55 protein-coding genes and 1 tRNA gene (1 of these 56 running past the window's edge) are annotated in these 56,423 nt (G+C 63.5%); 32 read left to right on the top strand and 24 right to left on the bottom strand.

Annotation, left to right across the window (positions count from 1 at the left end):
• Positions 1-266, top strand: partial view of a peptide chain release factor N(5)-glutamine methyltransferase gene (gene prmC / locus O4H53_RS19350; protein ID WP_269366409.1) — the 3' end only. The gene continues 571 nt to the left of window position 1, outside the view; the window shows 266 of its 837 coding nt (coding positions 572-837); the start codon falls outside the window, past its left edge; it ends in the stop codon at positions 264-266.
• 209 nt (positions 267-475) lie between these two features.
• Positions 476-1,138 (top strand): DUF4167 domain-containing protein, encoded by a 663-nt coding sequence (locus O4H53_RS19345; RefSeq protein ID WP_269366407.1) that lies wholly within the window; start codon positions 476-478, stop codon positions 1,136-1,138.
• Positions 1,139-1,396: 258 nt separating this feature from the next.
• On the opposite strand, the gene blaOXA is transcribed toward O4H53_RS19345, so the two are convergent.
• The 8 genes from blaOXA to lptF form a co-directional block, all read right to left on the bottom strand.
• Positions 1,397-2,221 carry a class D beta-lactamase gene (gene blaOXA, locus O4H53_RS19340; protein ID WP_269366405.1) on the bottom strand — a complete coding sequence of 275 codons (825 nt, stop codon included), beginning with the start codon at positions 2,219-2,221 and terminating at the stop codon, positions 1,397-1,399.
• A 2-nt stretch (positions 2,222-2,223) separates the two neighbouring features.
• Positions 2,224-2,805 carry a hypothetical protein gene (locus O4H53_RS19335; protein WP_269366403.1) on the bottom strand — a complete coding sequence of 194 codons (582 nt, stop codon included), beginning with the start codon at positions 2,803-2,805 and terminating at the stop codon, positions 2,224-2,226.
• Entirely contained in the window at positions 2,802-3,644 is an 843-nt protein-coding gene (gene rsmA, locus O4H53_RS19330; RefSeq protein WP_269366401.1) for a 16S rRNA (adenine(1518)-N(6)/adenine(1519)-N(6))-dimethyltransferase RsmA, read from the bottom strand. The genes O4H53_RS19335 and rsmA overlap by 4 nt, the downstream gene beginning before the upstream one ends.
• Before the next feature lie 61 nt (positions 3,645-3,705).
• Positions 3,706-4,704 carry a 4-hydroxythreonine-4-phosphate dehydrogenase PdxA gene (gene pdxA / locus O4H53_RS19325; protein ID WP_269366399.1) on the bottom strand — a complete coding sequence of 333 codons (999 nt, stop codon included), beginning with the start codon at positions 4,702-4,704 and terminating at the stop codon, positions 3,706-3,708.
• Entirely contained in the window at positions 4,701-5,852 is a 1,152-nt protein-coding gene (locus O4H53_RS19320) for a peptidylprolyl isomerase (protein WP_269366503.1), read from the bottom strand. Before O4H53_RS19320 ends, pdxA begins: the two co-directional genes overlap by 4 nt.
• Positions 5,853-5,950: 98 nt before the next feature.
• Positions 5,951-8,083, bottom strand: a complete 2,133-nt coding sequence (locus tag O4H53_RS19315) for an LPS-assembly protein LptD (protein ID WP_269366397.1) — start codon at positions 8,081-8,083, stop codon at positions 5,951-5,953.
• Positions 8,076-9,173 (bottom strand): LPS export ABC transporter permease LptG, encoded by a 1,098-nt coding sequence (gene lptG / locus O4H53_RS19310; RefSeq protein WP_269366395.1) that lies wholly within the window; start codon positions 9,171-9,173, stop codon positions 8,076-8,078. The genes O4H53_RS19315 and lptG overlap by 8 nt, the downstream gene beginning before the upstream one ends.
• On the bottom strand, positions 9,170-10,297 hold the full coding sequence (gene lptF / locus O4H53_RS19305) for an LPS export ABC transporter permease LptF (RefSeq protein ID WP_269366394.1): 1,128 nt from the start codon (positions 10,295-10,297) through the stop codon (positions 9,170-9,172). The genes lptG and lptF overlap by 4 nt, the downstream gene beginning before the upstream one ends.
• A gap of 147 nt (positions 10,298-10,444) precedes the next feature.
• Between lptF and O4H53_RS19300 the strand changes: the two genes are divergently transcribed.
• Together O4H53_RS19300 and O4H53_RS19295 are read left to right on the top strand one after the other, a co-directional pair.
• Positions 10,445-11,917, top strand: a complete 1,473-nt coding sequence (locus O4H53_RS19300; protein WP_269366392.1) for a leucyl aminopeptidase — start codon at positions 10,445-10,447, stop codon at positions 11,915-11,917.
• Between the two features lie 7 nt (positions 11,918-11,924).
• Positions 11,925-12,383, top strand: coding sequence for a DNA polymerase III subunit chi (locus O4H53_RS19295; protein WP_269366390.1), 459 nt, complete (start codon positions 11,925-11,927; stop codon positions 12,381-12,383).
• A 70-nt stretch (positions 12,384-12,453) separates the two neighbouring features.
• Here the strand turns inward: O4H53_RS19295 and O4H53_RS19290 are convergent, their stop codons facing one another.
• From O4H53_RS19290 to O4H53_RS19280, 3 genes are all read right to left on the bottom strand, one after another.
• The gene (locus O4H53_RS19290; protein WP_269366389.1) at positions 12,454-13,035 is read right to left on the bottom strand and encodes a retropepsin-like aspartic protease family protein; all 582 of its coding nucleotides are present in this window, start codon (positions 13,033-13,035) and stop codon (positions 12,454-12,456) included.
• A 56-nt stretch (positions 13,036-13,091) separates the two neighbouring features.
• Positions 13,092-13,724 carry a MarC family protein gene (locus O4H53_RS19285; protein WP_114276537.1) on the bottom strand — a complete coding sequence of 211 codons (633 nt, stop codon included), beginning with the start codon at positions 13,722-13,724 and terminating at the stop codon, positions 13,092-13,094.
• A gap of 109 nt (positions 13,725-13,833) precedes the next feature.
• Positions 13,834-15,693 (bottom strand): ABC-F family ATP-binding cassette domain-containing protein, encoded by a 1,860-nt coding sequence (locus O4H53_RS19280; protein ID WP_269366387.1) that lies wholly within the window; start codon positions 15,691-15,693, stop codon positions 13,834-13,836.
• A 105-nt stretch (positions 15,694-15,798) separates the two neighbouring features.
• On the opposite strand from O4H53_RS19280, the gene ndk reads away from it, so the two are divergent.
• Both ndk and O4H53_RS19270 read left to right on the top strand, forming a co-directional pair.
• Complete coding sequence (gene ndk, locus O4H53_RS19275) at positions 15,799-16,221, top strand: nucleoside-diphosphate kinase (RefSeq protein WP_071972037.1); 423 nt, start codon at positions 15,799-15,801, stop codon at positions 16,219-16,221.
• A 208-nt stretch (positions 16,222-16,429) separates the two neighbouring features.
• On the top strand, positions 16,430-16,795 hold the full coding sequence (locus O4H53_RS19270) for a VOC family protein (protein ID WP_269366386.1): 366 nt from the start codon (positions 16,430-16,432) through the stop codon (positions 16,793-16,795).
• Positions 16,796-16,821: 26 nt separating this feature from the next.
• On the opposite strand, the gene O4H53_RS19265 is transcribed toward O4H53_RS19270, so the two are convergent.
• Together O4H53_RS19265 and O4H53_RS19260 are read right to left on the bottom strand one after the other, a co-directional pair.
• On the bottom strand, positions 16,822-16,944 hold the full coding sequence (locus O4H53_RS19265) for a hypothetical protein (protein ID WP_269366385.1): 123 nt from the start codon (positions 16,942-16,944) through the stop codon (positions 16,822-16,824).
• 99 nt (positions 16,945-17,043) lie between these two features.
• Positions 17,044-18,006 carry an aldose epimerase family protein gene (locus tag O4H53_RS19260; protein ID WP_269366384.1) on the bottom strand — a complete coding sequence of 321 codons (963 nt, stop codon included), beginning with the start codon at positions 18,004-18,006 and terminating at the stop codon, positions 17,044-17,046.
• Between the two features lie 210 nt (positions 18,007-18,216).
• On the opposite strand from O4H53_RS19260, the gene O4H53_RS19255 reads away from it, so the two are divergent.
• The 8 genes from O4H53_RS19255 to ureG all read left to right on the top strand — a co-directional run bounded on the left by O4H53_RS19255 (position 18,217) and on the right by ureG (position 23,620).
• A complete protein-coding gene (locus O4H53_RS19255; RefSeq protein ID WP_331284244.1) occupies positions 18,217-19,023 on the top strand; it encodes an urease accessory protein UreD in 807 nt (268 codons plus the stop codon).
• A gap of 1 nt (position 19,024) precedes the next feature.
• The gene (locus O4H53_RS19250) at positions 19,025-19,327 is read left to right on the top strand and encodes an urease subunit gamma (protein WP_067292577.1); all 303 of its coding nucleotides are present in this window, start codon (positions 19,025-19,027) and stop codon (positions 19,325-19,327) included.
• Positions 19,328-19,339: 12 nt separating this feature from the next.
• Entirely contained in the window at positions 19,340-19,552 is a 213-nt protein-coding gene (locus O4H53_RS19245) for a hypothetical protein (protein ID WP_269366382.1), read from the top strand.
• The gene (locus O4H53_RS19240; protein ID WP_269366380.1) at positions 19,549-19,860 is read left to right on the top strand and encodes an urease subunit beta; all 312 of its coding nucleotides are present in this window, start codon (positions 19,549-19,551) and stop codon (positions 19,858-19,860) included. Before O4H53_RS19245 ends, O4H53_RS19240 begins: the two co-directional genes overlap by 4 nt.
• Positions 19,861-20,125: 265 nt before the next feature.
• Positions 20,126-21,835: an urease subunit alpha gene (gene ureC / locus O4H53_RS19235; RefSeq protein ID WP_269366377.1), complete on the top strand. Its 1,710-nt coding sequence runs from the start codon at positions 20,126-20,128 to the stop codon at positions 21,833-21,835.
• 15 nt (positions 21,836-21,850) lie between these two features.
• Positions 21,851-22,345: an urease accessory protein UreE gene (locus tag O4H53_RS19230; protein WP_269366376.1), complete on the top strand. Its 495-nt coding sequence runs from the start codon at positions 21,851-21,853 to the stop codon at positions 22,343-22,345.
• Entirely contained in the window at positions 22,335-22,982 is a 648-nt protein-coding gene (locus O4H53_RS19225) for an urease accessory protein UreF (protein ID WP_269366374.1), read from the top strand. The genes O4H53_RS19230 and O4H53_RS19225 overlap by 11 nt, the downstream gene beginning before the upstream one ends.
• Positions 22,979-23,620: an urease accessory protein UreG gene (ureG, locus tag O4H53_RS19220; protein ID WP_269366372.1), complete on the top strand. Its 642-nt coding sequence runs from the start codon at positions 22,979-22,981 to the stop codon at positions 23,618-23,620. The genes O4H53_RS19225 and ureG overlap by 4 nt, the downstream gene beginning before the upstream one ends.
• A 65-nt stretch (positions 23,621-23,685) precedes the next feature.
• Here the strand turns inward: ureG and O4H53_RS19215 are convergent, their stop codons facing one another.
• A complete protein-coding gene (locus tag O4H53_RS19215) occupies positions 23,686-24,105 on the bottom strand; it encodes a hypothetical protein (protein ID WP_114276547.1) in 420 nt (139 codons plus the stop codon).
• Between the two features lie 207 nt (positions 24,106-24,312).
• Between O4H53_RS19215 and O4H53_RS19210 the strand changes: the two genes are divergently transcribed.
• The 4 genes from O4H53_RS19210 to O4H53_RS19195 all read left to right on the top strand — a co-directional run bounded on the left by O4H53_RS19210 (position 24,313) and on the right by O4H53_RS19195 (position 27,969).
• Entirely contained in the window at positions 24,313-25,014 is a 702-nt protein-coding gene (locus O4H53_RS19210) for a VIT1/CCC1 transporter family protein (RefSeq protein ID WP_269366370.1), read from the top strand.
• A 691-nt stretch (positions 25,015-25,705) separates the two neighbouring features.
• The gene (locus O4H53_RS19205) at positions 25,706-26,644 is read left to right on the top strand and encodes a pirin family protein (protein ID WP_269366368.1); all 939 of its coding nucleotides are present in this window, start codon (positions 25,706-25,708) and stop codon (positions 26,642-26,644) included.
• Positions 26,645-26,784: 140 nt separating this feature from the next.
• A tRNA-Asp gene (locus O4H53_RS19200) sits at positions 26,785-26,861 on the top strand.
• A 151-nt stretch (positions 26,862-27,012) separates the two neighbouring features.
• On the top strand, positions 27,013-27,969 hold the full coding sequence (locus O4H53_RS19195) for a DMT family transporter (RefSeq protein ID WP_269366366.1): 957 nt from the start codon (positions 27,013-27,015) through the stop codon (positions 27,967-27,969).
• On the opposite strand, the gene O4H53_RS19190 is transcribed toward O4H53_RS19195, so the two are convergent.
• On the bottom strand, positions 27,952-28,872 hold the full coding sequence (locus tag O4H53_RS19190; protein ID WP_269366364.1) for a LysR family transcriptional regulator: 921 nt from the start codon (positions 28,870-28,872) through the stop codon (positions 27,952-27,954). The two genes, O4H53_RS19195 and O4H53_RS19190, sit on opposite strands and share 18 nt — an antisense overlap.
• A 138-nt stretch (positions 28,873-29,010) precedes the next feature.
• On the opposite strand from O4H53_RS19190, the gene O4H53_RS19185 reads away from it, so the two are divergent.
• Both O4H53_RS19185 and O4H53_RS19180 read left to right on the top strand, forming a co-directional pair.
• A complete protein-coding gene (locus O4H53_RS19185; protein WP_269366362.1) occupies positions 29,011-29,244 on the top strand; it encodes a DUF1127 domain-containing protein in 234 nt (77 codons plus the stop codon).
• A 1-nt stretch (position 29,245) separates the two neighbouring features.
• A complete protein-coding gene (locus O4H53_RS19180; protein WP_269366360.1) occupies positions 29,246-29,491 on the top strand; it encodes a DUF1127 domain-containing protein in 246 nt (81 codons plus the stop codon).
• Positions 29,492-29,721: 230 nt separating this feature from the next.
• Here O4H53_RS19180 and O4H53_RS19175 read toward each other — a convergent pair whose 3' ends face one another.
• Complete coding sequence (locus O4H53_RS19175; RefSeq protein WP_269366358.1) at positions 29,722-31,092, bottom strand: M20/M25/M40 family metallo-hydrolase; 1,371 nt, start codon at positions 31,090-31,092, stop codon at positions 29,722-29,724.
• Positions 31,093-31,435: 343 nt separating this feature from the next.
• The gene (locus tag O4H53_RS19170) at positions 31,436-32,632 is read right to left on the bottom strand and encodes a multidrug effflux MFS transporter (protein WP_269366356.1); all 1,197 of its coding nucleotides are present in this window, start codon (positions 32,630-32,632) and stop codon (positions 31,436-31,438) included.
• A gap of 246 nt (positions 32,633-32,878) precedes the next feature.
• Between O4H53_RS19170 and hemA the strand changes: the two genes are divergently transcribed.
• The 3 genes from hemA to ispG all read left to right on the top strand — a co-directional run bounded on the left by hemA (position 32,879) and on the right by ispG (position 36,700).
• Entirely contained in the window at positions 32,879-34,102 is a 1,224-nt protein-coding gene (gene hemA / locus O4H53_RS19165) for a 5-aminolevulinate synthase (protein WP_114276472.1), read from the top strand.
• 122 nt (positions 34,103-34,224) lie between these two features.
• The gene (locus tag O4H53_RS19160; protein WP_269366353.1) at positions 34,225-35,496 is read left to right on the top strand and encodes a helix-turn-helix domain-containing protein; all 1,272 of its coding nucleotides are present in this window, start codon (positions 34,225-34,227) and stop codon (positions 35,494-35,496) included.
• A gap of 79 nt (positions 35,497-35,575) precedes the next feature.
• Complete coding sequence (ispG, locus tag O4H53_RS19155) at positions 35,576-36,700, top strand: flavodoxin-dependent (E)-4-hydroxy-3-methylbut-2-enyl-diphosphate synthase (protein WP_269366351.1); 1,125 nt, start codon at positions 35,576-35,578, stop codon at positions 36,698-36,700.
• On the opposite strand, the gene O4H53_RS19150 is transcribed toward ispG, so the two are convergent.
• On the bottom strand, positions 36,701-37,186 hold the full coding sequence (locus tag O4H53_RS19150) for a disulfide bond formation protein DsbA (RefSeq protein WP_269366349.1): 486 nt from the start codon (positions 37,184-37,186) through the stop codon (positions 36,701-36,703). It abuts the gene before it with no gap.
• 3 nt (positions 37,187-37,189) lie between these two features.
• Positions 37,190-37,942, bottom strand: a complete 753-nt coding sequence (locus O4H53_RS19145; protein ID WP_269366347.1) for a DsbA family protein — start codon at positions 37,940-37,942, stop codon at positions 37,190-37,192.
• Between the two features lie 82 nt (positions 37,943-38,024).
• Between O4H53_RS19145 and O4H53_RS19140 the strand changes: the two genes are divergently transcribed.
• From O4H53_RS19140 to O4H53_RS19120, 5 genes are all read left to right on the top strand, one after another.
• On the top strand, positions 38,025-39,167 hold the full coding sequence (locus tag O4H53_RS19140) for a pyridoxal phosphate-dependent aminotransferase (protein ID WP_269366345.1): 1,143 nt from the start codon (positions 38,025-38,027) through the stop codon (positions 39,165-39,167).
• Positions 39,168-39,229: 62 nt separating this feature from the next.
• Entirely contained in the window at positions 39,230-40,444 is a 1,215-nt protein-coding gene (locus O4H53_RS19135) for an N-acetylmuramoyl-L-alanine amidase (protein ID WP_269366343.1), read from the top strand.
• Positions 40,445-40,569: 125 nt separating this feature from the next.
• The gene (locus tag O4H53_RS19130) at positions 40,570-43,122 is read left to right on the top strand and encodes a penicillin-binding protein 1A (protein WP_269366341.1); all 2,553 of its coding nucleotides are present in this window, start codon (positions 40,570-40,572) and stop codon (positions 43,120-43,122) included.
• A gap of 108 nt (positions 43,123-43,230) precedes the next feature.
• Positions 43,231-44,355: a peptide chain release factor 2 gene (gene prfB, locus O4H53_RS19125; RefSeq protein ID WP_269366339.1), complete on the top strand. Its 1,125-nt coding sequence runs from the start codon at positions 43,231-43,233 to the stop codon at positions 44,353-44,355.
• 97 nt (positions 44,356-44,452) lie between these two features.
• A complete protein-coding gene (locus O4H53_RS19120; protein WP_269366337.1) occupies positions 44,453-45,862 on the top strand; it encodes an amidase in 1,410 nt (469 codons plus the stop codon).
• On the opposite strand, the gene O4H53_RS19115 is transcribed toward O4H53_RS19120, so the two are convergent.
• From O4H53_RS19115 to O4H53_RS19105, 3 genes are all read right to left on the bottom strand, one after another.
• A complete protein-coding gene (locus O4H53_RS19115) occupies positions 45,855-46,097 on the bottom strand; it encodes a hypothetical protein (RefSeq protein WP_331284243.1) in 243 nt (80 codons plus the stop codon). The genes O4H53_RS19120 and O4H53_RS19115 overlap by 8 nt on opposite strands.
• Positions 46,094-47,254: an aromatic ring-hydroxylating oxygenase subunit alpha gene (locus O4H53_RS19110; protein ID WP_269366335.1), complete on the bottom strand. Its 1,161-nt coding sequence runs from the start codon at positions 47,252-47,254 to the stop codon at positions 46,094-46,096. Before O4H53_RS19110 ends, O4H53_RS19115 begins: the two co-directional genes overlap by 4 nt.
• Before the next feature lie 117 nt (positions 47,255-47,371).
• Positions 47,372-48,115, bottom strand: coding sequence for a helix-turn-helix domain-containing protein (locus O4H53_RS19105; RefSeq protein ID WP_331284242.1), 744 nt, complete (start codon positions 48,113-48,115; stop codon positions 47,372-47,374).
• 275 nt (positions 48,116-48,390) lie between these two features.
• Between O4H53_RS19105 and O4H53_RS19100 the strand changes: the two genes are divergently transcribed.
• A complete protein-coding gene (locus O4H53_RS19100) occupies positions 48,391-48,750 on the top strand; it encodes a hypothetical protein (RefSeq protein ID WP_269366332.1) in 360 nt (119 codons plus the stop codon).
• Between the two features lie 37 nt (positions 48,751-48,787).
• Here the strand turns inward: O4H53_RS19100 and ilvN are convergent, their stop codons facing one another.
• Positions 48,788-49,348, bottom strand: a complete 561-nt coding sequence (gene ilvN / locus O4H53_RS19095) for an acetolactate synthase small subunit (protein ID WP_114276483.1) — start codon at positions 49,346-49,348, stop codon at positions 48,788-48,790.
• Positions 49,349-49,425: 77 nt separating this feature from the next.
• The gene (locus O4H53_RS19090) at positions 49,426-51,177 is read right to left on the bottom strand and encodes an acetolactate synthase 3 large subunit (protein ID WP_269366331.1); all 1,752 of its coding nucleotides are present in this window, start codon (positions 51,175-51,177) and stop codon (positions 49,426-49,428) included.
• Positions 51,178-51,808: 631 nt separating this feature from the next.
• On the opposite strand from O4H53_RS19090, the gene O4H53_RS19085 reads away from it, so the two are divergent.
• From O4H53_RS19085 to O4H53_RS19075, 3 genes are all read left to right on the top strand, one after another.
• On the top strand, positions 51,809-52,900 hold the full coding sequence (locus O4H53_RS19085; RefSeq protein ID WP_269366330.1) for a TRAP transporter substrate-binding protein: 1,092 nt from the start codon (positions 51,809-51,811) through the stop codon (positions 52,898-52,900).
• A gap of 114 nt (positions 52,901-53,014) precedes the next feature.
• Positions 53,015-53,905 (top strand): TRAP transporter small permease subunit, encoded by an 891-nt coding sequence (locus O4H53_RS19080; protein ID WP_269366329.1) that lies wholly within the window; start codon positions 53,015-53,017, stop codon positions 53,903-53,905.
• 27 nt (positions 53,906-53,932) lie between these two features.
• Complete coding sequence (locus tag O4H53_RS19075) at positions 53,933-56,287, top strand: TRAP transporter large permease subunit (protein WP_269366328.1); 2,355 nt, start codon at positions 53,933-53,935, stop codon at positions 56,285-56,287.
• The last annotated feature ends 136 nt before the right edge of the window (positions 56,288-56,423 follow it).

The raw sequence follows: 56,423 nt of genomic DNA, 5'->3' as shown, positions 1-56,423 counted from the left end.
AAATGGCCGACGTGGCGCCCGAGCTGCGTGACCACGAGCCGCGCATCGCGCTGACCGACGGGGCGGACGGGCTCTCGGCCTATCGGACCATTGCGGCGGAGGCGCAGGGTTATCTGACCGCAACCGGCCGGGTGCTGGTGGAAATCGGCTGGCAGCAGGGCGATGCGGTGCAGGAGATTTTCCGGCGCGCCGGCTGGGGTGACGTGCATCTGGCCCATGATCTGGGCGGGCGCGCACGGGTGGTAAGGGCCGCAAACCCGGCCTGAGTGGCGGAAACGGGCCACTTTATTTAATTTTCTCCACTTTGCCCTTGCCCTGTCGCCCCTCCCATGTTTTATCGAAGGTGTTGCAGCGGTGGATGCCTTTGGCGGTCCCGCGCGGCGGTAAGCCCAACAATCTTTCGCAATCGGGTGCAATTTGGCGATGATCGCTGCACCGGTTCTTTTGACAACTCACCAAAGACTGATATCATTTCATGAAATCCAGCAGATCACGGTCCCGGTCCAAGAATAACCGCAACCGGCAGCCGCAAAGCGGCGGTAATGTCGTCAACCGCGTCTTTGACAGCAGCGGTCCCGAAGGCAAGGTGCGCGGCACGCCCCAGCAGGTGATTGAGAAATACAATCAGCTTGCCCGCGACGCGCAGCTGAGCAACGACCGCGTTGCGGCAGAAAACTTTCAGCAGCATGCGGAGCATTACCTGCGCCTGCTGTCCGAAGCGCAGCGCGAGATTGACCAGCGCCGCGAGGAGCAGGAGCGCCAGAACCGCGAGCGTCAGGCCGAACGCGACCGCGAGCGGTCGGAGCGTCAGGAGCGCGACGGCAGTCAGAATCAGCAGAACAACAATCAGAACAACAGCCATCCGGGCGATCAGCCCCAGCCGGGTGGTGATCAGCAGCCGGTGGTCGAAGAGGCCAAGCAGCCTGCGCCTGAAAAGCCCAAGCGCAGCAGGAAACCGGCGGCACAGAGCGATCCTGCGTCACTGCCCGATTTCGTGACCGGCGGCAGCGATGACGACGATCAGGACAGCAGCGGTCTGGTGGAAACGCCGGAAAGCAAGCCCAAGCCCAAGCGCACCTATCGTCGCAAGCCCAAGGCGGAGAGCGACAGCAGCGATCCGAGCCAGGCTGCGGAATAAAGCGTCTGACGAAAGTCCTGACGTATCAGGCATGACGTGACGCGTTGAAATCTCTGATTTCAGGCAGCGTTACGTGAGACTGGTTCTTCGCATGACGCTTTACAGCGTTTCGGGATTAACTTGAAACATCCAACATCACTTTTCGCGTTCGACCGCAGGGAGAGGCAGCGAACAAGTGATTCAGGTATATCCCGAAGCGCTATAGGCGCTTTGCCGGGTCTTTCCCTGGCCCGGTCTCGGCAATGAATGTTCAGGAAATCAGGGTTGCAGGCTCCGGGCCAGTTCCGGCCATTTCCCGATAAACGCGTCGCGGGTGCGGATGCCCGGTGACAGCTTATGACGCCGGTCGTCCTGTGTCAGCCTGACAAAGATCAGCCTGCGTTTGCCCATCTCTGCCCAGCCGACATACCATCCCCAGCCGCGCGCATAGTCGAAACTGCGGTCTGCCCGGCGCGGGTAGGCACCGCCGGTCTTGCCGTGCAGGGTCCAGCCTTCGACGGTGCGTTGTTCGACGATGGCGCGGGTCTGTGCCATGGCCCGGGGGGTGACGGGCAGGGTATCGCGCAGCAGGGCGCGCAGGAAGCCCGCCTGCTCAAGCGGTGACACTTTCAGCGAGGATGCGATCCAGGCGCGTTCCAGGCCGTTGTCAAAACCTGCATCACCGGAAAAATCCGCATTGCCGTAGTCGAATGCCACCGCATAGTCAGTCAGCCGGTGCTGGCCCAGGGCGGCGGTGATCCGTTGCGAGTACCAGACCACCGAATAGGTCAGCCAATCGGTCGGATCGGTGTCGCGGGTCCAGTTGTCGCCACCCCAGTCCGGTTCGCCGGGGCGGTAGGAAAGCAGAGGCGCATGGGCATCTTCCAGGATGCCTGCATCATACCCCATCACCGCCAGCGGGATCTTGAAGGTCGAGGCCGGGGTGACCCGCGTGTTGCAGTCGCCCTGCTCAAGAAGGATCGCGGCGCTTTGTGCATCCATCACCAGGGTGCAGAGGGTTTCCGCCCCGGTGGCGGAGGCCATGCCGATGCCGGCGGCGAGCACCAGTGCTGCGGGCAGGAGGGGGCGGGGGATGCGGGGCATGATTACTCCGGTTGCAGGGAGGCGGTGCCGTCAGCGTTAATATAGGTGACCCGCCCGAGGCGGTGCAGTTCCGCGCTGCGTTCCTTCCAGTCATAGCGGCGGTCCTGCAGCACCGGCGACCAGAACAATGTGCCGCCCTGACGCCAGGGGTCGATGATGACGCCCGCCTGCATCGGGGCACCTTTGGCGGTGATCACGGCGCTGGAATGTTCGATCAGGATCGGGTTTCCGGCATTGGCGATGGCGCGCTGGATCTCAAGCGTTTCGAAGCCGGCCTGGTTGAGCAGATGCTCCATGTCCGTGGCCCAGTGATAGCAGAGCCCGCGCGGCTTTTTCCCGGCGTTGACCTTGGCGTTATGCACGAGCGGCGCATCGGTGATCTGGTACTGCTGCGCCAGTTGAAAGGTATAGCGGTAGCTCAGATCGGCGGCCCGTGCGGCCTCTGCCGGGTCGACGCCGGGGGACATCGCCTGCAAGGCCCGGGTCAGCGCCGCCACATCCGCCCGCGACCCCTGTGAGGGGCCGGTGGGGGCGCAGGCGACAAGCGCGCAGAGCAGCGCCAGCGCGGCAAGCCAGCGGATCATCGTTTTGCCACTTCGCGGGCGAGGGCGCAGAAGCCTTCAAGCGGGACCTGTTCGGCGCGTTCGGTCGGGGCGATGCCTGCGGCCTTCAGCAGATCCTCGATATCGGGGGCGATGCCCTTGAGCGCCGAGCGCAGCATCTTGCGGCGCTGGTTGAAGGCCATGGCGACCACGCGGTTCAGCACTGCCGCATCAGCCGGAAAACGCGGTTCCGGCAGGGCGGTCAGATGGACCACGGCAGAGGAGACCTTGGGCGGCGGGGTAAAGGCACCGGGCGGCAGATGCATGACGATCCGCGCCTCTGCCCGCCATTGCGCCAGCAGGGCGAGGCGGCCATAGGCCTTGCTGCCCGGCAGCGCCACGATGCGTTCGGCCACTTCGCGCTGGAACATCAGGGTCAGGCTTTCCCAGAAGGGCGGCCAGTCGCGCGGGGTCAGCCAGCGTATCAGCAACTCGGTGCCGACATTATAGGGCAGGTTGGCCGCCACCCGGATCGGCGGCGTCAGATGGGCCAGCGGGTCGATGTCCAGCGCGTCGCCTTCGAGCACTGTCAGCCTGCCGGGATAGGCGGCGGCGATCTCTTCCAATGCGGGGCGGCAGCGGCTGTCCTTTTCGATGGCCAGCACATGGCGCGCCCCCTCTGACAGCAGTCCACGTGTCAGCCCGCCGGGGCCGGGCCCGATTTCGAGCACGTCGCATGCCGCGACATTGCCCGCCTGACGGGCGATCTTGGCGGTCAGGTTCAGATCCAGCAGGAAGTTCTGCCCCAGCGACTTGCGCGCCGAGAGACCATGGGTCTGGATCACCTCGCGCAGGGGCGGCAGGGAATCGATGGCGCTCATGCGGGGAGACCTGCGCCCGGACGCGGCGCCGGGATAGGTGTATTTCGGGAACAATGAAGCATCATGCGGTGCCCCTGGCCATGCGGTGGGCGAGCCGGATCGCCTCGATCATGCTGGTGGGGTTGGCCAGCCCCTTGCCCGCGATGTCGAAGGCGGTGCCGTGATCGGGCGAAGTGCGCACGAAGGGCAGGCCCAGGGTCACGTTCACGCCCCTGTCGAAATCCAGCGTCTTGATCGGGATCAGCGCCTGATCGTGGTACATCGCCACCGCCGCGTCATAACGCGCGCGGGCGGCGGCGTGGAACATGGTGTCGGCGGGCAGGGGGCCGGTGAGGTCAAACCCGGCGCTGCGCATCCCCGCGATCAGCGGTGCGATCCAGTCCAGCTCCTCGCGGCCCATGGCGCCGCCTTCGCCCGCATGGGGGTTCAGCCCGGCGATGGCAAGGCGGGGGGCGGCGATGCCGAAGAGATCGCGCAGGCCCGCATGGGTGATCTCGATGGTGCGGCGCAGGCTGTCGGGGGTCAGGGCCAGCGGCACTTCGGACAGTGCGATGTGGATCGTTGCCGGGACCACGCGCAGCTGATCCGAGGCCAGCATCATCACCACCTGAGAGACACCGGCAAGGGCGGCCAGGTATTCGGTATGGCCGGGATAGGCAAAACCGGCCCCGTCCTTCAGCGCCTTCTTGTGGATCGGGGCGGTACACAGGGCGCTGGCCCTGCCGTCGCGCACCATCGCGACCCCGAGCGCAATCATGTCGATCACGCCCTGCGCATGTTCGGGGCGCGCGGCGCCGGGTGTCATGGCGGGGCCAAAGTCATGCGCCAGCACCGGCAGCGCATCTGAAGAGACCCCGGCCGCCTCTGCCGCATCGGTGACGATGCGATGCGGGACATCGGCGGGCAGGTGGCGCGGATCGCCGAGCCAGAGCATCGGGATTTCACCGGCCAGGGCCATCCATGCGCGGGTGGCCACTTCGGGTCCGATGCCTGCGGGTTCACCACAGGAGATCACCACAGGCCTGTCCTGCAGCGCGCCGTCCCGGGGGGCTTCGGTCATTTCATGATGATGCGGGCATCGGCGCGCAATTGTTCCGTCAGCTGGTCCGCATAGCCTTGCAGTTTGCGCTGGCGCAGGCTCGACACCACGGCCTCTCGGCTGACCTCGGCATTGGCCTCGGCGGTGCGTTTGCACAGCATCAGGAACACCAGCGTCTGCCCGCCCGCCCGTGTCAGCGCGGTTGAGCTTTCACCCGGATCGAGCTTGGCCAGTTCGATCGCGATGTCCTGCGGGATTTCCGCCGGTTTCTTGGCGCCACGGTCCAGCACGCTTTCGGGCTGGCCCTGGGCCACGGCATAGAGATCGTTGCAGGTGTCGACCTCGCTGCGCACGCGGGCGGCCTCGTTCAGGGCCGCTTCGCTGCGACCACCGGGGATGTAATAGGCGGCATATTCGATTTCGGAATAGGATTTGGCGGGCGCGCCGGTTTCCTCGATCCCGCGCAGCTGGAACAGCGCCACGGCATTGGGAATAGGCAGCGGCGATGTCACCTCACCGGGGGCGAGTGCCAGCAGGATGGGGGCCAGCGAGGGCGGGAGTTTTTCCAGCGGGGTCCAGGGCATCCGGCCGCCCCGGCCACGGGAGGCGGTTGCGGAATACTGCTGGGCATAGCGGGAGAATTCGGCCTCCGACTTGCTTTGGGCAATCCGGTCGGCCAGCGCGTTGACACGTGCGGCCTCCTGCGGCGGGGCGGGGATGATGATTTCCGACAGGAGCACGCGGATGCCGCTGCCCGCGCCGCTGCGGCCAAGTTCGCGGTCGATCTCGGCGTCGGAGATGTTCACCTGTGCGCCATAGCGGGCGCGGATCAGGTCGCGCCAGGTGAGCTGGGTGACGACGAAATCGCGGAAAGTCTGCTGCGACACGCCGGATTGTTCCAGCGCGCTGGTGAATTCTTCCACGCTGAGATTGGCGCGGGCGGCGAAATCGGACAATCCGGACTGGACCGCCTCGTCGGACAGTTTCAGATCGAACCGGGCGGCGAATTCGTCGTGCAGACGGTCATTGATCAGCTCGTCGATGACATTCTCGCGGTCCGCGCCGGGGGCGTTCAGCAGTTGCATGAAGCGCTGCCGTTGCTGGACCTCGAATTCGGTGACGATCCTGTCATTCACGCGCGCCACGGGGGCATAGAGGTTCTGCGCCATGACGGCGGGCGGCACCAGCAGGCAGAGCGCCAGTCCAAGGGCCACGGCCCACCTTGAGATGAACGCCCACCTTGAGATGAACGAAGGTGTCGGTCTGATCAGTTCCGGCATGAGCGCACGTATCTTTCTGTTCCGTTGGAGGCGGCAAAGCCCCTGAGCCCGATGTTAAAACCGATATTGGTAGAGGGCTCAACACTTGTTGAAGTGGAATAGCGCCGATTGACCGAAAGGTCGACCGATACGCATTCATTGTTGTAGGTCAGGCCGAGCCCCGCCGAGGCGGCGCGGTCGTCGGCCACATCGAATCGCCAGTCGGCCGAGGCGGTCCATTGCCGGTTGATCCGGTAATCGCCATCAAGCGCGATCTCGGAGACCGCCTGGGTGCGGTCCTCGGCCGGGTCGGCATCGAGCCAGACATAGCTGCCGCCAAGGCGTCCGCGGGTAAAATCCCAGTCGCCGCGCAGCTCGGCCTTGGCAAACTGGAAATTGTCGTCGAACAAGCCGCGCCCGGTGAGGGACAGGCCCTGTGCGGTCTTGATCTGGCCTGCCAGCAGGAAATCCGAAGAGGTGCCTGCCAGGCCGGATGTCGTGGTGAATTCAAGGTCGGATTTCTCGCGCAGGACCTGACCGATGGTCAGATGCGCGTCCCATCCGGTGGGGTCAAAGCGCGACCAGTTGACGCCGATGGCCGCCACCGCATGTCGTTCGCGCCGGTCGGGCCGTGGAAACCGCGACAGCGACAGCAGGTTGCCTTCGTCGAATTCGACCCGGGTGCTTTCATCATTGGGGATGGCCAGACGGTTGCCGCCGGACCAGCCGATCTGAGCGATCGGTTCCAGCAACTGGGACACGCCGCCCCTGCCGCGCCGGATCATCGGATAGCGCAGGGCAATGGCGGCGGCCGGCACGATGTCGGAGTGGTTCTGGGCAAAGCTGCTGTCCTGCACGATATCGAAGGCATTGAAGCTGGCGCCGATCTGCCCGTCCGCAACCAGCCCGTTGCCGAAGGTCATGCGCCGCAGCCATTTGACTTCGCCGTGCAGGCGGGCCACGTCGCGCCCGATGATATCGGCATCCGAGGTGCGCCGGTGGCTGTGTGCCTGAATGCGCATCCGCAACTCGCCGCCGATGCCCGAGGGGAACAGCCGCCGCTCGTAGTCGCCGTCCAGCACGATGGTGGGCAATTCGTCGTTCACCTCCGTATCGCGGAGGGATTCGAAATTGTAGATGCTGGCGCGCACATAGGCGTCGCGCCGCGCGCGGCTCACGGTAATCTGGCTGGAGAGGCGGTCCTTGGCGGAATAGCCGTAGTCTTTCAGATAGGCGGGGTCGCTGGTGGTCTCGATCCCGAATTCCAGCACATAGTCGCGCGCCAGGTCGAACCGGCCCACACCAAAGAGATATCCCCGGGTTTCGCCGGGGCGCTGGTCGTCGCGGGTATAGGCGCCGTCGAACTGGATGCGTCCGGACCGGAAGGCCTGGCGGTAGCGGAATTCGAGGGTCCGGGTGGCGCTGGACAGATAGGGGCTCAGGGTCAGGTCGCGGTGTTCGCCGAGCTTGATGAAATAGGGAAGCTTGAAGCCGGTGCCCAGTTGCGAGGTGGTCCGGATCGAGGGCTGCAGGAACCCGGTGGCCCGTGCCAGCGTCGGGTCGGGCAGGCGTAGGCGCGGCAGGTAGAAGATCGGGACGTTGCGGATGTGGAAGGATGCTTCGTCGAAATAGAGCTGCTGTTCGAGCTTGTCGTGGATCACCCGCTTTGCCCTGATCTGCCAAAGCGGTGCGCGCCCGTCCTCGCAGACTTTGCAGGAGGTCACGGCGGTCTTGTAAAGCTGGCTGTAGCGCCCGTCGACGCGGTTGATCTGGTTGGCGGCCAGTTGCAACTGCTGGTTCAGGATCAGCCGGGCACCCCGCAGCAGGCCGTTCTGCAGATCCGGGTCCAGTTCCGCCGCATCCGCCAGGATCAGCGTGTCCTCGCCTTCGGAGATGACGATGGGCCCCTCGATGGTGAGCGCGCCGGTGGCCTGGTTGTAGCTGATCGTGCGGGCACGCAGGCGGGTTTCGCCCTGAAAGGCCTCCACGTTGCCCTGGGCCACCAGCGTCCGGTCACGGGTCAGGAAGACCTGGTCGGCCACCAGCACCGCCGCGGGTGGTGTGCCCTGCTGTGCCCTGGCGGTCAGTGGCATCACGGTGAGGGCCAGTATGAGCAGCCAGCGGCACACGCGTTTATCCATCCTCTGCATGCAGGAGCAGGCCAAGTGCCAGCAGGATCGCAACCGCAGGCGGCGCCCAGGCGGCGAGCAGAACGGGAATCTGCCCGTTTTCGCCAAGGATTTGTGCGAAGCTGCGAATGAAATACAAGGTGAACCCCAATAGCACAGATGCCAGTACAGCGACCCCTGTACCACCAAATCTGGTATGCCGCATGGTGAAGGCGCTCGCAACAAGAACCATCGCCATCAGGAAAAACGGCCGCGCGAACTCGGCCTGAAGCCAGACCCGGTGCTTGCGGGGGCTGAAGCCTGCCTGCTCCAGCTGGCGGATGAAAGCGGGCAGCTCATAGATCGAGACCGCGCCGGGCGCGCCGATGCTTTCGCGGATCCGCTCCACCGTCAGGGAGGAGGGAATGGTCAGCAACGCGTGGGTGGTGGCATTGCCTTCGGCATTGACCCCGGCTTCCAGCGGCCATGACTTGGCGTCGCGCAAGCGCCATTCGCGGTCGACCAATGCGGCTGATCCGGCCTCGATCCGGCGCACCGGCCCGCGGTCATGCTCATAGGTGATGAAGGTCACGTCATAGAGCACCGAGGCATCGGCATTCGAGCGCCAGGCGCGGATCACGGTCTGCCCATCGACATTGCCCTGGCGCAGCCACAGCCCTTCGTCGCTGATCGACAGGGCAGAGGCCCCGTCGGCGCGGTAGCTTTCGGAGAGTTGCAGATAGCGGTTGTTGGTGGCCGCCACGATGGGGTTCAGCATGCCCACGGCCATCACACCGATGATCAGCGCAACCACCACCGGTGCAATCAGGGCGCGCAGGGCGGAGCGGCCCGCGGCCCGCGTCACCACCATCTCGGAGGAGCGGGCCAGCGAGATGAACAATGCCACGGTGGCAAGGATCATGATCAGCGGCAGGATCAGGTTGATGGTTTGCGGCGCGTTCAGCAGGGTCAGCCCCAGGATGCGCTGCCAACCCAGGTCATAGCTGCCGAACCGGCGCGCCTGCTCGACCGCATCGACCAGCATCACCAGCGCGAACAGAATCGCGGTGATGGTGACAAAGGTCACGGCAAAGCGCCGTGCGAAATAGAGATGCAGGATCATGCGGCGGCCCCCGGTCTGCGGCGCCGCAACAGGCCGGGCCGAGATGCCACCGAAAGCATCGCCACCACCAGGATCGCCCCGACAAGCACCGGCATGTACATCAGCGGCCAGTTGGCGGGATCGGTCAGCACCTCGTCCACCAGCGCGCCGCGAAACCCGTCGATTGCGATCAGCAGGCCAAAGGCGATGACGACCTCGCGCCAGACCCCGAAGCGCGAGAAGCCGCCCAGCAACAGGGTGGAAAAGCCGACCATCGCCGCCACCACGCAGAACAGCGGCTGGGCAAAGCGGGAATGGAACTCTTCCGCGATGGTGCCCAGGCTGTCGCCCGACTCCCTCGACAGTTGATCCCAGGAGGTCAGGAAAGCCGGTGTTGTCAGATTTGGCGTCGAGATCTGCCGCCCGGCAGACTTGCTGACAAGTGCCGAGATATCAAAGGAAAAGTCCCGGAACTTTGCCGTGGCCAGCCGTTTGGTTTCCTGGTTCAGGCGCTGTGCCAGCCCGTCCACCATGATCAGCGTCGTGCCCTCGCCATTGCGCACCAGATAGGCTTCGGCGGCGGTATAGATCACCCCTTCGAGCGCATTGCGACGGTCGGACAGGAAAACATCGCGCAGCACGCCGTCGGTGTCGATCAGCCGGGTGTAGAAGGTGACGTTCTCGCCCGGATGCAGGAAGGTGCCTTCGGTCAGCAGCCGTGCGGTGACGTTCTGGGAAATCTCGTTTTCGCGCTGGCTGAGCTGGCCCTGCGCCATGGGCACCAGAAAATGGCTGAGCACGGACATCATGCCCGCCACGCAGAGGCCGTAGATAAACACCGGCCGCGCCAGCCGCCAGGGGCCGGAGCCGGTCGATTGCAGCACGGTCAGCTCGCTTTCGCTGCTCATCCGGTTGGTGACATAGGCCGCACCGGCAAAGGCGGCGATGGGCAGCACGGTCAGGATCAGCTTGGGCAGGCCAAGGGCGGTGAACTCCAGGAACACCAGCGCCGACTGGCCGTCCCCGATCAGCCGGTCGAACAGCAAAACCGCCCGGTTGATCCAGAACAGCGCCACCAATACAAGCGCGAAAAAGCCGAACAGCAGCAGAAACTGCGACAGCATGTAGCGGTCAACTCTGGCCACTGCGATCCCCCCAAGGTGTCATCCGGCGCTCTGACGGCGATGTTGAATGCGACAATAATGTAAAAGAAGCGGGGGGAAAACTGGTATCTGGTCATGGGCGGGCAGGCGCGTTAGGTCTTTGTGGGAAACCAGAACAAGGGCTCTTTCATGACCGACCTCACCCCGATCCGCTTTTCCCCGACCGACATCGACAAAATCGCGGCCCATGAGGGCCGGATCGCCGTTTTCGTCAATCCGGAGGGGCGGCTGGACGCAGGCGCGCGCCGGGTCAACAAACTGATGCGCGGGGCGCTGGCGCGGCTGGTCGAGGGCGAGGCCTTTGCAAAGATGAAGCCGGGGCAATCTGTTGCAATGGCCTATCCCGCCGGTCTGGCGGCGGAAGCGGTGGATGTTGTTCACCTGCCGCGCCGGATCAGCGTCAGGGAGGCACGCCGCGCAGGCGCAAGCCTGGCCAAGGCGCGCGGCACCGCCGATCTGCTGGTGCTGGCGGCAGGCATGCGCCGGGTGGCCGAGATGGCCTTTGGCCTTGCGATGCGCGACTACGGTTTCGAAGACCACAAGAGCGCGCCGAAGGAGCGCGAGGGCAGCGTGACCATCATGTGCAGCAAGCCCGACGCGGCACAGGCACAGGCAGAGCCGCTGATGGCGGTGGCCGAAGGCGCCTTCATGACCCGCGATCTGACCAATGCGCCCGCCAATGTGCTGACGACGACCGAATTCGCCGACCGTCTGGCGGCGATGGAGAAACTCGGCCTCAAGATCGAGGTGCTGGAAGAGGCCGAACTTGAAGAACTGGGCATGCGCACCCTGCTCTGCGTGGGGCAGGGTTCCGACAGCCCCTCCAAGGTGGTGGTGATGCGCTGGGAAGGCGGGGCCGGGGATGCGGCACCGCTGGCGCTGGTCGGCAAGGGCGTGGTGTTTGACACCGGCGGGATCAGCCTGAAACCCGGTGCGGGCATGGAGGACATGACCATGGATATGGGCGGCGCGGCCGTTGTGGCCGGGGTGATGCGCAGCCTTGCGCTGCGCAAGGCCCGGGCCAATGTCGTGGGCCTGGTGGGGCTGGTCGAGAACATGCCGTCGGGCAATGCGACCCGCCCGGGCGATGTGATCACCTCGATGAAGGGGGATACGGTCGAGGTCATCAATACGGATGCCGAGGGGCGCTTGGTGCTTTGCGATGTGATGTGGTACGCACAGGACCGGTTCAAACCCGCCGCGATGATCGACCTGGCCACGCTGACCGGGGCCATCATCATCGGGCTGGGCCACGAGAACGCGGGCGTCTTTTCCAACAATGACGGATTCTGCGCCGAGTTCCTCAAGGCGGCAGAGGCCGAGGGCGAAGGTGCCTGGCGGTTGCCGCTGGGCCAGGCCTATGACGACATGCTGAAAAGCCGGATTGCCGATATGAAGAACATCGGCGGACGGGCAGGCGGGTCGATCACCGCGGCCCAGTTCCTGCAGCGCTTTGTGAAGGAAGAGACACCCTGGATCCACCTCGATATTGCCGGGGTCGCTTCGGTCAAGTCGGAGACGGCGCTGGCCCCCACGGGGGCGACAGGCTGGGGTGTGGCGGCACTGAACCGGCTGGTGGCCGACCGTTTCGAGACCGAGTGATCCGGCGATGGGCGCGGCCTATTTCTATCACCTGACGCGGCGGCCCCTGGTCGACACCCTGCGGATGCTGCTGGACCGGTCGCTGGCCCAGGGCTGGCGCGTGGCGGTGCGCGGCACCGATGCGGCGGGGCTGGAGGCATTGGACCGCGCCCTGTGGCTGGGCCCCGACGAGGGGTTCCTGCCGCATGGCATGGCAGGCGGGCCGCATGATGCGGCGCAGCCGGTGCTGCTGACCACGGCCGCCGCTGCCGCGAATGCCCCCGCCTGCGTCATCTCTGTGCAGGGGGCCGAGGTGACAGCGCAGGAGGTCGCGGCGCTGGAACGGGTCTGCGTGCTTTTCGACGGCGATGATGACCTGGCGCTGAACCGCGCCCGCGACCAGTGGAAGCTGCTGAAGGAGGCTGGCGCCGCTGCGCAATACTGGTCGGAGGAATCGGGCCGCTGGGAGAAAAAGGCGGAAACCTGAGCCGCAGACGACACCGGCACGGCAACAGCCAGGGCCGCCCGCGCAGCCCCCGCGCAACATTTGACTGCGCTTACCGGGTGAGGATCAACTCTCCGCCGGTGATTTCGATACGGCCCCAGCGCTGCAGATAGCCCATGCCCAGCAGGGATTGCCGCATCTCGCCCGCGTTCACCACGGCGGCGACATCGGTATCCGTGACCGCACCCAGGGTGACGGTATCCAGCGTGACAAAGGCGGTGCGTACCTCGCCGTTGGCGGTATTGGCGGTGCCGTGGAACTTCAGGCTGTCCGGGTCGACCCCGGCGCGGCGCGCATCGGCCTGGGTCAGCACCAGATCGGTGGCACCGGTGTCCACCACGAAACGGATCGGGGTGTCGTTGATGTCGAGCGTCAGGTAGTAATGGCTGTCGCGCGATTTGGGCACGATGATCCGGTCACCGCCCGTCAGCACCATCTGCGGATGCCGCGCATCGCGGCTGATGTCCTGCCAGAGCCCCACGGCGGCGGCGCCGCCGACAAAGATCATGCCCCAGACAGCGGCATGTTGCAGGCTGCGGTTCAGGCTTTCGCGCGATTGCAGGATGAACCAGCCGATCACCATGGTGCCGAGCACCACCAGGTAGATCAATTGCATTGTGTCGATACCGCCCATCTGTCGCCTCTCCTCCGGCTGGCTACCGATATAGATAGGCGCGGCGGGCGATGATGTCAGCCCGCGCCGGGGCCGAAACCGAAGGCGCTGAGCCCGTCGAGCACGAATTGCACCGACAGGGCGGCCAGCAGCATGCCCAGCAACCGGGTGATCACGTCGATCCCGGTCTTGCCGATCACATGTTCGAGATAGCTGGAGGCCTGCAGCAGCAGGGCCATCACCACAAGCGTGAGCGCGGTGATCCCCAGCACCGTCACCAGCCCCTCGGCCCCCGGGCGTTCGCCGGTCAGCAGGATCACCGAGGCGATGGAGCCGGGACCGGCCATCAGCGGGATCGCCAGCGGAAACACCGAAGGATCATCGACGGAGGTCTCGTCGGTGCGGTCCTCGCGCCGTTTCGTGCGCCGCTCGAACAGCATGTCGAGGGCGGTCAGGAACAACAGGATGCCCCCCGCGACCCGGAAGGCGGGCATGGAGATGCCGATGAAGCCCAGAACGGCCTCGCCCAGAAAGGCAAAGAGGGTCAGCACCAGGCCCGCGACCAGCACCGCCCGCCAGGCCACGCGCCGCCGCTGGGCGCGGGACATGCCGGGCGTCAGGGCGATGAAAAGCGGGGCGATGCCGATCGGGTCGATCACCACGAACATGGTGACCAGCGCGGTGATCATATAGGCGGTGTCGAGCGTCATGATGCCGTGATCCGATTGCGGGCTGCGCCCATTCCATTGTTTTGCGGGGGCGCTGCCCCCATCGGCCAGAGGCCGATTCCCCCGGGAATATTTTTCGCCAAAAAGAAAGTCAGGCGGTGGCTTTCTCCAGCTTTTCCTGTGCCGACAACCAGAGTGTTTCCGCGCGTTCGAGCGCCTGCATCACTTCGGCGTATTTCTTGTTCCAGACTTCCAGCTCGCCCAGCTTGGTATCTTCGTAGAGGGCGGGATCGGCCAGCTTCTTGGCCAGTTTATCGCGCATTTCGTTGATTTTCTCAACGCGGGCTTCGGATTTGCGGACTTCCGAGCGCAAGACAAGGATATCTTCGCGGCTGGCGCGCTTTACCTTGGGCGTCTCCCTGGGCTTGCTGTTCTTGCTGACCGGACGGGTCGGCTGCAGCAGCATCTTGCGGTAACTTTCCAGATCGTCCTCGTAAGGGGTGACGGTGCCGTTCGACACCAGCCAGAGCCGGTCCGCCACCATGGAGAGCAGGTGCATGTCGTGGCTGACCAGGATCACCGCACCGGAATATTGCGTCAGCGCCTCCACCAGCGCCTCGCGGCTTTCGATGTCGAGGTGGTTGGTCGGCTCGTCGAGGATCAGCAGATGCGGCGCGTCCAGCGTCGCCAGCTGCAGCGACAGCCGCGCCTTCTGACCACCCGACAGGCGGCCGACCTCGGTTTCGGCCTGATCGGCGCCCAGGCCGAATCCCGCCAACTGCGCGCGCAGTTTGGAATGCAGCACGCCGGGGCGTGCGCTGATCATGTGCTGCAGCGGGGTTTCGTTGATGTGCAGCTCGTCCACCTGGTGCTGGGCAAAGAAGCCGATGCGCAGCTTGTTGGCCTTCACCGCCTTGCCGTCCATCAGCACCAGCCGGTCCGACAGCAGCTTTGACAGGGTCGATTTGCCCTGACCGTTCTTGCCCAGCAGCGCGATGCGGTCGTCCTGGTCGATGCGCAGGTTCAGCCGGGACAGCACCGGCTGGCCGGGGGTATAGCCTGTGGAACCGCCCTCGATGGAGATGATGGGGGGCGACAGCTCTTCCGGTTCGGGGAAGGTGAAGACCCGTTTCGCCGCCTGTTCGGGGGTCGAGATCATGTCCATCTTCTCGATCATCTTGAGGCGCGACTGGGCCTGTTTGGCCTTGGAGGCCTTGGCCTTGAACCGGTCTACGAAGGCCTGCATGTGGTCGCGGCGGGCCTGTTGTTTCTTGGCCATGGCGGCCTGCACCGCGCGCTGTTCGGCGCGCTGGCGGGCGAATTGGTCATAGGGGCCCTGATAGAAGGTCAGCTTGCGGTCTTCCAGATGCAGGATGCCGTTCACGGCCCGGTTCAGCAAACCGCGGTCGTGGCTGATGATGATGACCGTATGGGGGTACCTGGCCAGGTAGCTTTCCAGCCAGAGCGCGCCTTCGAGGTCGAGATAGTTGGTCGGTTCGTCCAGCAGCAGCAGGTCGGGCTGGGCAAAGAGCACGCCCGCCAGCGCCACGCGCATCCGCCAGCCGCCCGAGAAGTCGGAGCAGGGCATCTGCTGTTCGGCGTCGTCAAAGCCCAGGCCCTTGAGGATCGAGGCCGCGCGCCCTTCGGCGGACCAGGCGTCGATATCGGCCAGCCGCGCCTGGATGTCGGCGATGCGGCCGGGATCCTTTGCCGTCTCCGATTCCGCCATGAGTGCTGCGCGTTCGGTATCGGCGGCCAGCACGGTGTCGATCAGCGAGACGTCGGAGGAGGGGACCTCCTGCGCCACGCCGCCGATCCTGGCCCGGCTCGGCAGGCTGATGTCGCCGCCGTCCAGCGCCAGTTCACCGCGGATGATGCGGAACAGGGTGGTTTTGCCCGCGCCATTGCGCCCGACAAGGCCAACCTTGTGACCTTCGGGGATGACGGCGCTTGCCTCTTCAAAGAGCGGACGGCCCTCGACGGAGTAGTTGATTTCGGAAATGCGTAACATGGACGCGGTGTGGACCAAGTTGCAGGCCCCGTCAATCGCGGCTTTTCAAGCCCCGGACCCCATGGTAGGGAGCGCCAAATTCAACACCCCGAAGGAGCAAGCCACATGGCCCTTGAGCGTACATTTTCGATCATCAAGCCCGACGCCACCCGCCGCAACCTGACCGGCGCCATCAACAAGAAGTTCGAGGATGCCGGTCTGCGCATCGTGGCGCAGAAGCGGATTCACCTGACCAAGGCGCAGGCGGGCGAGTTCTACAAGGTGCATGCCGAGCGTCCCTTCTATGACGAGCTGTGCGAATTCATGGCCTCCGCGCCGATCGTGGCTCAGGTTCTGGAAGGCGAAGGCGCCATTGCCAAGAACCGTGAAGTGATGGGGGCCACCAACCCCGCCGATGCTGAAGCCGGCACCATCCGCGCCGAATTCGCCGAAAGCGTTGGCGAAAACTCCGTGCACGGGTCGGACGCGCCCGAGACGGCAGCGGTCGAGATCGCCTATTTCTTCTCCGGCCTCGAACTGGTCGGCTGAGGCAGGCCTGACCGGAAGAGGGCGCGCCTGCGTCTTCCCTCAAGGTCTCCGATTTCTGACGCCCTCGCGGGAAACCGCGGGGGCGTTGGCGTTTTACGCGTGACTTTCGAACAATGCGGGCCCGGGCCGTCTGCCTGTGGTATGCGGTTCCTGATTGGAACACCTTGGAACACCTTGGAACTCTCGGGAACATATGGGGGAAGGCGCCATGACACCCGCGCTTGGCCGGATCGTTATCTATACCGGGAAGATCGACCAGATGGCCGATTTCTATGCGCGTCACTTCGGCTTTACGGTGAAGCGCGCTGAGGGGGACCGCATTGTGGAACTGGTGCCGCAAAATGCCGGTCTCAGCCTTCTGTTGCATCCCCTGGCGGCGAAACAGAAGGAAGGTCAGGTTCTGGTGAAGCTGGTGTTTGACGTCGAAGATGTCGCGGCGTTCTGCGCGGAAGCCAGCGCCAACGGGCTGGAGTTCGGAAAGGTCCATCAGGCGGATGGATACAGCTTTGCCAATGCCAAGGACCCGTCGAAAAATTCCATTCAGGTTTCGAGCCGGGCTTTCGCCGGGTCATGATCGGGGTCTGAGCCCGGTGGCGCGGCTCAGATGCTGGCGTAATCGGTGATCTGCGGCGGCTTGGGTTTGGGCTTTTGCGCCAGGCTCTGGTCCGGCGCGGGGGCCGGTTTGGGCGGTTCAGGGCGCGGATCGGGGTCATGGCGGGCCATATGACTGCTCCTCAATACAGGCGCGGGTTTGGCGCCCGGCTCAAAGGCTTGCGCAAGACTGTGCCGACAGCGGGGCTGAATTAAGGCGATAATAGGGCGTTATAGCGTCTGGGTGAGCCGGTATTCGGTGCTCTGTTGCCAGATGCGGCCCGGTTCCAGCGTGATCTGCGGAAAATGTCCATGATGCGGGGCGTCCGGCCAATACTGCGGTTCCAGCGCCATGGCGTGAAAGGGGCGCAGGCTTTGGCCGTCGGGCAGGGCGCCGGGCGTGTCGGGCAGGAAGGCCCCGTTATAGACCTGAAGTCCGGGCGCATCCGTGGCGATGCGCAATTGCGTGCCGGTGCTGCCGGTCAGCCAGGCCACCGGGCGGATCTGCGCAGCGGGTGCATCGGAAAGGCAGTAGTTCAGGTCCAGCGCTTTGTCGCGCGGCACCGGCCGGGGGCTGCGAAAGTCGAAACGGGTTTCTGCAAGCGGGGCCACGGCACCCCGGGGCAGCCGCTGTGCATCAGTCGGCAGGTAGTGCGCGGCGTCGATCCGCAGATTGTGGCTGGTGATATCGCCAAGCCCGTCAAGGTTCCAATAGGGGTGATGGGCCAGATTCATCGCGGTTGCGCGGTCGGTTTCTGCACGCAGCGTCAGGCTCAGCAGCGCGCCGGTCAGCCGGTAGTCCGCGCGGATCACGCGGTTGCCGGGCAGGCCACCTTCGCCATCTTTCAGTTCGATCCCCAGAGTCAGATGGTCGGCGTTATGGGTAAGGACGTTCCATGCATGGCTGTGCAGGCCGTCGGGGCCGGAATGCAGGGTGTTTTCCCCTTCGTTCCGGAGCATCTGCCAGGGCTGGCCGGACAGGGAAATCCTGCCGCCCGTGATTCTGTTGGCCACCGGCCCCACGATGGCACCGGCATAGATCGGCAGCCGCGCATGATCTTGCGGGTCGGCAAATCCCAGCACGAGGTTCTGTGTGCCGCCCTGCAAATGCAGCCCGACCAGTGACGCGCCTTGGGGCAGGATCTGCGCCGTCAGCGCGCCGGAGCGGATGGTGAGGGGGGCAAAGGGCGACATGGCTCCTTGATGCGGTCTGCATGCGGCGCAGGCAAGAGGCGGCAGGGGGTTTGCACAAAAATTGATCACTGTGATCTGAAAACGGGCGAAATGCCCGGCTGGCCCCGCGCAAAGAATTGCGATGGCGGTGGGGGGAGGTAGGTTGATCGGTGACCATTCGGGAAAGGACAGACGATCACCTCTTTTGCGCCGCAGGACTGGCTTGATGCCGTGCCGCTGCAGCCCCGCACCCGTGGGGCTGGCAGCATCGCCGTGCGCGTTGGCGCGCGTGGGGAGACGCGGCTGGCCAACCTGCGCCAGTCCGGGGCGATGAAGCTGGTGCTGCCGCGGGTTTTCCGCCCCGACATCGAGGCTGTGATCGTGAACACGGCGGGGGGCGTGACCGGCGGTGACCGGTTGCAGCTGGAGGCGGTGGCGGGTGCCGGAGCCTGCCTGACGCTGAGCACGCAGGCGGCGGAACGAATCTACCGCGCGCAGCCGGGCGAAGTGGGGTGCGTGGACACCCGGCTTGAGGTGGCGGCGGGGGCGCGGATCAACTGGTTGCCGCAGGAAACGATCCTGTTCGACCACGCCGCCCTGAACCGCCGCCTGACCGTTGATCTGGCCGCCGATGCGGGGTTCCTGATGGTGGAAACCCTGGTCTTTGGCCGTGCCGCCATGGGCGAGGTCCTGCACGAAGTGCATCTGCGCGACCGCATCCGGATCAACCGGGAGGGCGCGCCGCTCTATCTGGACGGGATTGCGCTGGAGGGCGATGTGCAGCGCCATCTGGCGCGGCCCGCCATTGCGGGGGGCGCCGGGGCGGTGGCGACGCTGGTTTTTGTGGGCGTTGAGGCCGAGGCGCAGTTGCGGCCCCTGCGCGCCTTGCTGCCCGAGACGGCGGCGGCCAGCCTGCTGCCGGGCGGGGTGCTGGTGGCCCGTTTGCTGGCATCGGACAGTTTCGAGCTGCGCCGCGCCGTGATCCCCGCCCTGATGCTGTTGAACGATGGGCACCTGCCGCTGAACTGGAGACTATGAAATGCAATTGACCCCAAGGGAAAAGGACAAGCTGCTGGTGGCCATGGCCGCCGAAGTGGCGCGCAAGAGGCTGGCACGCGGCGTGAAGCTGAACCATCCGGAGGCGATTGCCCTGATCACCGACACGGTGGTGGAGGGCGCGCGCGACGGCCGTTCCGTGGCCGACATGATGGAGGCGGGGGGCCATGTGCTGACCCGCGACCAATGCATGGAAGGCATCGCCGAGATGATCCACGACGTACAGGTCGAGGCGACCTTTCCCGATGGCACCAAGCTGGTGACCGTTCACAACCCGATCCGCTGAAAAGGAAAATCCATGAAGATCATATCGACCCTTGGCCTTGTCGTCCTGGCTGCACCGGTGGCCGCCCATACCGATGCGGGGCTGCACCTGCATCCGCATGTCTCGGACGGTGCGGCGGCCTGGTTGCCGCTGGTGCTGGGCATGGTCACCATCGTCACTGCCGTCGCGGTGACGGCGGGACGTGCGGCCATCCGGGCACGCAACACGCGGGATCGCCGCAAATGATCCCCGGCGAAGTGATCCCTGCCGCAGGCGACATCACCCTGAACGCGGGGGCGGATGCGGTGGTGCTGATGGTGGCCAATACCGGCGACCGCCCGGTGCAGGTGGGCAGCCACTATCATTTCGCCGAAACCAACCCGGCGCTTGAGTTCGACCGCGCCGCCGCCCATGGGCGTCGTCTGGACATCGCCGCAGGCACCGCCGTGCGCTTCGAACCCGGCCAGCGCCGCGAGGTGGCGCTGGTGCCCTATGGCGGCAAGCGGGTGGTCTTTGGCTTCAATGGCAAGGTGATGGGGGCACTGGATCAATGACCCTTGTCTGCGAGAACAATGCGCAAAAGTTGCGCTACAAGAACCCAGTCTTCGTTGATGCCGAAATACTGGAATACCACGATTGCGATGTGAAGGCAGACGCTCGGTTTCATTTGAAAGCTCCTACAAAGAGCAGCGGGTTGCCGCTCGGGAGCCTCCCAAGAATACCAGTTTTCTCGCTGCCCAAATGCACGAGCTCCCGTCACTCTTGGGTAGATCGCCGAAAGACAGAAATAGTGAATTTAATTCAGGGAGTTAACGCCTGATGCCCACCCAAATCCCCCGCGCGCAATATGCCGCCATGTATGGCCCCACCACGGGCGACCGTCTGCGTCTGGCCGATACCGACCTGATCATCGAGGTGGAGCGCGACCTGACCACCTATGGCGAAGAGGTGAAATTCGGCGGCGGCAAGGTGATCCGCGACGGCATGGGGCAAAGCCAGGTGACCCGCGCGGGCGGGGCGGTCGATACCGTCATCACCAATGCGCTGATCGTTGACCATGCGGGCATCTACAAGGCCGATGTGGCGCTGAAAGACGGGCTGATCCATGCCATCGGTAAGGCGGGCAACCCCGACACGCAACCGGGCGTGGACATCATCATCGGGCCGGGGACCGAGATCATCGCGGGTGAGGGACGTATCCTCACAGCAGGGGGCGTGGACAGTCACATCCACTTCATCTGCCCGCAGCAGATGGAGGATTCGCTGCATTCCGGCGTCACCACCTGTTTCGGTGGCGGCACCGGGCCTGCCCATGGCACGCTGGCCACCACCTGCACGCCGGGGCCCTGGCACATCGGGCGGATGTTGCAGGCCTTCGACGGCATCGCGATGAACGTCGGCCTGTCGGGCAAGGGCAATGCCAGCCAGCCGGAGGCGCTGGTGGAGATGGTCCGGGGCGGGGCATCGGCGCTGAAGCTGCATGAAGACTGGGGCACCACCCCCGCCGCCATCGACTGCTGCCTCAACGTGGCCGACGACATGGACGTACAGGTGATGATCCACACCGACACGCTGAACGAATCCGGCTTTGTCGAACATACCGTGGGCGCGATGAAGGGCCGAACCATCCATGCCTTCCACACCGAGGGCGCGGGCGGCGGCCATGCGCCGGATATCATCAAGATCTGCGGCGAAAGCTTCGTGCTGCCGTCCTCCACCAACCCGACGCGGCCTTTCACCGTGAACACGCTGGAAGAGCATCTGGACATGCTCATGGTCTGTCACCACCTGGACAAGTCGATCCCGGAGGACATCGCATTCGCCGAAAGCCGCATCCGGCGCGAGACGATTGCGGCGGAAGATATCCTGCATGACATGGGGGCCTTCAGCATCATCGCCAGCGACAGCCAGGCCATGGGCCGGGTAGGCGAGGTGCTGATCCGCACCTGGCAGACCGCTGACAAGATGAAGAAACAGCGCGGGCGACTGGCCGAGGAAACCGGCGAGAACGACAATTTCCGCGTCCGCCGCTATATCGCGAAATACACCATCAATCCCGCCATCGCGCAGGGGGTCTCTCATGCCGTGGGCTCCATCGCGCCGGGCAAACGGGCCGATCTGGTGCTGTGGAGCCCGGCGTTTTTCGGGGTGAAGCCGGAAATGGTGATGATGGGCGGCACCATTGTCGTGGCGCAGATGGGCGACCCCAATGCATCCATCCCCACGCCGCAACCGGTCTATACCCGGCCCATGTTCGGCGCTTACGGGCGGTCGGTGGAACATTCCAGCGTGACCTTTGTGTCGCAGGCGGCGCAGGCCGATGGCATCCGCGCCAGCCTGGGGCTGGCCAAACAGACCATCGCCGTCGCGGGCACCCGCAACATCGGCAAGAAGGATCTGTTGCTGAACGATGCCACCCCGAAGGTGGAGGTGGACCCGGAGACCTACGAGGTGCGCGCGGATGGCGAATTGCTGACCTGCGCCCCGGCAGAGGTGCTGCCGATGGCACAACGCTATTTCATGTTCTGAGAAAGGAAGTCGAAGATGACACAGACCGCCGAAAGGACAAGAACACTGCCCGTGGCGCAGACTCATTTGAAAAAGGGACATTGGTCCGGGCCCGCCGAAATCTGCCTGCTGGATTACGAGGCGCGTTTTCTGCGCCGCAAGCGGCTGGAAACGGTGGAGGGGCGGCCGTTTCTGGTGGATCTGCCGCAGACGACCTCGCTGGATCATGGCGATGCGCTGGTGCTGGAGGACGGGACCTATATCCTTGTCCGCGCGGCAGAGGAGGCGCTGTTGCGCGTCACCGGGCCGGACCTGGCGCGGCTGGCCTGGCATATCGGCAACCGGCACACGCCCTGCCAGATCGCGGCGGATCATCTGCTGATCCAGAACGATCCGGTGATCGGGCATATGCTGGAACATGTGGGCGCGACCCTGACCGAGGTCACGGCGCCCTTCACGCCGGAGGGAGGTGCCTATGGCCATGGGCGGACCCATAGCCATGAACACGGGAACACGGCGCATGCCCACTGACAGCGATCTGCTGACCCTCGCGCAATGGTTTTCGCCCAGCTATCCGCTGGGCTCCTTTGCCTATTCGCACGGGTTGGAGATGGCCATCGTGACCGGCCGGATCGACAGTGCCGGGAGCCTGCAGGCATGGCTGGAGGACGTACTGGCCCATGGCACCGGGCGCAATGATTGCATCCTGATCCGCGCGGCCCATGCCTGCACAGACCTGGATGCGGTGGCCGAGGTGGACGGACATGCCCGCGCCTTTGCCAGCAGTGCCGAACGTCTGGCGGAAACCCGGGTCCAGGGCGGGGCATTCGCACGGACCACGGCCGCGATCTGGGGCGCTGCGCTGCCGGAACTGACCCATCCCGTTGCGGTGGGCTATGCCGCCGGGCGGATGTCCCTGCCGCTGGAATTGACGGCACAGATGTATCTGCAGGCCTTTGCAAGCAACCTCGTCTCTGCCGCGGTGCGGCTGGTGCCACTGGGCCAGACCGAAGGGCAGGCCTGTCTGGCCGCCCTCAGCGGGCTGGTGCGGCAGGTCGTTGCAAAAAGCAGGGGCATGGACCTCGACGATCTGGCCGGCAGCGCCTTTTTGTCCGATGTGGCCGCGATGCGGCACGAAACACTTGAACACAGGATATTTCGATCATGACCGGCATGAATGGCCCCTTGCGCATCGGGATCGGCGGCCCCGTGGGCGCGGGCAAGACCACGCTGACCGCCGCCCTGGCGCGCGTCTTTCACCCCGCGCTTTCCATCGGGGTAATCACCAATGACATCTATACGCAGGAGGATGCGGAAGCGCTGATGCGCATGCAAATCCTGCCGCAGGACCGGGTGATCGGGGTGGAAACCGGGGGCTGCCCGCATACGGCGATCCGCGAGGATGCCTCGATCAACTTGGCCGCCATTGCCGAGATGCGTGAACGCCATGCGGACCTCGATCTGGTGCTGATCGAAAGCGGCGGCGACAACCTTTCTGCCACCTTCAGCCCCGAACTGGCGGATGTGACGCTTTACGTCATCGACGTGGCGGCGGGTGAAGAGATTCCGCGCAAGGGCGGGCCTGCCATCACCAAATCGGACCTGCTGGTGATCAACAAGACCGATCTGGCCCCCCATGTGGGCGCATCGCTTGAGGTCATGGCCCGTGATGCGGCGCGGATGCGCGGGGACAGGCCGGTGGCATTCTGTGCCCTGCGCCATGGCACCGGCGTGCAGCAGGTGGTGGACCATGTGCTGTCCATCGGCGGTTTGCAGATGCCACAGGCCGCAATCGCGGATGCCTGACGCAACAGGGCCCGCGCCGGGGCGCGGGCCGTGTCATCAAATGGGTTTGCGTGAGCGAAAGGCGTTCAGCCTTCCTCTTCCTTGACCTCTTTCGGCGTGACGATCACGCCGCGTTCCACAAAGAAGGCACCGGTGCGGTAGAAGGGCACAAAGGATTCTGTCTGCAGCTCGCCCCGGCCGTTGTCGATGGGGTTCACGATCTCCTGCTTTTCTTCGGTCGCGGCGCGCAATTCATAGCGATAGACGCCATCCTGAACCTCGCCCGGTTGCAGTTCGAACACCGGTGTGCCGGATTTTGCAAAGATTTCGGTGATCTTGCCGTTGGGGGCGGCGACAACCATGCTGGCGTTGCTCAGCCCGATCCAGTTCTCGAACCAGACGGCGTTGGAATTATGCTGCTGGACCGGATCGGCGGCCCAGGCTGTGCCGGCGCTGAATAGGGCAAGCGAAGTGGTCAGGGCAATTGATTTCAAAAGACGGGACATGACATACCTCGTTCCGTTTAAATATACTTCGGGGCACGCGACCCCTATGATACATGAACATGGAATTCCGCCCTCTGGCAAGGGGCGCGGGGGGTCGGGCTGGCGGATGGGCCTTTTGCTGCCGTGTTCTGGCGGTCCGGCGCAACGCCGTGTTATGCCCTGACAGAAGCGGGCAAGTCACGCCCCGGACCGGATCAAGGAAGCGCTATGAACCATTCAGCCCATTCCGAAGTGCATCTGGTGCACCGCATCGGCTGGCTGCGTGCCGCCGTGCTGGGCGCCAACGACGGGCTGGTCTCGACCGCCAGCATCGTGGTGGGGGTGGCCGCGGCAGGCTCCGGGCGACCCGAAATCCTGATTGCGGGCCTTGCGGGGCTGGTGGCGGGTGCCATGTCGATGGCCGCGGGGGAATATGTCTCTGTCAGTTCGCAGGCGGACACCGAGGCGGCGGACACCATCCGCGAACGGCAGGAATTGCAGACCGCGCCCGAGGCGGAACTGGATGAGCTGACCCAGATCTATGTCGAACGCGGGCTGGAGCCGGCGCTGGCGCGGCAGGTCGCAGTGCAACTGACGGAGAAAGACGCCCTGGGCGCGCATCTGCGGGACGAACTGGGCATTGTCGACACGGCTGCGGCCCAGCCGATGCAGGCGGCGCTGGTCTCTGCCGTGACATTTGCGGCAGGTGCGGTGGTGCCGCTGATCGCCGCGGCCCTTGCCGGATATGCGCGGATCGGTCTTGTGGTCGCGCTGACAACGCTGGTGGCCCTTGCCGTGCTGGGTGCGCTTGGGGCCGTGGTGGGCGGTGCCGGGCTGATCAGGGGCGCGGCGCGGGTCATGTTCTGGGGCGCGCTTGCCATGGCGGTGACCGCCGGTGTCGGCATGGTCTTTGGCGTCAGTCTCGGCTGACCGCCATCGGGCTGCAATAACCCCGAGGAGCAGCGCAGCGGGCTTGTCCGAACCGCCGCTTCAAGATGCAAAAATACTGTCGGATGCAAAGCATGACTGGCTTTTGTGACATTCTTCAAACCCAAGTCGCATGGGCAAAGTGGAACGGCCATTCGTGCCTGGCGCAGCGAACGACCGAACAGAGCCCTTTCCGCTTCCCCCGGCGCGGAATCAAGGCCGCAGGCCGCCGCGCATCGCCGGGCCGTCCCCTGGCACGGCGATTTGGCTGCTGTTATGCCACATCGTTATGTAGGATGTGCTTGGCTGCCATTAAGTGCCAGTCACTGAGGTCGGATCGCCGAACCACGGCCCGTCGATGCGCGGCTTGACGTTTCGTTGCGCTCACCCGTTGAAGCCGCCCCCGCTCATCGGACAATCGCGCGTCCCGCAGCGCAGGTCCGGTTTGGGTCGGAAAGGCTCGGCATTTGAGGCAGGATTGCTTGGCCCGGTCTTCCGACAGGATTCAGAAAATCCAAAGGCATGAGTGGCTTTCGGATGGCAGTCGACAATGCTCCGAAACACCCTAACCGCAGGCAAATCCGTACGGCAACGCCACTGCGTTCCCGCCTCCTGCACAAAGCATGTGCAGGCCACCCGGCTTTGCAAACCCGCCTCCCGCGCCTACCTTCCAAGCAAGCAAAAGGAGCCCGATATGAGCTGGAACCCCGCCCTCGACCCCGATTGTCCCACCGGCGATGCCGTGGATGCCATTGAAACCGTGATTGTCCCCCGTGCCCGCGATCTGGGCGGCTTTGAAGTCCGCCGCGCATTGCCCGCACCGAAACGGCAGATGGTCGGCCCCTTCATCTTTTTCGACCAGATGGGGCCGGCCGAGTTCCTGACCGGCAAGGGGATCGACGTGCGCCCGCATCCGCACATCGGCCTCGCGACGGTGACCTATCTCTACAAGGGCAAGATCCACCACCGCGATTCGCTGGGCACCGATCAATGGATCGAACCGGGGGCGGTCAACTGGATGGTGGCGGGCCACGGCATCACCCATTCCGAACGCGCCGATGGCGATATGATAAAAGCGCCGCACAGCCTGTTCGGTCTGCAGACCTGGGTTGCCCTGCCCAGGAAATACGAGGATGAAGCCGCCGATTTCCAACATGCGGCCAAGGATGAGCTGCCGCTGCTGGAAGGCGAGGGCAAACAGGTGCGCCTGATCCTCGGCGATGCCTATGGCGAGACGGCGCCGGTCCGGGTCTTTTCCGAGACCTTCTATGCCGATGCGCTGCTGGAGGCGGGGGCCTCGATCCCGATGCCGGACAATCACGAGGACCGGGGGCTTTATGTCGTCTCCGGGTCCGTCACGGTCAGCGGACAGGATTTCGACGCGGGCCAGATGCTGGTCTTTCGCCCCGGCGACCGGATCAGCGCGCGTGCAGGCGAACAGGGCGCGCGGGTCATGTTGCTGGGCGGGGCCACGATGGACGGGCCGCGTCACATCTGGTGGAATTTCGTCGCCTCCTCGAAAGACCGGATCGACGCCGCAAAGGAAGCCTGGCGTGCGGGTGACTGGGCGCATGGCCGTTTCAAATTGCCGCCCGGCGACGATGCCGAATTCATCCCGGCACCTGCGCGCTAGGGGCAGGGATGCGGCGCGACGGCGGTTGTTTTGACGCTGGTGAATATTTCTGCATTTTCGTCGGGTTTGCGTCTTGACGCCTCGCGCCCACGCTCATATTACCACCAAACGCTTCGGGGCCTGCTCCGAAGCTGCAGTGGGCGGTTGTAGCTCAGTTGGTTAGAGTACCGGCCTGTCACGCCGGGGGTCGCGGGTTCGAGCCCCGTCAACCGCGCCACCGCTGCATAAAAGGCTCCCTTTCGGGGGCCTTTTTGCTTTTGGATCAAAAGTTTGAAGATGGGTCCGGGGCGGGGCGCCTGACCGCCCGTCACCGGGGCAGTGCCCTGCAGGGTCTTAACATTCCATTATTCCAGCGTGTAAGAAGGGGCATGAACGTTTCCGCCATTCCCCATGCCCGGCTGGGCATCTTTTGCATGCTGGCGGGGATGTTCCTGATTTCCGTCAACGACATGCTGATCAAATCCCTGTCGGGGGGCTATCCGCTGCACCAGCTTGTGATGTTCCGCGCGCTGGTCGGGCTGGTCTTTACCCTGTTCCTGCTGAGGATGGAGGGGGGCTGGAGCCTGCTGCGCACCGGGCGGCCGCTGTTGCACCTGCTGCGGGCCTTGCTGCTCGTCTTTGCAAACACCATGATCTATGCCGCCATCGTGGCGATGCCGCTGGCCACGGCCAATGCGCTGTATTTCGTGGCACCCCTGTTCGTGACGCTGCTGTCGATCCCGATCCTGGGTGAAAAGGTCGGGCCGCGCCGTTTTGCGGCGATCGGGCTGGGGTTCGGGGGCGTGCTGCTGATGATGACGTCGCAACTGGGCACCGGGGAGGGCGCCCTGGGCTGGGTGGTGATCCTGCCAATACTGGCGGCGGCGGGATATGCCATGATGTCGGTGCTGACCCGCAAGCTGGGGGCCACCAGCCGCGCCTCGGCGCTGGCGCTGCACATGCAGATCGCCTTTATCGCCGTCAGCGTCTGCGTCTTTGTGGTGGCGGGAGACGGGCGTTTTGCCGCAAGTACAGAGAATGAAAGCATCAGGTTCCTGCTGCGGGCCTGGATCTGGCCGCCCGTGGCGGATGTCCTGCCGATCACATTGCTCGGGCTGGTGGCCGCCGCCGTGGGCTATCTCATGGCGCAGGCCTACCGGCTGAGCCCGGCCTCGGCGGTGGCGCCTTTCGAATATTCGCTGCTGATCTATGCGCTGTTCTGGGGCTGGACGATCTTTGGCGAATGGCCCGCGCCGATGGTCTTTGCCGGGGCCGCGGTGGTGATCGGGTCGGGCATCTATGTCTTTGTGCGCGAAGGGCAGCGCAAGTCAGTCCGCCGCGTTTGACATCGCGCGCCGTTCGCGGTGGTCGAAACGGGCCACCAGGAAATCCACGAAGGCCCGGATGCTGGGCGACAGATTGCGTTTCTGCGCATAGCTGACGGCGACATCCGCATGGTTCTGGGTGTATTCCGGGAACAACCGGACCAGTTCGCCCGATGCGATCTTGTCCGCCACCAGATAGGTGGAAAGCCGTGCGATCCCCAGGCCGGACAGCGCCGCGATAAAGACCGCATCGGCACTGTTGCCCTCGAAATTGCCGTCTGCTTCCACCGAATAGCGGATACCGTCCAGTTCCGCATGCCAGGCGTTGCGTCCGCGCGCGTTGGAGGTGCGCAGGCAATTGTACCGGGTCAGTTCGGCAAAGGTGGCAGGCGCGCCGTGGCGCGCGATGAAACGGGGTGCGGCGCACAGGATGCGTTCGTTGCGCATGATCCGCCGCACGATCACATTGGGGTTGGTCAGCTGCTCGGCAAAGCTGATGGCGGCGTCATAGCTTTCTTCCTCGATGTCGATGGTCCGGTCGGTCAGTTCGAGAGAGAATTTGATATCCGGGTATTTCTCCAGGAATTCGGGCAGGACATGCATCAGCTGTGCCTTGCCGAAAGCAACGCTTGAGGCCACGCGCAGCAGGCCGGATGGCGCGGCGCTGAAGCTGTTGATGTAATCTTCGGCCTCGTAGAACTTCTCGGCCACGGCGCGGCATTTCTCGTAATACCGCTTGCCCTCTTCGGTCAGCGACACGCCTGCACGGGTGCGGCGCAACAGGCGGTGGCCCACGTGATCCTCCAGATGGCCGATCTGTTTGCTGACCGCCGAAGGCGTCTGCCCGCTGGCCCGTGAGGCTGCGGAAATGCTGCCCGTCTCGACCACCCGGACAAAGGCCAACATCTGCGATGAAACGTCCATGACGCCTGAACCTTTCCTGCTGGGCATAGCCCCTATGCGCATTTGACGGGTACTAATCCGGCTGGTTGCGAACTATCTCTGCATTGCAGCATAAACATATACTGCATCGCAGCATAATCAAGAAAAGGAGTGGTCTTAATGGCAACTGCAACACATCGCAACCAACCGCTCGTCCAGGGTTTCGGCACCTATCTGAGCGCTCGTTTTCAGCATCTGGGCGCCGCCCTCAAACTGGCCCAGCGGCGCCGCGCCATTTACCGGCGCACCGTCAATGAACTGGTCGGCCTGTCCGACCGCGATCTGGCTGACCTCGGCATCCCGCGCGCGCACATCCGCCGCGTTGCCAAGGAAGCAGCAGGCATGGAGAATTAACATGGCACATCACAGCACAATCAACACCCAGAGCGCATTCCTTGAACGCGCCGTGGAATTCCCGGGCACACTGGCACGCGGATTTGGCAGAGCCGTCCTGCGCGGCGTCAAGATGATGCAATACGGCCGTATGCTTTCGGTCCTGAACGCAAGCAGCGACCGGCAGCTTGAAGCAATGGGAATCACCCGCGCGGACATCCCGCGTCATGCGGCCCATCTGATCGATTACGAATACGACGGCCTTTAAGCAGGTCTGACGGAATTTCGCGCGGCACGCCCGCGCCCAGAGATCAACGGTGCGCCAGATTGCTGCGCGCGCTGTTGCCAGGCAACCGGTCTCGCTCCTCCCAGAGATAACCGGTGCCGACTTTAACGGTGCTTCCTCCCTGAAGCCGTTATACAGACCGGCACGCTCACCTCCTCCCGAGCGTGTCGGTCCCTGTTTTCCCGCAGCCCCCCCCGCAATACCCGTTGATATCAGGTCAGCGCATCCAGGATGCGCGCCCAGGACCGGATGCCCTTGTGGAAACTCTCCATGTCGTATTTCTCGTTCGGGGAATGCAGCGCGTCGTCGTCCTTGCCAAAGCCGATCAGCATCGGTTCGGTGCCAAGGATCTGCTGGAAGTGACCCGCAATCGGGATCGAGCCGCCGCAACCGATATAGGCTGCCGGGATCTGCCATTCATCCGACAGCGCCTGGCGCGCCTTTTCGAACATCGGCCCGGAAATATCGGCGCCGGAGGCAGCGCTGGCGCCATGCCCGTGGAACGTGACCTCGCAATCGGCGGGCAGGGCGTTCTGCACCATGGCGCGGAAGTTTTCCCGGATCGCCAGCGGGTCCTGGGTGCCGACAAGGCGGAATGAAATCTTGGCATGGGCCATGGAGGGCAGGACGGTCTTGAACCCGTCGCCGGTATAGCCGCCCCAGATGCCGTTGACCTCGCAGGTGGGACGCGACCAGATCATCTCAAGCGGGGTGCGGTCCTGTTCACCGGCCGGGATGCTCAACCCGACATCGCCCAGGAAACTTTCGTGATCAAAGGCCAGGCCCTGCCATTGCGCCTCCAGCTCGTCGGAAAGCTCGGGCACGCCGTCATAGAAGCCGGGAATCGTGACGCGTCCGGTTTCGTCGTGCAGATTTGCGACAATGCCGCTGAGCACGCGGATCGGGTTCATCGCGATGCCGCCGTACATGCCGGAATGCAGGTCCTTGTTGGCGGCGGTCACGGTCAGTTCCTCGCCCAGCAGGCCGCGCAGCATGGTGACGATGGCGGGGGTCCGGGATTCGAACAATCCGGTGTCGCAGATCAATGCGATGTCGGTTTTCAGCTCTTCGGCGTTTTCCTGCATGAAGGGCACCAGCGAGGGGGAGCCGGATTCCTCTTCGCCCTCCAGGAAAAAGGTGATGCGGCAGGGCCAGTCGCCCTTGACCTCTTTCCATGCGCGCAAGGCCTCGACAAAGGTCATCAACTGGCCCTTGTCATCCGAAGACCCGCGCCCGCGGATCACCTTGCCCTTGGCGGTGTCCTGAACTTCGGGATCGAAAGGGTCGCGGTCCCACAGGTTCAGCGGGTCAACGGGCTGCACATCGTAATGGCCATAGAACAGCAGATGCGGGCCGCTGTCGCCGAGGTGGCCCACAACCATCGGATGCCCCGGCGTGGGGCGTTTGCTGGCGTCGATGCCCATGGCGGTCAGATCGGCAACCAGCCAGTCGGCGGCGCGGTCGCAATCTGCCTTGAACGCGGGATCGGTCGAAATGGACGGGATTCGCAGAAGGTCCAGCAGGCGGTCGGTTGCGGCGGGCAATTCGGCGTCGATACGGGCCAGGACGGCGTCTAGGGACATGGTGTACTCCGGTTGTCAGGCTGATTGGCGCGACCGTATCAGCCAGGCTGGCAGTGTCCAGAGACGGGGCAGGTGCCTAGGTCGTGTTGACATTCATTGTCGCCCACCCGTTTCAGTCCAAAATTGCTCAGTTCCAGGCAAGAGAGTGCAGGAATAGCCAGCTATTTCAAGCTCTCTTAACGCAGAAATGGGCAATTTTGGCGAAACCCCTGCGGGGCGCGGCGGATTTTGCCTCTGCCATCCCGGATGTTCACTTCCAATGATCACATTGCTGCGCTCACATCAGGGCGCCAGCGGCAAAATCCGTCTCGCGCGGGTGGGCGACAATGAATGTCAACACGACCTAGCGGCGGTTGATGGCCCATCCCAGCAGCAGGCACAGGGCGGCCGAGCTTGCAAAGGACAGGGTCAGAAGCGCGGGGCTGCCTGTGTAATTCTCGCTGATCAGGGTGCCGACGGGTATCGAGATGGCGGTGGACAATGCGCCCACCACGGCAGCGCCAAGCCCGGCAATATGGCCCAGGGGTTCCATGGCCAGGGCGTTGAGATTGCCGAAAAGCAGCCCCATGCAGAAAAAGTTGAACACCAGCCAGGCGATGAAAAGGCCAAAGGGCGGCAGCCCGCCGGTGGCCAGCGCCAGCAGGCCAAAGGCGCCGCCCCCGAGAATGACCCCGGTCAGCGCGATGTTGGACAGAAACCGCATCCCGAGCCGTTCGACCAGGGCGGAGTTCACGATGGCGGCAACCCCGATGGAGAAGGCGCCGGCCGCGAACCAGAGCGTAAAGGACAGACCGGTGTCATAGGTGGTCTGGAAAATCTGCTGCGCCAGGCTGAGGTAGGCCATGAAAGGCCCGAAGATCATCCCGGCGCAGACTGTATAGCCGATGGCGGCGGGGGTGGTCAGGATCGTCTTTACCCCCGCGATCAGGTTGCCGACCGACAGCGGGCGACGGGCCGGGACCGGCAGGGTTTCGACCTGGCGCAGGGTGAACCAGATCCAGGTCACGCCCGCCATGACCAGCAAGAGGGTAAAGGTGGCGCGCCAGCCGGAATAGGAAATCAGGATCTGCCCGATGCTGGGGGCGATGGCGGGCACCAGGATGAAAACCGCCATGACAAAGGACATGATCCGCGCCATCTGACGGCCCGCATAGCCGTCACGCACGATGGCCACCGCGATGATCCGGGGGCCGGACATGCCGATGCCCTGCAGCAGACGCCCCGCCAGCATGACCTCGAAACTGCGCGACAGCAGGCACATCAGCGTGCCGATGCAGAACACGATATAGCTGATGTGAATCACCGGCTTGCGCCCGTAACTGTCCGACAGCGGCCCGACCAGCAGCTGCCCCACCGCAAATCCGGCAAACAGGACCGAGATGATCAGATGCCCGTCCAGCGGGTCGGAATGGCCCAGATCGCTTGCGATCAGCACCAGCGCGGCCAGCATGATGTCGGTGGTCAGCGCAACCAGCGAGATCATCAGGGCGGTCAGGACAATGAATTCGACGAGGGAAGGGGTTGGTTTCGAAAATTTCATGCCTGTCTTTCGCCTAACCGGCCCGCCTGTGCAATGCTCAACATCCCAGATGCTTCACATCTTCGTGCCGACCGTTGGCGGAACGCCCTGCCGGACCGGTAGGGCATTCCTGACTGTCGCCCCCCTGCGACACCACGTACACTCTTGAGAAGTTGAATGTTTCAGGGTGTTTCTATATTCGTTCTAAAAAGAACAGGATCCCTGGTGCCTTGCCGGGGGTCGTGACTGCCAGGACTGGAGCGGCGCATGGACTATACAACAAAGCTGGATGAGGCGATTGCGCGTCTGCACGAAGAGGGTCGCTACCGGACGTTCATCGACATCGAGCGGCGCAACGGCCAGTTCCCCCATGCGATCTGGACCCGGCCTGACGGGGCCGAACGGGACATCACCGTCTGGTGCGGCAACGACTATCTTGGCATGGGGCAGAACCCCGTCGTTCTGGAAGCCATGCAAGAGGCCTTGCAGGCCACCGGCGCAGGCTCGGGCGGGACGCGCAATATTTCGGGCACCACGGTCTATCACAAGCGGCTGGAAGCGGAGCTTGCCGATCTGCACGGCAAGGAAGGCGCGTTGCTCTTTACCTCTGCCTATATTGCCAACGACGCCACCCTGTCGACGCTGCCCAAGCTGTTTCCCGGTCTGATCATCTATTCCGATGCGCTGAACCATGCTTCGATGATCGAAGGTGTGCGCCGCAATGGCGGGGCAAAACGGATCTTCCGGCACAATGATGTGGACCATCTGCGCCAGCTTCTGGAGGCTGACGACCCGGCAGCCCCCAAGCTGATCGCCTTTGAATCGATCTATTCGATGGATGGTGATTTCGGCCCGATCGAGGCGATCTGCGACCTGGCGGATGAATTCGGCGCGCTCACATACATCGACGAAGTGCATGCCGTGGGCATGTATGGCCCGCGCGGTGCCGGGGTTGCGGAGCGCGACCGGCTGATGCACCGGCTGGACATCATCAACGGCACGCTGGCCAAGGCATTTGGCGTCATGGGCGGTTATATCGCGGCTTCCGCCAAGATGTGCGATGCGATCCGGTCCTATGCGCCCGGCTTTATCTTTACCACCTCGCTGCCGCCTGCGATTGCGGCGGGTGCCGCGGCCTCGGTCGCCTATCTCAAACGCGCGACGGACCTGCGCGAAAAGCACCAGCAACAGGCCAAGGTATTGAAACTGCGGCTGAAAGGTCTGGGCCTGCCGATCATCGATCATGGCAGCCATATCGTGCCCGTGATGGTGGGCAACCCGGTCCATACCAAGCTGTTGTCGGACATGCTGCTGGAAGATCACGGCATCTATGTGCAGCCGATCAACTATCCCACCGTGCCGCGCGGCACGGAGCGGCTGCGCTTTACCCCGTCACCGGTTCACGGCCCGCGGGAAATGGATGCACTGGTACATGCGATGGACGGTTTGTGGTCGCATTGTGCGCTGAATCGTGCCGAAGCCGCTGGGTAAGCAGCAAAAACTCGTATTCCCCGTTGCCTTGTGTTAGTTTTGACTTAACAAAAGGTCAGACTCGAATCGGCTGCACGATATCGGGTTAAGGCTGCAGGCATAGAAACTACGGGGCATGGTTTATGATCGGGCGTTGGTCCTCCAAGGTCATAGAAGACGAGATAGTTGAACCCAAAGGGTTTGACGACTTTGACCTTCGCCTGGGAGATGTGATGCGCGGTGAACGCGCCACAATGGGCAAATCCCTGCTGGATGTTCAGCGGGAATTGCGGATCAAGGCCTCCTATATCGCTGCCATCGAGAATGCCGATCCGGATGCCTTTGACACACCCGGTTTCATCGCCGGTTACGTGCGGTCCTATGCACGTTACCTGAACATGGACCCCGACAAGGCCTTTACCTCCTTTTGCGCCGAATCCGGTTTTGCCGTGGCGCATGGCATGTCCGCCGAAGCCTCGGTGATCAAGAAACCCAGCTTTGAAGAACGTCGCAAACGCCCGTCCGAGGCGGATCTTTTCGCACGTCCGAACACGCCTTTCACACCTGTTGCAGACAGTATCCTCAGCCGCATCGAACCCTCTGCCGTCGGGTCGATGCTGGTGCTTGTCGTGCTGATCGGTGCCATCGGCTTTGGCGGGTGGAGCGTTTTGCAGGAAGTGCAGCGCGTGCAGGTCGCGCCGGTGGATCAGACCCCGGTTGTCCTGTCCGATCTTGATCCGCTTGACGGCGCCCTGTCAGCAGCGCCCGAGATCGGCGGTTCCGCAGATGCGCCGGACGCCATCGAGGCGCCCCGCGCCGATGCGCTGGACCGTCTCTATCGCCCGCAGGCGCTGGATGTGCCGGTTCTGGTCGCCCGCGATGCCCCGATTTCCACCATTGATCCGCGTTCGGTCGGGAATTTCCCGGACCTGTCCACCATCGGGTCACCTGCCGTGATCCAGACCGCCGAACTGACGCTGGATGCCGAGCCGGGGGCCGTCGGCTCTCCGGGTGGCGCTGTCCCGCAGGTTGTGGAAGGTGCTGCAGGGACCGTGCGCATGGTTGCCGCCTATCCGTCCTGGGTGCGTGTGACCGCTGCAAATGGCTCCGTCATCTTTGAAAAGGTGATGAACAAGGGCGATACCTACGATATTCCCGCCACGGAAGAGCCGCCAACCCTGCGCACGGGCGAATCCGGTGCGTTGTATTTCGCGCTGGCGGATGCCTGTGTCGGTCCGGTGGGCGCACGCGGTGCGATCACATCGAACCTGCCGCTGCATCACGAAGCGCTTGCGGAACTTTACGCGCCGGTTGACCCGACCAAGGAGCAGCCGCTGAGCCGGATGTTCGCCGACCTCGCGGGCAGCGACATCGACCCGGCCGTGCTGGCGGCGATGCCCTGCCAGACCCGGTAGAACAACGGGCTGCCCCCATTGCGAAGGGGCGGCCGAGTGTCTAGGTTCCCCTTGAATTCGCAACCCCCGGGAAGCCGTAATGTCGCTCAACCACATCCGTCCATGGCGCAATATCTACCGTCGTAAAAGCCGTCAGATCATGGTGGGCAATGTGCCCGTCGGGGGTGATGCGCCGATCACCGTCCAGACCATGACCAATACGCTGACCACGGACGTGAAGGCGACGATTGCTCAGGTGCAGGCGGCGGCGGATGCGGGGGCGGATATCGTGCGCATTTCGGTCCCGGATGAGGCATCGTCCAAGGCGCTGCAGCAGATCGTGCCGGAGGTTTCCGTACCGATCGTGGCCGACATCCATTTCCACTACAAACGCGGGATCGAGGCGGCAGAGGCGGGTGCGGCCTGCCTGCGCATCAACCCCGGCAACATCGGTGACGAAAAGCGCGTGCGCGAGGTCATCAAGGCCGCGCGCGACCACAATTGTTCGATCCGCATCGGGGTGAATGCCGGCTCGCTTGAGCGGCACCTGCTGGAGAAATACGGCGAACCCTGTCCCGATGCGATGGTGGAAAGCGGTCTGGACCACATCAAGATCCTGCAGGACAACGATTTTCATGAGTTCAAGATCAGCTGCAAGGCCTCTGACGTCTTCATGGCCGCCGCCGCCTATCAGCAACTGGCAGAGGCCACGGATGCGCCCATTCACCTTGGCATCACGGAGGCGGGGGGCCTGACCTCCGGCACCATCAAATCGGCCATCGGGCTGGGCAACCTGCTGTGGATGGGCATCGGCGACACAATCCGCGTCAGCCTCTCCGCCGACCCGGTGGAAGAGGTCAAGGTCGGCTATGAGATCCTGAAATCGCTGGGCCTGCGGCACCGGGGGGTGAACATCATTTCCTGCCCCAGCTGCGCGCGCCAGGGTTTTGACGTGATCAAGACTGTCGAGGCGCTGGAAAAGCGGCTGGAACACATCAAGACGCCCATGAGCCTCAGCATCATCGGCTGTGTGGTCAACGGCCCCGGCGAGGCGCTGATGACCGATGTGGGCTTTACCGGCGGCGGGGCGGGTTCCGGCATGGTCTATCTTGCCGGCAAGCAGAGCCACAAGCTGGGCAATGACGGCATGATCGAACATATCGTCGAACAGGTGGAAAAACGCGCCGCCGAGATCGAAGCGCAAGAGGTCAGGGCGGCGGAATAATCAATCCAGGTAGCGCGGCAGGACCACCGCCGGGATATGGCCCCGCAGGATCATGCCGGGCAGCACGTAAAAGGGCAGATCCGTCATCCCCAGCCTGTCCGCCAGTGCAGCAGACGCCGGATCGCGCGTGTCATGCAGCATGAACTCCGCCCGATAATCCTTTGATATCGCTTCCAGTTCATCCGCAGCCCTTGCGCATTCGGCACAATCCGCGCCGATGAACAGGGCAATCTGCCGACCGCCGAGGATCTCGGGCGCAAGGGCCTGCAAAAGCCGCAGATCGTCGTCAATCTCTTGCCGGATTTCCTGCGCTGCGGGGTTTGGCGGGTTCAGCGCTCGGTCCACGATCTGCGGCTCAGCCAGCAGCAGCGCCCGGACCTCGGCGCGAAAGGCGGCACGTTCGGCGGCGGTCAGGTTGAAAATATCCGTTTCCGCCCAGCCGGGGCCAGCCGCCAGAAAGGCGGCCAGCATCAGGACATTGCGCAAGGGTCAGCCCCGTTTGTCGTCCACGATGGCGCGCATCTGGTCATAGGGCAGATAGCCGCGCAGCATTTCGTCATGCACCACAAAGGTCGGGGTGCCGGAAATCTGCAGCGTCTGCGCCAGGGCGCGGGTCTGCGCGATCTCCTGCGTCACCTCTTCGCTGTCCATCCGCGCCTCGATGGCATCCGCATCCAGATCCAGCGTTTCCGCAATCCGGCGCATCGCCGGCACGGTGATGGAGCCGCTATAGGCCATCAGCGCATCGTTCATTGCCTTGTAGGCATCGCCGCCCTCGACCTGTTTGGTCGCGATGGCAAAGCGGGAGGCGAGCACGGAATCCTCGCCCAGAATCGGCAGTTCCTTGACGATAATGCGGATATTTCCGTCTGTTTCCAGCAGCTTGGCCACCTCACCATGGGCGCGTTTGCAATAGCCGCAGCGGTAATCCAGGAATTCGACCAATGTGATGTCGCCCTCCGGATTGCCGCCAACCCAGGAATAGCCATCGTCAAAGATCGCCGCGGCATTGTCGGAAACCATGTTCACATCGGCCTGGGCCTGGGCTTCGGCCTCGCGGCTTTGCAGCAGTTCCACCGCTTCCATGATCACCTGCGGGTTGTCCATCAGATAGGCGCGCACCTCGGCCCGGAACTGCGCGCGCTCCGCCTCTGTCAGTTCGGTCAGGTCCATGGCGCTGGCAGGCAGGGCCAGGGCAGCGGCAAGGACGACGGCTGAGACAGGGGCGAACAGGCGGGGCATCATGGCAAATCTTTCCTAGGGGCGCGGGTTGACGGCGCACCGATGACAGGGTGAAACGTTGCGCAACATTAGGAGCAAGCCCATGCGAAGTTCAACCCGGTCGGCCGTCGATCCCTTTATTGTGATGGATGTGATGCAGGCCGCCTCGGCGGCAGAGGCCGCAGGCCGTCACATCATCCATATGGAAGTCGGCCAGCCCGGCACCGGCGCACCCCGGGAGGCGGTATCGGCACTGGGGCAGGCGATGGATCGGGGCGCGCTTGGCTATACTGTCGCGCTGGGGCTGCCCGCGCTGCGCGCGCGCATCGCGCAGATGTATGGTGAATGGTACAATGTCGATCTCGATCCGGGCCGGGTGGTGATCACGCCGGGCTCCTCGGGGGCCTTTATCCTGGCTTTCACCGCGCTTTTCGATACCGGTGACCGGGTTGGCATCGGCGCGCCGGGCTATCCCAGCTACCGCCAGATCCTCAAGGCGCTGGCATTGGAGCCGGTTGACCTGCCCACATCGCCCGAGAACCGCTATCAGCCTGTTCCGGCTGATTTTTCCGGCATGGACCTGGCGGGGCTGATGGTCGCTTCGCCGGCCAATCCCACCGGCACCATGCTGGACCGCGACGCGATTGCGGCGCTGGTCGGGGCCTGCGATGCGGCGGGCACCTCCTTCATCTCGGACGAGATCTATCACGGCATCGAATATGACAAGAAGGCGGTCACCGCGCTGGAGGTCACCGACGACTGCTATGTGATCAATTCCTTTTCCAAGTATTTTTCCATGACCGGCTGGCGCGTGGGCTGGATGGTGGTGCCCGAGGATCATGTGCGCGTCATCGAACGCATCGCGCAGAACATGTTCATCTGTGCGCCCCATGCCAGCCAGATCGCAGCACTGGCCGCAATGGACTGCGATGCGGAACTGCAGGGCAACATGGATGTCTACCGCGCCAACCGCACCCTGATGCTGGAGGGGCTGACCGAGGCCGGGTTCACCAGGATCGCCCCGCCGGACGGCGCTTTCTATGTCTATGCCGATGTGTCCGACCTGACCGATGACAGCCGCAGCTTTGCCGCCGAGATCCTTGAAAAGGCCGGGGTTGCGGTGACGCCGGGGCTTGATTTCGACCCGGCGCGGGGGGGCTCGACCCTGCGGTTCTCCTATGCCCGCAGTACCGCCGATATTGCCGAGGGACTGGCACGGCTCAAGGCGTTCATGGTGGCGCGCTGAGGCTGGCGGCAGGGTGGCATTGATGCTAGCTTTGCCACAACAACAGCGTCAAGCGGTGGCACATGCGGGCATTATTTTCGACATTTCTGGCTTTGATGATCTGGGCGGGGCCTGCCCTGACGCAGGAGCTGACCGCGCTGGCCCGTGTGGACGGCGCGCGCAGTGAGATCACCGATGGCTGGTTCGGGCGCACCGACCTGCGGCTGGGGCTGAGCCAGGGGGTACCGTTCCGGGTGTTCCTGCTGGATGATCCCGCGCGCCTGGTTGTCGATTTCCGCGAGGCGGACTGGGCCGGGATCAGCCCGCAGATGCTGCTGGCCGAACCGGGCCGCGTGTCTGCCGTGCGGTTCGGCGCGTTCCAGCCCGGCTGGTCGCGACTGGTGGCGGATCTGGCGGTGCCGATGATCCCGACCGAGATCGGCATGCCGGTCGATGCGGCAAGCGGGACCGCGACGCTTGAGATCGACCTGAAGGAAGTGGACGCCGAAAGCTATGCCGCCGCCGCCGGCGCGCCGGTGGATCCGGCCTGGACCAGGGCGCTGGTTGCCCCGCCCAAGCCCGAAAACCCTGAAAAGGACCGTTTCGTGGTGGTGCTGGACCCCGGCCACGGCGGCATCGACCCCGGTGCGGAAAGCGACGGGGTTGCCGAAAAGGACCTGATGCTGAGCTTTGCACGGGCGCTGCGCGACGCGCTGGTGCGCGCGGGCATAGAGGTCGTGATGACCCGTGACGAAGACATCTTTGTGGCTCTCGAACACCGCGTGGCCATCGCCCACCAGCGCGATGCCGATCTGTTCATCTCGCTGCATGCCGACAGCCTCAGCCAGGGCGGCGCCAAGGGGGCGACGGTCTATACCCTGTCGGACGAGGCCAGCGATGCCGCGACGGAACATCTGGCGGCGCGCCATAACCGGGCCGACATCATCGCGGGTGCCGATCTGACCGGCTCCGATGACCAGGTGGCGGGCATCCTGCTGGACCTCGCGCGGCAGGAGACAGAGCCCCGGTCCGCAGCCCTGGCAAAGGTGCTGGTGCAGGGCATGGCCAAGACCGGAGGCCCGATGAACAGCCGCCCGCTGCGCCGCGCGGGTTTTTCCGTGTTGAAATCGGCCGACATCCCGTCGGTTCTGATCGAAGTGGGATTCCTCAGCAATCCACGCGACCTGAACAACCTGCGCGACCCGGTGTGGCGGTCGGTCATGGTCAATGGTCTGGCGGATGCGATTCTGGCCTGGCGCGACGCGGATGAGGCGCGCGCGCCCTTGGTGCGACAATAACACTCCAGAACCTAACGGCTTTTGGGCGGTAAACGGCCCAATGCCGGGGTTTTGCCGTTTTGACCATTCCGACGCGGACAGATATAAGTCCGCTCAGTTTCCCGCGACCAGAAGGGCTGTGCGCCGTGTTCCGATTCATCCTGTCATTCTTTGGCGGCATCTTTACGACCCTGACGATGAGCATCGGCATGGTGGCGCTGACCATCGGTGCGATTTTCTGGATGTATGGCCGCGACCTGCCCAGCCACGAAAGCCTGGCGCAATATACGCCGCCGACAATCAGCCGGATCTATTCGGGGCAGGGCCGTCTGATCGACGAATTCGCCAAGGAGCGGCGGCTGTTCGCGCCCGCCGACACGATCCCCGATCTGGTGAAACAGGCCTTCATCTCTGCCGAGGACAAGAACTTTTACACCCACGAGGGCTATGACCTGCGCGGCATCGCGGCTGCGGCCATCGACGCGGTGCGGTCCCGCGGGCGCGAGGTGCGCGGTGCCTCCACCATCACCCAGCAGGTGATGAAGAACTTCCTGCTGTCCGGTGACCGCCGGGCGGAACGCAAGATCAAGGAGATCATCCTCGCCGCGCGGCTTGAGGAAACACTGCCGAAGGAAAAGATCCTGGAGCTGTACCTGAACGAGATTTTCCTCGGCCAGAATTCCTATGGCGTGGCGGCGGCCAGCCAGACCTATTTCAACAAGACGCTGGCCGAACTGGCCCCGCATGAGGCGGCCTTCCTGGCCTCGCTGCCCAAGGCCCCGTCGGATTACCACCCGGTGCGCCGCAAGGACCGCCTGCTGGCGCGGCGCAACTATGTGCTCAAGGAGATGGAGGACAACGGCTATATCTCCGAAGCGGTTTACGAAAGCGAGAAGGCGCAGCCGCTGCGCTCTGTCCAGAATGGCGATTTCGAGAGTTTCAAAGCGGAACTGCCGCCGCGCGATTACTTCACCGACGAAATCCGTCGCCAGCTGTCCAACGACTTTGGCGAGGGCGAATTCTTTACCGGCGGGCTGACCGTGCGGGCAACCATCGACAACGAGATGCAGCCGATTGCCGCCAATGCCCTGCGCGAGCAGCTTGAGCAATATGACCGGGGGCGGGGTGTCTGGCATGGCACCGGCAAGAAGATTGCCGCGGAACAGCTGAACTCCGAGGAAAGCTGGCGCGCCGCGCTGGCGGACATCCGGGTGCCGCGCGACATCGACCTTGAGAATCAATGGTATCCGGCAGTGGTGCTGGAGGTCGGTGCCAGCGATGCGCGCATCGGCATCGAGGGCGTCGAGGAAGACGCGGATGGCCACTGGATTCCGGCCAAGGATGTGCAATGGGCCCGCAAGCGGCTGGAAAACGGCAAGCTGGCAGGCAAGGCGCGTGTGGCCGGTGATCTGGTTGAAGTCGGCGATGTGGTGCTGGTGCGCCGGATGACGGCGGATGCGGATGGGACCTTTATCCGCTGGACGCTGCGGCAGGTGCCGGAAGTGCAGGGCGCCTTTGTCGCGATGGACGTGAACACAGGCCGCGTGATCGCCATGCAGGGCGGATTTTCCTATCAGGATTCGGTCTTTAACCGCGCGACCCAGGCGCAGCGGCAGCCCGGCTCCTCCTTCAAGCCCTTCGTCTATGCCTCGGCGCTGGATTCGGGCTATTCCCCCGCGACCATCGTGGTGGACGCCCCGATCGAGATCAACACGCCGCAGGGGGTCTGGCGGCCCAAGAACGCCTCCAACCGCTACTACGGGCCGACCCCGCTGCGCACCGGCATCGAACAGTCGCGCAACCTGATGACCATTCGTCTGGCCCAGGAAGTGGGCATGGACGTGGTGGGCAGCTATGCCGAACGCTTTGGTGTCTATGACGACCTGGCCCCGGTGCTGGCCAATGCGCTTGGCAGTCAGGAAACCACGCTTTACCAGATGGTCAGCGCCTATGCGATGTTCGCCAATGGCGGCGAGCGGGTGCAGCCGACGCTGGTGGACCGGGTGCAGGACCGCTATGGCCGCACAGTCTACAAACACGATCAGCGGATCTGCAACGACTGCCAGATCGCCAGCCTGCCTGCGGGTAGCGCCCCGCGGATCATCTCCAACCGCGAGCGGGTGATGGATCCGGTGACCGCCTATCAGCTCACCTCGATGATGCGCGGCGTGGTGGAACGGGGCACGGCGCGGTCGGCCGTGAACCTGCCGGTGCCCACGGCGGGCAAGACCGGGACCACCAATGATGAAAAGGACGCCTGGTTCGTCGGCTTCACCTCGAACATCGTGGCGGGCTGTTACATCGGTTATGACCAGCCGCGCCCGATGGGCCGGGGCGCGGGTGGCGGACGGCTTTGTGCGCCGGCGTTCCAGCGTTTCATGACCGAGGCGGTCAAGAAATACGGCGGCGGCGATTTCAAGGTGCCGGAGCAATGCGTCTTCATCAACATCGACCGTTTTTCCGGCGCACGGCTGAGCGACAGCGCATCGGGCCCCAATGTGGTTTCCGAATGTTTCCGCGATGGCGAGGAGCCGATTTTCGGCATCACCTTCGATGGCGGTTTTGCCATGGGGGCCGATCTGCCGCTGGTGGAGGAAGTGGGCCAGTCCGGGCGGCAGGTGACCACCTCGACCGGGCGCAAGGCGACCGTCGGGCCGAAGGCGAGCTTTGGCACGCTGTCCTCGGGCGGCCTGTATTAAGGCCATCCCTTTCGGCAAAGCGGTGTCGCGCTGCAAACCCCACCCGACGGCTTGTCCCTGCCGCGGTGCTGGTTTATCTGCGAGGAACCCAATCAAAGGCAGGCGAAGATGCGCGCAGAGGTACAAAACACCGTTGATGAAATCAGCAAGTCGCTGGAATTGCTGGCGCAACGGCTGAACGTGGAGACCGCCCAGCACCGGTTGGAAGAATTCAATGCCCGCGTCGAGGACCCGAACCTCTGGGATGACCCGGAGGCGGCGCAGAAATTGATGCGCGACCGGCAGGGGCTGGTGGATGCCATCGACACCTATGAGGGCATCAAGCAGGACCTGGCCGACAACATCGAACTGATCGAACTGGGCGAGATGGAAGACGACGCCGAGGTGGTCGCCGACGCGGAACGCGCGCTCAAGGCGCTGGCCGAGACCGCCGCGCAGAAAGAGCTTGAGGCGCTGCTGGACGGCGAGGCCGACGGCAATGACACCTTCCTCGAAATCAACGCAGGTGCCGGTGGCACGGAAAGCTGCGACTGGGCGCAGATGCTGGCGCGGATGTATGTCCGCTGGGCGGAAAAGAAGGGCTACAAGGTCGAGCTTCAGGCCGAGAGTGCCGGCGAAGAGGCGGGCATCAAATCCGCCACCTACAAGATCGCGGGGCATAATGCCTATGGCTGGCTGAAATCCGAAAGCGGCGTGCACCGTCTGGTGCGGATCAGCCCTTTCGATTCAGCGGCAAAGCGGCATACTTCCTTTACCTCGGTCAAAGTCTATCCGGTGGTGGACGACAACATCGAGATCGAAGTGAACCCCTCTGACATCCGCATCGACACCTACCGGTCCTCGGGGGCGGGCGGCCAGCACGTGAACACCACCGATTCCGCCGTGCGGATCACCCACCACCCCACCGGCATCGTGGTGACCTCCTCCGAGAAATCCCAGCACCAGAACCGCGACATCGCGATGAAGGCGCTGAAATCACGGCTCTACCAGCTGGAACTGGACAAACGGTCCGCCCTGGTGAACGAGGCCCATGAAAGCGCGGGCGATGCGGGCTGGGGCAACCAGATCCGGTCCTATGTCTTGCAGCCCTACCAGATGGTCAAGGATCTGCGCACCAACTACGAGACCTCGGACACCAAGGGGGTTCTGGACGGTGATCTTGACGGGCTGATGGGGGCCACGCTGGCGCTGGCCGTCAGCGGCAAGAGCCGGGCCGAAGCGCAGGGCAGCTGAGCGCCGGGGGGCCTTTGCCCCCGGACCCCACGCCTGTTTTGAGCATTGAGCAGCAGGGGGATTGCACCTTCTTGTGAAGAAGTGCTCATGTGTTTTCATGGATATTCTGGATATGGATGCGCTAGCGCAATCGGCGGCGATTGATGCGGGCGAGTTGAGTGCAGCAGAGCTGATGCAGGCCACGCTGGCGCGGATCGCGGCGGTGAACGGGACCGTGAACGCGGTGGTGGCCTTGCGCGACGCGGATCTGCTGATGGCGGAGGCGCGGGCGGCGGATGCGGCCCCGCGCAAGGGATGGCTGCACGGCATTCCGATGGCGATCAAGGATCTGGCCAATGTGGCGGGTTTGCCCACCTCCAGCGGCTCACCCCTGTTTGCGGATATGATCGCGCCGGAGGATGACCTGATTGTCAGCCGCCTGCGGGCGGCGGGGGCGCTGATCATCGGCAAGACCAATACCCCGGAATTCGGCCTTGGCAGCCATACCTTCAACCCGGTCTACGGGGCCACCACCAATCCCTATGATGCCACCCGGTCGGCGGGCGGCTCCTCCGGCGGGGCGGCGGCGGCATTGGCGGCGCGGATGCTGAGCGTCGCGGATGGCTCCGACATGATGGGATCCCTGCGCAATCCGGCGGGCTGGAACAATGTCTATGGCATGCGGCCTTCCTGGGGCGATGTGCCGGCGGAACCGGCGCGGGAGATGTTCCTGCATCAACTGGCGACACTGGGCCCGATGGCGCGCAGCCCTGCGGACCTTGCGGCTTTGCTGGATACGATGACCGGTGCCGATCCGCGCGACCCGCATGGGCGCAGCCCGGCGGACAGGCTGCCGGGGATTTCCACGCCGCCGGGGCGGCTGCGGATCGGCTGGCTGGGGGATTGGGGCGGTGCCCTGCCATTCGAAGACGGTATCCTGGCCGGGAGCGAGGCGGCGCTGGCGCAATTGACGGGCCTCGGCCATGCGGTCGAGGCGCTGGAGGCGCCCTTCTCTGCCGATGCGATCTGGGACAGCTGGATCACCCTGCGGTCCTTTTCCGTGGCGACCGGGCTGGCAGAGATCTACCTGAACCCCAGGACGCGGGATGCGCTGAAGGAGGCCGCGCAATGGGAGGTGGCGCGCGGGCTGGCGATGGATGCGATGACGGTGCACCGCGCAAGCGAGGTGCGGTCGGATTGGTTCAGATCTGCCGCCAGGCTCTTTGACGGGCTGGATGTGCTGGTGCTGCCCTCGGCGCAGGTCTGGCCCTTTGACGTGACCCTGACCCATCCGGTGCAGATTGCCGGGCAGGGGATGGATACCTATCACCGCTGGATGCAGGTTGTCGTGCCAGCCAGCCTGATCGGTCTGCCCGTGGTGAACATCCCGGCAGGCTTTGGCGACAACGGATTGCCGCTGGGTCTGCAGCTGATCGGGCGGCGTGGCAGCGACGCGCGCCTGTTGCAACTGGCGCAGCAATGGCATGGCGCGACCGGCTGGCCGCAGAAAAGACCCCCCGTTATCTGAACGGCGGGTTTGGCGCGGGCAGGGCGCTTTCGCGGCCCTGCGCCACCAGCTGCGCGCGCAGCGCTGCGGCATCCGGGTGGTTGGTCTCAAGCGCGAAGACATGGGCGTGGGTCAGGTAGAACGCCGCGCGTTCCGGCGCATTGGCCTGGGCCGCGGCCTGTTGGTAGAGGGTTACCAGCGCCCGCAGATCCCTGGCGGCATGGGCCGCCAGCAATTCCCGTTCCAGTGCGATCACTCGGCGGCCTGTGGCGGGCTGCGGTGCCGTTCGATCTGTGCCGCGACCCAATCGTGAAACAGATGTGTCGGGCCGTCCATCGCGGGTGAGAACCTTCCGCCATCGAAGGTCAGCGCGTGCCGTCCCCGCTGCATGCCTTCGACAACAAAGACGTCCTCGTCAAAGACCTCTCTCCATTGTTTGGCGTTGCGTTCGCGCAGGGCCGGGTCGGTGTCGGGTCGGGCGTAGTAGATATGCACATGCTCGACCGTATGCGCCTGGCTTTCAGGGACCAGGATGATGGCAAAGCTGTGGTCGCGGTGCACGCCCATCAGCACATTGGGATAGACGGTGATATATTCCGCGGCCGTGTCCCATTTGTCGCTGATGCCGGCAAAATCGGGAAAGCTCTGGCCCGCTTCGTCCTTGAGCTGCCGGTACACCAGCGTGCCCTGGCCGGAGTACCGCCCCGGTTCCTCGATGTGATAATGATCCTCCAGCCGGGAATAGCTGTTCAGGCCGGGATGGACCCAGGGCAGGTGGTAGCTTTCGCAGTAGTTTTCGACCGCCAGCTTCCAGTTGCAGTCGACGGGAATCTGAAACCGGCTTTCCGCGCCGCCATGGTACAGGGGCTGGTCGAATTCGGCCCAGCGGGCCAGCAGGTCGGCATGGGCATCGGCAAAGGCGGGGGCCTGACCGGAGACATTGATAAAGATCACATCCATCCAGATGTGACTGCGGATTTCCACCAGACCCAGCAGCGCACGGTCGATCCCGCTATGGGTGTTCTGACCGGGGCCACCCACATGCGGGGTGCTGACCAGCCGGCCATCGGTGGCATAACACCAGCTGTGATAGGGGCAGCGGATGGCCCCCTCGATGTTGCGCGGTTCCTCGACCAGGATCATGCCCCGGTGGCGGCAGGTGTTCTGGAACACGCGCACCTCGCCCTGGCGGTCGCGGACGATCAGCAGGGGCATGCCCAGAAAGCTGAGCGGCACGGCGTCGCCGATGTCGGGCACATCCGCGGTCACGGCCAGCCCCGCCCAATTGTCGAAAAGCACCGCCTGACGTTCCTCGGCAAAAACCTCCGGATCGATGTAATGGGGATTCGGCAGGCCATTGGCCTGTTCGATCGGGCGTCTGACATTTCTGAGGTCGGTCCGGTGCTGGGCCATGCTGCTCTCCTGCTGCTGGCTTGAGGCTAGCAGATGGCGCGCGCAGCCGTATTTCCGGCAGCGACCCGTTTTTATCACCGGCGACATGCCCCTGCGGCGGCTGTTGGCGGGGGCGGATCAGGAAAACGGGATATGGGGGCGCAGCAGGTGTTTGTGGAAGGGCTGCAACTGGTCCAGTTCCTTCAGCCCTGCGCTGCGGGCGGCGGGCAGGGCATCGGATATCTTTTCGCCAAGGTATTCATAGACCAGCCGGGTCACGCGCAACGCACCTGCGGATTCAGGCACCGTCCGGGTGACATAGCCCACCCAGAAATTGTTTTCGAAGGATGCGGCGCGGCTGAGATGGTTGAAAGACACCGTCATTGCGTTGCTGCGCGCGGCGATGATGGTGATTCCCTCGTCCTGGCGCATGACGGCGCCCCGGAATTCACGCGCTCTGGCACCGGTGGGCAGGCCCTGGATGCGCATCGCCTCTCTTGTCTCAAAGCCGCGCAGCAGGGTATTTCCCCCCTCCCGGCCAACCATCACCACAGAGACCACAAAGCGGTCCGGATCGACAAAGCTGCGCCGGGAAAACCGGTAGAAGCCACTTGGGAAGTCATCCTGTGACACCTGCCGGTTGCCTGCGCCCACGAAGTTGCGCAGATAGGCGCATGAGAACGGGTCCGGCGGGCAGGTGAGACTGTCGATCGGTTCGAGCATGATGCGCGCATCGACCCCAAAGAAGTTGCAGATGCGCGCCAATATGTCCGGCCTGGGAAAACTTTCGCCGGACAGGTATCGGTTGAACTGCGTCCGGTTGATTGAAAGCTGCCGCGACAGGTCGGAAACCGAGGCATAGCTTTCTGCAAGCTTTCGCAAATTCGCGCCAAAAACATTGCGCAATTGCGCAGGAGATTGTTTATTTGGTTCCATATTCTCAGTGAGGTGGAAAAATCCGGCGGGTTTGCGGAGATTTATGTCCCGCGATTAATTGAAGATAGATATTTCGTTCCTGTTCCGCGTCAAGTGTGACGGCAATTTGTGGCAGAACGACGCCAGAGCGGCATTATTTGGAACAAACGTACGGATATTGTTCATATCTACTCTCGGTGAGATGTAGTTAGATAACAGCTAGGATCGGTTAAGGTTATTTGATGTTGGGCGTGGTCCTTTGGAGCGATCCTGTTGACCGGAAAGCGGTGTTCTGGTGCGAAGACCAGGGCGATCTGGCCTATTATTGTGCCGGACACGCGACAGACCTCTGCGACGGCTTTCTTGAAGCCGGGGACATGGTGACCTTCACCGCCGATATCGTTGGCAAACTGCGCAAGGCGCGTGATGTCGCGCTGGTGCAAGAGCAGGCCTGTACGGAATTGCCGGAAAAACTGCGCGATACATCCCGGACATCCCAGGCCCCTGCCAGGCGGCAGGAGGGCGACAAGCGGATTCTGTCCTTTGTGTCACCCTCTGCGCCGCAGGTCGTCACGCATCAGTTTCGCAAGCGCAACGTCTGATCATTCAGGTCGCACCCGGGGCCGTGGCGGCGCCGGGTCAGTCGCCCCGGGACAATGCGGCGACCCCGGTGCGGGCCACTTCGGTCAGGCCCAGCGGGCGCATCAGATCGGCAAAGGCGTCGATCTTTTCCGGCGCGCCGGTGATTTCGAAGACAAAGCTTTCCAGGGTGCTGTCCACCACATTCGCGCGAAAGATATCGGCCAGCCGCAGGGCCTCGACCCGGTGTTCGCCCTTGCCGGTGACCTTGAACATCGCCAGCTCGCGTTCCACGCATTTGCCCTCGACCGTGAGGTCATGCACATCATGGACCGGCACGATCCGGCCCAGCTGCGCCTTGATCTGCTCGATCACCTGCGGCGTGCCCGAGGTCACGATGGTGATGCGGCTCAGATGCCCTGTGTGATCCACCTCAGCCACAGTCAGGCTGTCGATGTTATAGCCGCGCCCGGAGAACAACCCGATGACCCGCGCCAGCACGCCGGGCTCGTTTTCGACCAGCACGGCGAGTGTATGACGTTCGATCACATCCGAAAAGTTGGGCCGCAGGTTATAGGCGGAATGGCTGGTCGCGCCTTTTTTGATTTTGAGTGCTGACATTGTTCAGGTCCTGAGAATGAGGGGTAGAAGGCCGGAGTTTTCGAAAACTCCGGTCCGATTTTTTCGAAAAAATCGCGTCACACCAAAACACTCCCCTTGGCGTCGATGACGCCCTGGGTATCGGCTTCGCCCAGAAGCATTTCGTTATGCGCCTTGCCGCTCGGGATCATCGGGAAGCAGTTTTCGTGCTTTTCGACCAGGCAGTCAAAGATCACCGGCCCGTCGTGGTTCAGCATCTCCATGATCGCATCGTCCAGATCGGCGGGATCCTTGCACAGGATGCCCTTGGCCCCGAAGGCCTCGGCCAGTTTCACGAAATCGGGCAGGCTTTCCGACCAGGAATGCGAATAACGTTCGCCGTGCAGCAGCTCCTGCCACTGGCGCACCATGCCCAGACGTTCGTTGTTCAGGATGAATTGTTTGACCGGCAGGTTGTACTGCATGGCGGTGCCCATTTCCTGCATGTTCATCAGCCAGGACGCTTCGCCCGCCACATTGATCACAAGGGCGTCGGGATGCGCCATCTGCACGCCGATGGAGGCGGGGAAACCATAGCCCATGGTGCCCAGCCCCCCGGAGGTCATCCAGCGGTTCGGGTCCTCAAAGCCAAGGTATTGCGCGGCCCACATCTGGTGCTGGCCGACCTCGGTACAGATATAGCGGTCGTGATCCATGGTCAGCGCCTCAAGCCGCTGCAGCGCATATTGCGGTTTGATCGTCTTGCCCGTCTGCTTGAACTTGAGGCAATCCACACTGCGCCATTCGTTGATCTGCTGCCACCATTTGGCCAGCGCCTCGCCGTTGGTCTTGCGGCCGCGCGATTTCCAGATCTTCAGCAGGTCCTCCAGCACATGGCCCACATCCCCCATGATCGGGATGTCCACGCGGATGACCTTGTTGATCGAGGACGGGTCGATGTCGATATGCGCTTTCTTCGACTTGGGACTGAAGGCGTCGATGGTGCCGGTGATCCGGTCGTCAAAACGCGCACCGATGTTGATCATCAGGTCGCAGCCGTGCATCGCCATATTGGCCTCGTAAAGCCCGTGCATGCCCAGCATGCCCAGCCATTTGTCGCCCGAGGCGGGATAGGCGCCAAGGCCCATGAGCGTGGAGGTGATGGGAAAGCCCGTGGCCTCCACCAGTTCGCGCAGCAACTGGCTGGCACCGGGGCCGGAGTTGATCACACCGCCGCCGGTATAGAACACGGGGCGCTTGGCCTTTTCGATGGCGGCGGCCAGTTCGGTGATCGCCTCCAGGTCGCCCTTGACCTGCGGCTGGTAATGCGAGGTCGAGGGTTTGCGCGCCTCATAGGTGCCGGTGGCGAATTGCACGTCCTTGGGGATGTCCACCAGAACCGGGCCGGGGCGGCCGCTGGTCGCAACGTGAAAGGCCTCGTGCAGCACGCCCGACAGCTTGTCGGTCTCTTTCACCAGCCAGTTGTGTTTCGTGCAGGGGCGGGTGATGCCCACGGTATCGGCTTCCTGAAAGGCGTCGGAGCCGATCATGAAGGTCGGCACCTGGCCGGTCAGCACCACGATCGGAATGGAATCGAGCAAGGCATCGGTCAGGCCGGTCACCGCATTGGTGGCACCGGGGCCGGAGGTCACCAGAACAACGCCGGGCTTGCCGGTCGAGCGCGCATAGCCTTCGGCGGCATGCACGGCACCCTGTTCGTGGCGCACCAGAACATGTTTGATCGAGTTTTGCTGAAACACCTCATCATAAATGGGTAGGACAGCGCCGCCGGGATACCCAAATACGGTATCGACACCCTGATCTATCAGGGCTTGAACGATCATCTTCGCTCCGGTCATCTGGCGTGTCATCTGCTTTTCTCCGTTTCAGCAGGTTCAAGGTGCGCATAAAAAAACCCCCGTTTTGGCGGGGGCGCATGGGTCAGATTATGGTCTACCGTTACCGGCCCATGCGCGTGTGTCCTACAATGACGACTAGAGTGGTCATGCCCTGGGGCTCCTTTAAGCGTGCGGCGACATTATGTTCGTCCGCCGGGAGGGTCAACAGGCAAATATCCACTTTCGTGTCGTGCGGTGCTGATTTTGCGACATATTGTTGCGCAATGCCTGTTTCAGGCGAAACTTTCGATTCCTGCTTCAGCAGGGGTATGCCGCCCGTTCAGGGTTGTTTCCGAGATGGGGTGACCCCGCCCCGCGACCCCGAATCCGCTGTGTAACAATTCGTTAGATTTGGGTTGCAAGCGACTGATTCGGCGCGAAATTGCGGAAATCAGCCCCACCGCTCAGTAATTCATCTGCAGCCTTTGTTTTAAGCGATGAAAACGGCCCGTGGTTACAACTTTTGCGCGAAATCACGCATCTTATGGACGTCAAGTCAGAAGAAGGTGTTCCATATCGCGGGTTGAACGCTAAAGTGCGGTTATTCGAAACGATCCGTGGCCCCAATGGCAACACGGGCATTCTATCCGGGAGGAATCTACCTATGGACCGTCGTTCATTTCTGAAGACGTCTGCACTTGGCGGCACCGCTGCCGCCGCGACCACATTGGCCGCACCTGCCTATGCACAGGGCAAACGCACACTGACAATGGTAACCACTTGGCCCCGCGGCCTTGCCGGTGTCTGGGATTCGGTGGAGCGTGTGGTGCAAAACGTCTCTGACATCACAGACGGTCAGATCACCATCGACCCGAAAGGTGCGGGCGAACTCGTCGGTGCCTTCGAGGTGTTCGATGCCGTGACCTCTGGCCAGGCCGACATGTATCATGGCGCTGACTACTACTTTACCGGCCAGCACCCGGGTTTCGCATATTTCACCGCTGTGCCCTTCGGCATGACCGCGCCGGAAATGATGACCTGGTACTACGGTCAGGACGGCAAGGCGCTGCACCACGAGCTGGGCGAAGTCTTTGGCATCAAGTCCTTCATCGCGGGCCAGACCGGCGCGCAGGGTGGCGGCTGGTTCCGCAAGGAAATGAAGTCGGCTGCCGATTTCAACGGTCTCAAGTTCCGCATGCCGGGCCTTGGTGGTCAGGCATTGTCCAAGCTGGGCGCTTCCGTTCAGGTTCTGCCGGGCGGTGAAATCTATCAGGCCCTGTCCACAGGCGCGCTGGATGGCACCGAATGGATCGGCCCCTGGTCCGACGAAAAGCTGGGCCTGCAGGAAGTCTGTGACTACTACTATCCTGCCGGTTTCCACGAGCCGGGCGCGGCCTTGTCGGTTGCAACCAACCTCGATGTGTTCGAAGGCCTGACACCTGCGCAGCAACGCGCGATCGAAGTGTCCTGCGCCGATGCGCACCAGCAGAACTATGCGCTGTTCATCGCCAACAACGGCCCGGCGCTGCAGCGTCTGAAGTCTGGCGGCGCGCAGGTTCTGGAATTCTCCGACGACATCTGGGATGCCTTCGGCAAGGCCTCCGTGGAGGTTCTGAACGAGTTCACCAGCGACGATCTGTTCAAGAAGATCCACGATTCCGCCCAGAAGTCGATGCGTGAATCCGGCGAATGGCTGGCGGTGTCGGACAGCAAATACGCCTCCGAGCGTAACCGCGTGCTGGCGACAATGGAGTAAACTGATGCGGCCCCCATCCGGGGGCCGCGTTTCGGTTAGACTTGGCACGGGCTGCGACACCTTTACAGGGGTGACGCGGCCTGTGTTGGCACAATCAAACAGGGGTCCGTCCAGATGCTCGATGGCATACGGTGGTTCTTTTCCAACATCGCGATGGCTTTCTACAACTTCGGCTATGCCGTGACCCATCCGGGGCTCTGGCTGGACTGGAGCGACAAGACGGCGATCATGCGGTTTGTCTATTACGGTGCGTCGATCGAATTGTTCTTCGTGATCTTCGACGCGCTGCTGATCCTCACGCTTGTCTGCGTGCTGCGGCCAAACTTCATGTGGACCGTGGTCCGCGGTCTGGAAGGGCTTGCAAACGGGCTTGGCCGGTTCTTTGCCTGGGCGGGTCTGCTCATGGTGCTGCAACAGATCATCATCGTCTTCATGCAACGGATTTTTGCCCGGCCCGACATCGTTGTCGGTTTTGGTGTGCCGCTGCAATTCGACATTTCATGGTATGCCGAAGAGCTGAAGCTCTATAACGCGATGATCATCGTCTTCTGCGTGGCCTATACCTTTGTGCAGGGCGGGCATGTGCGGGTGGACCTGATCTATGCCGGCGTGAAATTCCGAACCAAAAAGATCCTCGACATGTTCGGCGCGGTCTTTTTCATGATGCCTTTTGCCGTGCTTACATGGCTTTACGGCTGGTACTTCATGTGGCGTCACCTGATCGTGCCTAATCCCTCGGCCTCTGACTCCCTGGACCGGCTGGTCAACAAGGCCCGCGCCTTGCGCTGGAACGTGGAGACAACCGGCTTCAGTCCCAGCGGGTTCAACGGCTACTTCCTGTTCAAGGTCCTGTTGTGCCTGTTCTGCGCCATGGTCTTCCTGCAAGCGATTGCAGTGGCCTACCGGTCCTGGCGGGAACTCCGTGAAGGCCCGGAAAGCGAAGGCCGCTATCTCGACCGCGACTCGCTCGGCGAGGGCGAAGAAGCCTATGAAGGCACCCATTAATTTCGGCAAGTAATCAGGGGACATCCCATGCTGTTTGGTCTGGACGGGGTCGAGGTTGGCCTGCTTATCGTTTTCATCTGTCTGTTCGGTGGCATCCTTTCGGGGTTCCCGGTGGCCTTTGCCATCGGCGGCGCGGGGATCATCTCTTTCGGGATCATCGCGGCGATGGACAGCGCCGGTCTGCTGATCCACCAGGCCATCGACACCTCGTCGGATGCCTATCGGGCGCTGGTCGGCACGGGCGTCAAACACGACGCGATATCCATTTTCCGATACCCTGACCTGCCACGGGTGGGGCAATCTGTTTTCCCCCAGGGCTGGGAAACCGCGCTGGACCGGAACGTCAGCTTTATCGTGAACCGGATGAACGAACGCGTGCTTGCAGGCCAAAGCATCGAGACGCTGCTCGCGGTTCTGATGTTCGTGCTGATGGGCATTACCCTGGAACGCTCCAAGATCGCCAATGACCTGCTGACCACAATGGCGCGGGTTTTCGGGCCGCTGCCGGGCGGTCTGGCGGTGTCGATCGTGGTTGTGGGCGCCTTCCTTGCGGCCTCGACCGGGATCGTGGGGGCCACGGTTGTCACCATGGGCCTGCTGGCCCTGCCCACGATGCTGCGCAGCGGCTATTCGCCGGAACTGGCGACAGGTGTCATCGCGGCCTCCGGCACGCTGGGGCAGATCATTCCGCCCTCCATCGTGATCGTTCTGCTGGGCACGCTTGCGGGCGATCTTTATTCCGCCGCACAGGAGGCGCGGGCCACCGCTGCGGGGTGCAGCGATGCGCTGACCTTCCTGGGGCAACCGGCGGTGGTCTCCGTCGGCACGCTGTTCCAGGCGGCGCTGCTGCCGGGCATTCTGCTGGCGGTGCTCTATGCGCTTTATGCCTTCTGCTACGCGCTGCTCAATCCCGAGAAGGCCCCGGCGGTCGAACTCGGCACGACCAGCAGCGAAGCGATCACCCGGCGCGAAGCCTTCACCTGGTTTGTCGGCGCACCTGTGCTGCTGATTGTCGGGACCATCCTGCTGGGCAACATCGGTGCCGTTGGCAGCCAGTCGACCGTTGTCTCCAGCTTCTCCGACTCCGGGGATACCGCAATCCTGCGGACCAATGTGGGTGAGGATTGCAAGACCGCGATGATCGAACTGCACGGGCAGGACAAATGGGACCAGGCCGTGGCGCAACAGGCCGAGATCGACGCGGCTGGCGGTGTTCAGACCAGTGAGCGGCTGTCGGTTGAAGCCCTTGCAGAGAAAACTGCGGCCAAGATTGCGGCGGCGGCACCCATCGGAACCGGCGTGGCGATCATCGTCGTGTTGCTGGGCCTGGTGCTGAGCGCCGGTCGGGGCGTGTCGCCCTCTGCCGCCGGCAGGCCGCTGATCCTCGGCGCAATCGGACTGGTGCTGATGCTGCTGGTGGACATCCTGCTGATCGGGCCGGTCACCTCGCCCGGGGTGATGGTGTTGCTGATGGCGCTGCCCTTTGCCCTTGCGATGTACGGGGTGGTCTATGCCACAAGGCTTTGCGCCGGAAACGAGCTGATCCGGGTGGTCTTCCCGCCGCTGATGCTGATCGTCGCGGTGCTGGGCTCGATCCTGGGCGGGATCACCAACCCGACACCGGCCGCGGCGCTGGGGGCGGGCGGTGCGATCATGCTGGCCGCCTATCGCAAGCTCAAGGATCAGGACCGCAGCCCCAAGATCATCATCTGGTCGACGCTGGCAATCGTGATCTGCATCCTGGTCGGCGTGAACTTCGACCTGCGGATCAACCAGGACGGGGTCAGTTTCGAAAGCTGGGTCGCCTTCTTTGTGGCCTATGCCGCCTATATCTATGCCGTCTTCGGACTGCTCTTTGCCTGCTGGGTGCTTTACACCTCCGGGGTGCTGACGCCGGTGGTGCGCGAAACAGCCAAGGTCACCTCGATGGTCTTCACCATCCTGATCGGCTCGCAATTGCTGAACCTCGTGGTGATCAGCTTTGGCGGGGAGCATTACATCCAGCAGTTCCTGCGGTCCTTCGACAATGAGCTGACCGTCTTCCTGCTGGTGATGCTGGTGCTCTTCGTGCTGGGCTTCGTGCTCGACTTCCTTGAGATCATCTACATTGTGGTGCCCATCGTGGGGCCGGTGATCTATGGCGGCACCTTTGACCCGAAATGGGTGACGATCATGATCGCGGTGAACCTGCAGACCTCCTTCCTGACACCGCCCTTCGGCTTTGCGCTGTTCTATCTGCGCGGGGTCGCCCCGGCGAGCGTCACGACGCAGCACATCTACCGCGGCATTGTGCCCTTCGTGCTGATCCAGGTGGCGGGGCTGGCGATCCTGTGGTTCTTCCCGGCGATTGTCACCATCGTGCCGGAACTGATGCCGAACTGAGGCGTCGCGCCACAGGGCAGGGGTATTATCAAAAGGAGAGGGCGCCCCCGGGCGCCCTGAGGCTGCTGAAAAAGCACGTTCCTGCACCCGCTCCCCCCGAAACAACGAAATCGTTCTTCCACGACGCCAGCCACAA

The organism is Sulfitobacter sp. G21635-S1 (genome assembly GCF_027213915.1).
Lineage (GTDB): Bacteria > Pseudomonadota > Alphaproteobacteria > Rhodobacterales > Rhodobacteraceae > Sulfitobacter.
Note: the sequence above shows the minus strand (reverse complement) of the source record. Positions and strands in the feature narration are given on the sequence as shown.

Coding starts and splice junctions, on each gene's coding strand:
- ilvN (WP_114276483.1), bottom strand. CDS start 49,348: ATGTCAGCACTCAAAATCAAAAAAGGCGCGACCAGCCATTCCGCCTAT.
- O4H53_RS19270 (WP_269366386.1), top strand. CDS start 16,430: ATGACACCCGCGCTTGGCCGGATCGTTATCTATACCGGGAAGATCGAC.
- O4H53_RS19080 (WP_269366329.1), top strand. CDS start 53,015: ATGCTCGATGGCATACGGTGGTTCTTTTCCAACATCGCGATGGCTTTC.
- O4H53_RS19265 (WP_269366385.1), bottom strand. CDS start 16,944: ATGGCCCGCCATGACCCCGATCCGCGCCCTGAACCGCCCAAACCGGCC.
- O4H53_RS19190 (WP_269366364.1), bottom strand. CDS start 28,872: ATGGACGTTTCATCGCAGATGTTGGCCTTTGTCCGGGTGGTCGAGACG.
- O4H53_RS19345 (WP_269366407.1), top strand. CDS start 476: ATGAAATCCAGCAGATCACGGTCCCGGTCCAAGAATAACCGCAACCGG.
- O4H53_RS19335 (WP_269366403.1), bottom strand. CDS start 2,805: ATGATCCGCTGGCTTGCCGCGCTGGCGCTGCTCTGCGCGCTTGTCGCC.
- O4H53_RS19260 (WP_269366384.1), bottom strand. CDS start 18,006: ATGTCGCCCTTTGCCCCCCTCACCATCCGCTCCGGCGCGCTGACGGCG.
- O4H53_RS19295 (WP_269366390.1), top strand. CDS start 11,925: ATGGGCGCGGCCTATTTCTATCACCTGACGCGGCGGCCCCTGGTCGAC.
- O4H53_RS19290 (WP_269366389.1), bottom strand. CDS start 13,035: ATGGGCGGTATCGACACAATGCAATTGATCTACCTGGTGGTGCTCGGC.
- O4H53_RS19300 (WP_269366392.1), top strand. CDS start 10,445: ATGACCGACCTCACCCCGATCCGCTTTTCCCCGACCGACATCGACAAA.
- O4H53_RS19230 (WP_269366376.1), top strand. CDS start 21,851: ATGACACAGACCGCCGAAAGGACAAGAACACTGCCCGTGGCGCAGACT.
- ureG (WP_269366372.1), top strand. CDS start 22,979: ATGACCGGCATGAATGGCCCCTTGCGCATCGGGATCGGCGGCCCCGTG.
- O4H53_RS19180 (WP_269366360.1), top strand. CDS start 29,246: ATGGCACATCACAGCACAATCAACACCCAGAGCGCATTCCTTGAACGC.
- O4H53_RS19090 (WP_269366331.1), bottom strand. CDS start 51,177: ATGACACGCCAGATGACCGGAGCGAAGATGATCGTTCAAGCCCTGATA.
- ndk (WP_071972037.1), top strand. CDS start 15,799: ATGGCCCTTGAGCGTACATTTTCGATCATCAAGCCCGACGCCACCCGC.
- O4H53_RS19170 (WP_269366356.1), bottom strand. CDS start 32,632: ATGAAATTTTCGAAACCAACCCCTTCCCTCGTCGAATTCATTGTCCTG.
- O4H53_RS19075 (WP_269366328.1), top strand. CDS start 53,933: ATGCTGTTTGGTCTGGACGGGGTCGAGGTTGGCCTGCTTATCGTTTTC.
- O4H53_RS19110 (WP_269366335.1), bottom strand. CDS start 47,254: ATGGCCCAGCACCGGACCGACCTCAGAAATGTCAGACGCCCGATCGAA.
- O4H53_RS19320 (WP_269366503.1), bottom strand. CDS start 5,852: ATGGCGCAGAACCTCTATGCCCCCGTGGCGCGCGTGAATGACAGGATC.
- O4H53_RS19195 (WP_269366366.1), top strand. CDS start 27,013: ATGAACGTTTCCGCCATTCCCCATGCCCGGCTGGGCATCTTTTGCATG.
- ureC (WP_269366377.1), top strand. CDS start 20,126: ATGCCCACCCAAATCCCCCGCGCGCAATATGCCGCCATGTATGGCCCC.
- O4H53_RS19085 (WP_269366330.1), top strand. CDS start 51,809: ATGGACCGTCGTTCATTTCTGAAGACGTCTGCACTTGGCGGCACCGCT.
- O4H53_RS19160 (WP_269366353.1), top strand. CDS start 34,225: ATGATCGGGCGTTGGTCCTCCAAGGTCATAGAAGACGAGATAGTTGAA.
- prfB (WP_269366339.1), top strand. CDS start 43,231: ATGCGCGCAGAGGTACAAAACACCGTTGATGAAATCAGCAAGTCGCTG.
- O4H53_RS19185 (WP_269366362.1), top strand. CDS start 29,011: ATGGCAACTGCAACACATCGCAACCAACCGCTCGTCCAGGGTTTCGGC.
- O4H53_RS19215 (WP_114276547.1), bottom strand. CDS start 24,105: ATGTCCCGTCTTTTGAAATCAATTGCCCTGACCACTTCGCTTGCCCTA.
- blaOXA (WP_269366405.1), bottom strand. CDS start 2,221: ATGCCCCGCATCCCCCGCCCCCTCCTGCCCGCAGCACTGGTGCTCGCC.
- O4H53_RS19140 (WP_269366345.1), top strand. CDS start 38,025: ATGCGAAGTTCAACCCGGTCGGCCGTCGATCCCTTTATTGTGATGGAT.
- O4H53_RS19285 (WP_114276537.1), bottom strand. CDS start 13,724: ATGACGCTCGACACCGCCTATATGATCACCGCGCTGGTCACCATGTTC.
- ispG (WP_269366351.1), top strand. CDS start 35,576: ATGTCGCTCAACCACATCCGTCCATGGCGCAATATCTACCGTCGTAAA.
- O4H53_RS19315 (WP_269366397.1), bottom strand. CDS start 8,083: ATGGATAAACGCGTGTGCCGCTGGCTGCTCATACTGGCCCTCACCGTG.
- O4H53_RS19135 (WP_269366343.1), top strand. CDS start 39,230: ATGCGGGCATTATTTTCGACATTTCTGGCTTTGATGATCTGGGCGGGG.
- O4H53_RS19280 (WP_269366387.1), bottom strand. CDS start 15,693: ATGTTACGCATTTCCGAAATCAACTACTCCGTCGAGGGCCGTCCGCTC.
- O4H53_RS19205 (WP_269366368.1), top strand. CDS start 25,706: ATGAGCTGGAACCCCGCCCTCGACCCCGATTGTCCCACCGGCGATGCC.
- O4H53_RS19245 (WP_269366382.1), top strand. CDS start 19,340: ATGAAGATCATATCGACCCTTGGCCTTGTCGTCCTGGCTGCACCGGTG.
- O4H53_RS19225 (WP_269366374.1), top strand. CDS start 22,335: ATGCCCACTGACAGCGATCTGCTGACCCTCGCGCAATGGTTTTCGCCC.
- O4H53_RS19175 (WP_269366358.1), bottom strand. CDS start 31,092: ATGTCCCTAGACGCCGTCCTGGCCCGTATCGACGCCGAATTGCCCGCC.
- O4H53_RS19210 (WP_269366370.1), top strand. CDS start 24,313: ATGAACCATTCAGCCCATTCCGAAGTGCATCTGGTGCACCGCATCGGC.
- pdxA (WP_269366399.1), bottom strand. CDS start 4,704: ATGACCGAAGCCCCCCGGGACGGCGCGCTGCAGGACAGGCCTGTGGTG.
- hemA (WP_114276472.1), top strand. CDS start 32,879: ATGGACTATACAACAAAGCTGGATGAGGCGATTGCGCGTCTGCACGAA.
- O4H53_RS19120 (WP_269366337.1), top strand. CDS start 44,453: ATGGATATTCTGGATATGGATGCGCTAGCGCAATCGGCGGCGATTGAT.
- O4H53_RS19250 (WP_067292577.1), top strand. CDS start 19,025: ATGCAATTGACCCCAAGGGAAAAGGACAAGCTGCTGGTGGCCATGGCC.
- O4H53_RS19240 (WP_269366380.1), top strand. CDS start 19,549: ATGATCCCCGGCGAAGTGATCCCTGCCGCAGGCGACATCACCCTGAAC.
- rsmA (WP_269366401.1), bottom strand. CDS start 3,644: ATGAGCGCCATCGATTCCCTGCCGCCCCTGCGCGAGGTGATCCAGACC.
- O4H53_RS19145 (WP_269366347.1), bottom strand. CDS start 37,942: ATGCCCCGCCTGTTCGCCCCTGTCTCAGCCGTCGTCCTTGCCGCTGCC.
- lptG (WP_269366395.1), bottom strand. CDS start 9,173: ATGATCCTGCATCTCTATTTCGCACGGCGCTTTGCCGTGACCTTTGTC.
- O4H53_RS19100 (WP_269366332.1), top strand. CDS start 48,391: ATGTTGGGCGTGGTCCTTTGGAGCGATCCTGTTGACCGGAAAGCGGTG.